Below are 44,690 nucleotides of genomic sequence, written 5' to 3' on the forward strand. Positions count from 1 at the left end.
ACAGGGGAGGAGATTTCAGCCCGTCATTGCGAGCGAAGCGACGCAATCCAGGGCCGCACGTCCAGACGCTCTAGATGGCCGCGTCGCTTCGCTCCTCGCCACGACGGGACTTACCCCGCCAGCGCCTTCTTCAGCAGGTCGTTCACCACCGCCGGGTTCGCCTTGCCGCCCATCGCCTTCATCGTCTGGCCGACGAAGAAGCCGAACAGCGCTTCCTTGCCCGCGCGATACTGGCCCAGCTGGTTGGGGTTCTTCTCCAGAACCTCGGCGATCACCGCCTCGATCGCTCCGGTGTCGCTGGTCTGCTTGAGGCCGCGCTCCTCGACGATCTTCGACGGACCATCGCCCGTCTCCAGCATGATCTCGAACACCTGCTTGGAAAGGCTCCCCGACAGCGTGCCGTCGGCGACCAGCGCCAGCAGTTCGGCCGCCTGGGCCGGGCTGACCGGGCTCTCGGTGATATCCTTGCCCAGCCGGTTGAGCGCGCCAAACAGCTCGGCCGCGACCCAGTTCGCCGCCTGCGCGGGCTTGGCGCTGGTGCCCTCCAGAGCCTCCAGCAGCGCGTCGAACCAGCGCGCCGTCTCGACCTCGGCGGTCAGCACGCCCGCATTATAAGCGGTCAGGCCCAGCGCCTCATAGCGACGACGCTTGGCGTCGGGCAGTTCGGGCAGGCTGGCGCGGCATTCCTCGACGAACGCGTCGGTCAGCTCCAGCGGCAGCAGGTCGGGATCGGGGAAGTAGCGGTAATCATGCGCATCCTCCTTCGACCGCATCGAGCGCGTGGTGCCGCTCTCGACGTTGAACAGGCGGGTTTCCTGGACGATCTTGCCGCCATCCTCCAGCACCGCGACCTGGCGCTTGGCCTCATATTCGATCGCGGCCATCACGAAGCGGACCGAGTTGACGTTCTTCGTCTCGGTACGCGTGCCGAACTCGTCGCCGACTTTACGGACCGATACGTTCACGTCGGCGCGCATCGAGCCTTCTTCCATATTGCCGTCGCAAGACCCGACATAGCGCAGGATGGCGCGTAGCTTGCGTAAGTAAGCCCCTGCTTCGGCGGGCGAGCGCATGTCGGGGCGGCTGACGATCTCCATCAGCGCCACGCCCGAGCGGTTGAGATCGACATAGGAGCGCGTCGGATGCTGATCGTGCATCAGCTTGCCCGCATCCTGCTCGACATGGATACGCTCGACACCGATCGACTTGGTCGGGCCGTCGGGGTTCTTCTCGTCCAGGCTGATCTCGATCGCGCCCTCGCCCACCAGGGGGTGGTAGAGCTGGCTGATCTGATAGCCCTGGGGCAGATCGGCGTAGAAGTAATTCTTCCGGTCGAAGCGCGACCATTTGTTGATCTGCGCGTCGATCGCCATGCCGGTGCGCACCGCCTGGCGGATGCACTCCATATTGGGCACAGGGAGCATCCCCGGCATCGCGGCGTCGACCAGCGAGACCTGGGTGTTGGGCTCCGCGCCGAACGCGGTCGCCGCGCCGGAGAACAGCTTGGCGTTGGAGGTGACCTGGGCATGGACTTCCAGGCCGATCACGACCTCCCATTCTCCGCTCGCGCCCTGGATGCGATATTCGCTCATGTTCGATCTCGATGATGAAGATAGTTGATCGCCGTCAGGACGGCGTTGCTGCCCAGCAGGGCGACGATCCAGCAGGTCGACAGGATGCGCAGGACCGACGTCTCGAAACCGAGATGCCGCGCCTCCCGCAACCCAATATAGGCCGCGCCCGCGCCCAGCACGAGGAACAGGATGCCCAGCCGCACCTCGCCGCGCAGGATCACGCTATTGCCCACGCACAGGCACAGGATGAACCCCGCCACGCCCAGGAAGAACCGCGCCAGCGTGTGATGGTCGAAGGGCTGGCTTTCCATATGGCTGAGCGACACGCCGACATAGGCGCTGAGGATCGCCCCGAACGCGACGTTCAGGGCGCCCTGTGCTTCCCGCAACACCGCGATGTTGCGGGCCGTGAAGGCGCGGTCGCTTACCACCAGGCCTGCGGACGGGCGGTGAAGCCCGCGCGCTGTTCGATGGCGAGCCCGGCGTTCAGCACCCCCTGCTCGTCCAGTGGCTTGCCGATGATCTGGAGGCCGAGCGGCAGCCCGTCCTTGTCCAGCCCGCCCGGCACCGACATGGCGGGCAGCCCCGCCAGCGAGGCGGGCACCGTGAACACGTCGTTGAGATACATGGCCAGCGGATCGGCCTGCTTCTCGCCCAGCGCGAACGCCGCCGACGGCGCGGTCGGGGTGAGGAGCACGTCACATTCACCGAACGCCCGCTCGAAATCGCGCGCGATCAGCGTGCGGACCTTCTGTGCCTGGGTGTAATAGGCGTCATAGAAGCCCGCCGACAGCACATAGGTCCCGATCAGGATACGGCGCTTGACCTCGTCACCGAAGCCAGCGGCGCGGGTCGCGGCATACATGTCCTGAAGACCGGCGCCTTCGGGCAACTCGCGCAGGCCGTAGCGCACGCCGTCATAGCGGGCGAGGTTGGACGACGCCTCGGCCGGCGCGATGATGTAATAGGCCGGAAGCGCATACTTCGTGTGCGGCAGCGAGACCTCGACGATCTCTGCGCCTGCATCACGCATCCACGCGATGCCCTGCTGCCACAGCGCCTCGATCTCGGCGGGCATGCCGTCGACGCGGTATTCCTTCGGCACACCGACGCGTCTGCCCTTCAGGTCCGCCGACAGCGCGGCTTCCCAGTTCGGTACGTCGAGCTTCAGCGAAGTGGCATCCTTGGCATCGAAGCCCGCCATCGCTTCCAGCATGATCGCGCAGTCGCGCACGTCGCGCGCCATCGGCCCCGCCTGGTCGAGCGAGGAAGCGAAGGCGATCGTGCCCCAGCGCGAACAGCGGCCATAGGTCGGCTTGATGCCCGAAATACCGGTAAAGGCGGCGGGCTGGCGGATCGAGCCGCCAGTGTCGGTGCCCGTCGCGCCCGGAGCAAGGCCAGCCGACACCGCCGTCGACGACCCGCCCGACGAACCGCCGGGGGCGAGCGGGGCGGTGTCGTTCGGGCGACGCCAGGGCGAGACGACATTGCCGAACGCGCTGGTCTCGTTGGACGAGCCCATGGCGAACTGGTCGAGGTTCAGCTTGCCGAGCATGCCCGCGCCCGCGTTCCACAGATTCTGCGAAACCGTCGATTCGTAGGGCGGCACGAAGCCTTCGAGGATCTTGCTGGCGGCGGTGGTCGCGACGCCCTTGGTCGCGAACAGGTCCTTCATGCCGATCGGCACGCCCGCCAGCGGCTTGAGGGTTTCACCCGCCGCGCGCGCCGCGTCGGCCGCATCGGCGGCGGCGAGCGCGTGCTCCGGGGTTTCGACCAGAAAGGCGTTGAGCGCCCGCGCGCCCGCGACCTTGGCGTTGAAAGCTTCGGCGACTTCGCGCGCCTTGAACTGGCCGTCGCGCACGCCGTCGCGGATGGCGGCGATGCCGAGTGTGGTCAGGTCGGTCATTATTCGATCACCTTGGGCACCGTGAAGAAGCCATGTTCGGCCTGCGGCGCATTCTGCATGAGGAGGTCGCGGATGCCGCCGTCATTGACGACGTCGTCGCGCAGGCGAAGCTGGTTGGGGATCACCGCCGTCATCGGCTCGACGCCTTGGGTATCGACCTCACCTAGCTGCTCGATCCAGCCCAGGATATTGCCGAGTTCGGGGGCGAGGCGCGTCGCGTCCTCCTCGGTGATCGCGATGCGGGCGAGGCTCGCGATCTTCTTCACGGTTGCGGTATCTACGGACATGGATTTGCGGCTAGCATCGCCGCGCGGCTTCGCGCAACGCTTTTGCCATGTCGGCGATTGCAATGGGGGCAAGCGGGGCGTCGGGATATGCAGTTGCGGCGGGGCGTCTCCTGCTGCAGTGCACAACGGAGTGATGATGTGGCGCGCAAATTCCTGTATGTCGTGGCGGCGCTCATCGTGCTGACCATCGCGGCGGCCTTTGCCTATCGGTTGTTCGGCAACCAGCTTCTCCGCTGGTCGACGGTCCCGTCCGAGTCGTTTCAGGCGCAGGCGGCAACGGCGGCGGACGCGTATAAGGATCGCAAGATGTGGCTGGCGCGGCCCGACATGCCGGGCAATCCAGCTCTGTGGGTCCCGACCGGCTATGAGCCGGGCAAGCCGGGCAAGCCGGGCGGCGGCGCGGCGGTCTTCTTCATCCACCCGACCTCCTATATCAGCAAGGCGCATTGGAACGCCCCGCTCGACGATCCCGAGACCAATGGTCGCGCCGAGCTGTTCCTGCGCGGACAGGCGAGCGCCTTCAACGGATCGGGCGATATCTGGGCGCCGCGCTATCGCCAGGCCACCTTCGGCGCGTTCCTGACCAGCATGGCGGACGCCGAACGCGCGCTGGACTTGGCCTACCGGGATGTCGATGCCGCCTTCACGGCGTTCCTGGCGCAGGTCGATCCCAACCGCCCCTTGATCCTCGCGGGGCATAGCCAGGGCGCACTGCACCTGTCGCGCCTGTTGACCGACCGGGTGGCCAAGACGCCCGCGCTCCAGCGGCGGATCGTTGCGGCCTATATCGTCGGCTGGCCGATCTCGATGACCGCCGACCTGCCCGCCATGGGATTGCCCGCCTGTGAGCGCGCCGACCAGACGGGTTGCGTGCTTAGCTGGCAGAGTTTCGGTGAGCCCGCCGACCCGTCGCTGATCCTCGACGTCTTCGACCAGACCAACGGCTATACCGGCGCGCCCCGCAAGGATACGGCGATGCTGTGCACCAATCCGCTGACCGGCACGCCGGGCGTCGCTGCGCCCGCCACCGCCAATCTCGGCACGCTCTACCCCTCCGCCGATCTCCAGACCGCCGCCATCGTCGCGACGCGAGTGCCCGCCAAATGCGACGGACGCGGTATCTTGACCATCGGCGAGGGGCCAAGCGTCGGCCCCTATGTCCTGCCCGGCAACAATTACCACGTATACGACTATAGCCTGTTCTGGGCGAATGTCCGCGCCGATGCGGATCGCCGTTTGAAAGCCTTTCGATGAGCCTGATCACCACCGACCGTAGCGCGTTTCGCGATGCCCTGCCCTCTGGCGGACGACTGATCGGGCTGGATGTCGGCACCAAGACGATCGGCACCGCACTGTGTGACGCCGGGTGGAGCTTCGCCAGCCCGGCCACGCTCGTTCGCCGCACCAAGTTCACCAAGGACAAGGAAGCCCTGATCGCGATGATCGCGCAGCAGGGCGTCAAGGGTCTCGTCATCGGCCTGCCGCTCAATCTCGACGGCAGCGAAAGCCCGCGCTCGCAATCGACCCGCGCCTTTGCCCGCAACTGCGCCGACCTTGGCCCCATATTGCTCTGGGACGAGCGCTGGTCGACCGTCGCCGTCGAGCGCACGATGATCGAGCAGGATATGAGCCGCGCCAAACGCGCCGAGCGGATCGACAACCTTGCCGCCGCGCATATCCTGCAAGCCGCGATCGATGCCCTGGTGATGGCCTGATCGCCGCCGCTGCTCGACCGACGGCAAATCGACCATCATTGTATAATATGTAATATATTGGTCTTCTTCCGGTCGCCCCTTTGTCACGCTGCGTCCCTACCGGCTCCCCTCCATTCCAACACCCGTGGGGGGCCATTAAATGCAATCGTTTTCATTAGTGTTTCGTGCGGCTTTGCTGCTGGGGTCCGCGACGCTCGCCATGCCTGCCCTGGCGCAGCAATCGGCCACCGATCCACGCCCCAGCGAGGAGAGCACCAATCGCGACCAGATCGTCGTGACGGCGACGCGTACCACCCGCTCCTCGGTCGAGCTGGGTGCGGCGGAAATCCAGAAGGTGCTGCCCGGCGCCAACCCGGTGAAGGCGATCCAGACCCTGCCGGGCGTGCAGTTCGAAACCGCCGATCCCTGGGGCAATAACGAGCAGAACATCTCGCTGTTCGTCCATGGTTTCAACCAGAACCAGCTCGGCTTCACCATGGACGGCGTGCCGCTGGGCGACCAGTCCTATGGCAATTACAACGGCCTGACGCCGCAGCGCGCAGTGATCAGCGAGAATGTCGCGCGCGTCCGCCTGACCGCCGGCGCCGCCGATCTCGGCACCGCCTCGGCCAGCAATCTGGGCGGCGGAATCGAGACCTATTCGAGCGATCCGGCCGCAACCATGGGCGTCCGCTTCGCCCAGACGCTGGGCAGCTATGACGCGAGCCGCACCTATCTGCGCATCGACAGCGGCGAAGTCGAGGGCCTGGGCGGCACCAATAGCGGCTATCTCTCGGTCGTCCGGCAAAAGGCTCGCGCCTGGGAATTCAACGCCCGCCAGGGCGGGTGGCAGGGCAATGCCAAGTTCGTCCACAAGGGCGAGAACGGCACGTTGACCGGCTATTTCAACATTTCCGACAAGGCCGAACCCAATCAGGATTCGGTCGCGCACAATGCCGGCGGCCTGGAGCCCTATTATCGCTCGCTGCTCTATCCGAACTGGCAGGCCGCCCTCGCCTATGTCGACGCCAATGGCGCGCCGCCGGCGAACAACCCCAACAACTATATGAACTATTTCGGCGACGCGCAGCGCACCGACTATCTGGGCTATATCAAGTACGAGCATCGCTTCGGCGATGCGCTGACCTGGTCGAACCAGGTCTATTATCATCATGACGAGGGTCAGGGGCAGATCACGGGCCCGATCGCGGCCGCCGGCCTGCCGGGCCTGTTCCGCATCTATTATCCGGGCCAGAATCTGAAGCAGGTGTTCGGCGGATCGGGCTATGCGCTGCGCACCACCGAATATGGCATCGACCGTAAAGGTCTGATCTCGACGCTCGCCATCCATGCGGGCGATCACGAAATCGAGTTGGGCGGTTGGTACGAGCATAATCGCAACACCATCTTCCGCCGCTGGTATGCCGCGCCGATCGACAACCCGCCCTCGCCCTATGAATGGGCCGATCCCGCCAAGCGCCGCCTGACTCAATATGCCGCGATCACGAAATACGACCTGATCCAGACGCATGTGCAGGATCGCTGGCACGTCACGCCGACGGTCACGGTCGAGGCCGGGTTCAAATCCAGCCTGCAATTCGCCGATGGCCGCGTGCCGACCCAGCCGCTGCCCGGCGCTTTGCCCGGCACCTCGACCGGCTATCCCGAAGGGCGGCTGAACACCAAGAAATGGTTCCTGCCGGCGGTGGGCGCGATCTGGGACATCACCGCCGACGACCAGCTGTTCGGCCATATCCAGAAGAATGTCCGCCAGTTCCAGGCCTCGGTCGCGGCCGGCCTGTCCCCCTTCGCGGTCGGCAGCCAGCAGGCCTTCGACCAGATCAAGGCCAATACCTCACCCGAAACCTCCTGGACCTATGAGGCGGGCCTGCGTTCGCGCCATGCGCTCGACCTCGGCCCGCTGACCGCGATCGAAGGACAGATCAGCGCCTATCATGTCGATTTCGACAACCGCCTGCTTCAGATCAGCGCGACGCCGGTCATCGCCTCGGTCATCGGCGGCGTGTCGATCCTTCAGAATGTCGGCCGCGTGCGGACCAACGGCGTCGATGCCGCCGCGACGCTGCGCTTCGGCCCGCATCTGTCGATCTACAACGCGCTGTCCTACAACAGCTCGAAATATCGCGACAATTATGTCAGCGGGACCAACACCATCCTGACGGCGGGCAAATATGTGCCCAACACCGCCAAATGGCTGAACAAGACGGTCGTCACGATCAATGACGGTCCGTTCGAGATTCAGGCGATCGGCGACTATGTCGGCCCGCGCTTCGCCACCTACACCAACGATCAGTCGATCGGCGGGCGCTATCTGCTCAATCTCCAGGCCGGCTACAACCTGCCCGCGATTGCCGGCCTGCCCGTCAAGGACCTGAAGCTGTCGGTCAACGTCACCAACGTGACCAACCGCAAGGGGATTTACGAACTGGTCGTCGGCGCCGCCGCCAAGACCTGGAACAGCTATGCGCAGCCGCCGCGGATGGGCTTCATCACGCTGTCGGGCGCGTTCTGACGAACGCCGCGTGCCGGATCGGGAAGCCCAGCGCTCCCGGTCCGGCGCATCGGCTTGCCGCATGGCAAGAGGTGCGGCAGACCGACAGGCGATGACCCCGGATCGCCGCTCCAGCCCGTCGCCACGCCGCCTCTTGCCCGGCATGCCGTCCATCATCACGGGCGTGATGCTGGCGATCGTCATCGTCTCGCTAGTGGCGGCCATGTCCTGGGCGATGCGATTGCGCGGGCCGTGGTATGACGAATTCTATACGCTCTATGTCACGCGGCCCGACATTCCCCTCTCTCATGCGTTCGATCGCTGGCTGGCCGACAACCATCCGCCGCTCTTCTATGCGCTGGTCCGCGCGACCGCCAAGCTGGGATCGACGGTCGAGGAGCGGCGGGTCGTCAACCTGATCCTGTTCGCGGGGACCGCCATCCAGCTCGCTTGGTGGCTGATCCCGCAGGGGCTGCGTCGGACCGGCTGGGTCTTCGCGATCGCACTGGCCAGCGCGTGGCCGGCGATCGATCGGGCGACGGAGTTGCGTTCCAATTATCTCGCCTTTGCGGCCGCAGCGGTGGCCGCGGCCGCGCTGATCGGTTTCGATCGGGGGCACCGCGCGCATCGCCGGGCGGAATGGGTGATGCTGACGCTGGCGCTGCTCGTCGCGCTCAACGTGCACCTCGCGACGAGCATGATCGTCGGCGGGCTGGTCGCCGCGATGGTATTGCGGCGCTTGGTCGCGCGCGACTGGCAGGCGGCATCCCGCTTGTTGGGCGCCGCGACGCTGGCGGCGATCCCGATGCTGCTCCACCTCGGCCTGTCCTTCGGACGGATCGAGGCCAATACGCGCAGTTTCTGGATTCAGGGCAGTTTCAACAGCGCGCGCTGGGCTATCCAGACCGAGATCGTGCGCAACCTGTCCGCCAACCCGCCGATCACGATCCTGGCGGGAATCGGTTTCGGGATGCTGGCCTATCGCAGTTGGCGTGACCGCCGACTGGTGGCGCATGCCGATCTGGCGGGGACATTGGCGCTCGGATTGGTGCTGGGCTGTGCGGCGATGATCGCCATCCATTTGTGGCGCCCCTTCATCATCGACCGTTATCTGGTAGCACTGCATCCGGCCTTGGCGATGATCCTCGCGCTGGGTGCGGCGGCGCTGCTCGATCGCGTGCGGCCGTGGTTCGCCGTGGCCCTGGCCGCGCTGATGACCTTTTCGGCCGTGACCGCGATCCATCTCAATCTGGGCCGCACCTTGGCGCGGCCGAGTTGGTACGGCACCGGCCAAGCGATCGCCACCATCCGGCGAAACTGCCCCACCACGAGTGCCCATGTCGACCTGAACGGCAACCGCCCCGTCCTGATCTCCCCGCCGAGCGAGAACCAGGCGGTCCTTCCCTTCGCCTATCGCATGGTCGCGGCGCATTTCGGCTTTCCGCTCGCGGCCGCCGGGGATCGCACCATGCCCCGCGACTGCCCGACGCTCTTCTGGACCGAGCATGTCGCGGGCGAGTCGGTGACTACGGAAGGTCTCGTGTCCCCGCTGCGGGCCGCTGGCTTTCCGATCGGCCGTGCCCAATTGATGCGGATCGGCGATGGGCATGTGCTGGTAACCTGGCCGACCGGCTAACCGCCCCGCCTGCCGAACCGCCCTTGCCGAACGCCGTCCCGGCCGCTACCCGGCGGCTTTAATGCAGACCTCGGATCATCGCCCCGGCACGCTCATTCAGGGTGGCGCCGTTTTTCCGCACCGGCATCTGACCGGTATCGACGGCCTTCAACCGCATGAGATCATGTTCCTGCTCGACGAGGCGGAACATTGGCTCGATCGTGGCGCGACCGACACGCCGGACACGCGGCTGGCGGGCCTCACCCAGATCAACGCGTTCTTCGAGAACTCGACCCGGACTTTGCTGTCCTTCGAGATCGCGGGGAAACGCCTGGGCGCCGATGTGGTCAACATGCATGCTGCCCAGTCGAGCGTGAAGAAGGGCGAGACGCTGATCGACACGGCGATGACGCTGAACGCGATGCGCGCTGATGTGATCGTGATCCGCCACATGGCGAGCGGCGCGGTACGCCTGATCGCCGACAAGGTCGACTGCCCGGTGCTGAACGCGGGCGACGGGCGGCATGAGCATCCGACGCAAGCGCTGCTCGACATGCTGACCATCCGCCGCCGCCGGGGCAGCGTGGCGGGGCAGAAGGTCGTGATCTGCGGCGACATCCTGCACAGCCGCGTCGCGCGCTCGGACATTCTCGCCCTCACCGCGCTCGCCGCCGAGGTGCGGGTGTGTGCCCCTTCGACGCTGATGCCCAAGGGGATCGAGCGCATGTTCGTCACCCCCTTCACCGATTTTGACGAAGCGATCGAGGATGCCGATGTCGTCATGATGCTGCGCGTCCAGAACGAGCGGATGGCGGGCGGCTATATCCCCTCCACCCGCGAATATCGGATGCGCTACGGCCTGACCGCCGAGCGGCTCAAGCGCGCCAAGCCCGGTGCGCTGGTCATGCATCCCGGCCCGATGAACCGAGGCGTCGAGATCGACTCGGAGGTGGCGGACGGCCCGCAATCGGCGATCACTGAACAGGTGGCAATGGGCGTCGCTGTGCGCATGGCATGCCTGGACGTGCTGACCCGTCGGGCCCGCAAGCTGGAGGGCTGGGCATGAGCGTCACCGCCTTCACCAATGCCACGCTGATCTGCCCGGTCGGCGGTGAGATCAAGGGCCAGACCCTGCTGGTCGAGAACGGCGTCATCACCGGCACCGGCGACGCTCCCGAGGGTGCGACCGTCATCGACTGTGGCGGCAAGACGCTGGCGCCGGGCATCGTCGATCTCGGTGTGTTCAAGGTCGACCACGCCGCCTTCCGCGCCGGGGGTATCGTTCGGATCGGGTTGATGCCCGACCAGTCGCCGGTGCTCGACGATCCGGGCGTCGTCCAGCGTGCCGCGCTGATCGGTCGGCCGGACCTGTGGATCCACCCGATCGCGGCGGCCACCCGCTCGCTGGCGGGGACCGATCTGGCCGAGATGGCGGTCTGCGTCTCGGCAGGCGCGAAGGCGGTCGGCACCGGGCGCGGCTGGATCGCCGATTCGGGGGTGATGCACCGCGTGCTCGCTTATGCCGGCGATCTGGGCCTCACCGTCATAGCCCATGCCGAGGACGGTGGCCTCGCCGCCGATGGGGTCGCGACTGAGGGCGAGACGGCAAGCCGTCTGGGCCTGCCCTCCGCTCCCGCCATTGCCGAGTCGCTCGCCATCGCGCGCGACCTGATGCTGGCGGAGGAGACGGGCGCGAAGCTCCATATCCGACAGGTGACGACGGCGGCGGGCTTCGACCTGATCCGCGCGGCCAAGCGTCGGGGGGTGAAGGTGACCTGCGGGATCACGCCCGCGCATCTCCATCTTTCCGATATCGCGGTCACCGATTTCCGGACCTTCGCCCGCTTCTCTCCCCCTCTCCGGGACGAGAGCGACCGGCAAGCGGCTTTGGCCGCGGTCGCGGACGGGACGGTCGATGTCATCGGCTCCGGCCACGACCCGCACGGGCCCGAGGCCAAGCGCCTGCCCTTCGTCGATGCCGAAGCGGGCATGGCTGGCGCGGAAACGCTGCTGCCGCTCGCGCTGATGCTGGTGCGCGACGAGCGGATCACCCTGTCCCAACTGTTCGCGCTGCTGGCGAGCAATCCGGCCAAGGTGCTGGGTCTCGACACGGGCACGCTGGAGCCAGGCAAGCCCGCCGACCTGATGCTGTTCGATGCCGACACGCCATGGATGGTGTCGGGCGACGCCTTCGCCTCGGCTGGGAATACGCCGTTCGATGGCTTCCCGGTTCAGGGCCGCGCAAAGCGCTTATGGAAGGGCGGTCGGGAGATTTTATACCCCTTTACTTCCCAGCAAACGCCGCCCCCACGCTTCAATTAAAAAGGCCTCCCCAAGACATCTTGGGGAGGCCCTTTTACTTAGCCGCGACGCGGACCGCGCGGGCCGCCCTGCGTCGGGCGCGGCGAATAGCGGCGCGGGCCGCCGGGACCGCCGGCCGGACGACCGCCCATCGGACGACCACCGCCCGGCCCACCGCGACGCGGGCCGCCATTCGATGCGCCACCGGCGGGGGGGCCATCGGCCTGCTCGATCGCGATATCGTCCTCGGCATGATCCGCCTCGGTCCGCTTCAGCGCGGCGACGAAGCGCGACGCCAGCGCGGTCGGCACCTCGAACAGCGTCTCGTTCGGCTGGATGCGGATCGCGCCGATCTCGTTGCGGGTGATGTGCCCGCGACGGCAGATCAGCGGCAGCAGCCAGCGCGGATCGGCATTCTGGCGGCGGCCGACGCTCATCCGGAACCAGACGGTGTCGTCGAAGCCCTCGCGACGCTCCCGCGGCGGCGGTGCATCGCCCTCGACCAGTTCCTCGGCCTGGGGCAGCGCGGCGCGGTGCGCGCGGACCAAAGCGGCGGCGATGTCCTCGGCCGACTTCTCGGCGAGCAGGCGCGTCGCCAGTTCGCGATCGGCCTCGTCCACCTCGACGGGGGCGAGCAATGCGGTCAGCAACCGCTCGCGATCCTGTTCGCGAATTTCCTCCAGCGTCGGCGCACGACGCCATTCGGCATCGATTCGCGCACCGCGCAGCATCCCCTCGACGCGGCGACGGCGCGGATAGGGGACGATCAGGATCGCGGTACCCTTGCGGCCCGCGCGACCGGTGCGGCCCGAGCGGTGCTGGAGCGCTTCGGCATCGCGCGGGATTTCGACATGGATGACGAGCGTCAGTCCCGGCAAGTCGATCCCGCGCGCCGCGACGTCGGTCGCGACGCAGACACGGGCGCGGCCGTCACGCAGCGCTTGCAGCGCATGGTTACGCTCATTCTGCGAATGCTCACCCGACAGCGCCACGGCCGAGAAGCCGCGCTCGACCAGACTGGCGTGCAGGTGGCGGACATTGTCGCGGGTCGCGCAGAACAGGATCGCAACCTCGGCCTCGTGCAGGCGCAGCAGGTTGACCACCGCCGCCTCGATATCGGCGGGGGCGACCGTCACCACCTGATAGGCGATGTCGGCATGGCCCTTATCCTCGCTGATCGTCTCGATCCGCTTGGCATTGGTCTGGTAGCGCTTGGCGAGCTGCACGATCGGGCGCGGCATGGTCGCCGAGAACAGGAGCGTGCGGCGCTCGGTCGGCGTCGCATCGAGAATCTGTTCCAGATCCTCGCGGAAACCCATGTCGAGCATCTCGTCCGCCTCGTCGAGCACGACGAACTTCAGCGACGACAGGTCGAGCGCACCGCGCTCGAGGTGATCGCGCAGACGACCCGGCGTGCCGACGACGATATGCGCGCCGTGGTTGAGCGCGCGACGCTCACGCGAGGCGTCCATGCCGCCGACACAGGTGGCGATGCGCGCGCGGGCGCCGGCATAGAGCCATTCGAGCTCACGGCTGACCTGCAGCGCCAGTTCGCGGGTCGGGGCGATGACCAGCGCCATCGGCGCGCCGGCCGGGGGCAGATGATCCGCGCCCTGAAGCAGCTCGCTCGCCATAGCGAGGCCGAAGGCGACGGTCTTACCCGAACCGGTCTGGGCGGAGACGATCAGGTCGCGGCCCTGCGCATCATCCTCGATGACGGCGGCCTGGACGGGGGTCGGCGCGGCATAGCCACGCGCGGAAAGGGCTGCCGACAGGACCGGCGGCAAAGCAGAAAAAGGCATGGGGACTCCAACAGAAAAAGGAGCGCGTACCGCCGAACCAAGGGACCCATCCCACTCGGTTGGCGGATACACCCATGCGGCACGGGTGAATGTGTAGCGTTCCGTGAAAGCGTGGGCCTATACACGATGTCGGGAAAAACTCAAGCCATCGCCGCCGGCGCTTGCGGCGAAGCGATGGGCCCGTCATGGAGCCGCGCCATGTCCCCATGCGTTGATCCCCGATGAGTGTCGCCTTTCGCCGCGAATCCGATGAGGAGCATCTCGAACCCAAATTCGAGCTGCCGATCCCGCCCGGCCCCAATCTGGTCACGCCGCGCGGGGCCGAGCTGACCCGCGCCAAGGTCGCCGAGGTCGAGGCGGCTCTGGCGGCTGCAACCGAGGAAGAAGATCGAACGCGGCTCCAGCGCGAATTGCGCTATTGGAACACCCGCGCCGCCACCGCCGAACTGGCGCCCGCCCCGGCGGAGGATGAGGTGGGGATCGGCAGCGTGGTGACGATCCGTCTCAACGGCCAGACGAAGGCGCTGACCATCGTCGGCCATGACGAGGCCGATCCGTCGCAGGACCGCATCGCCTATGCCGCGCCATTGGCGCGCGCGCTGATGGGCGCGATGGCCGGGGAAATGGTCGCGTTCGGCGGGAAGGCCGATGCCGTGGAGATTCTGGACGTCTCACAGCCCACCTGATCGTCCTCGATATTCTTGCCAATCCCCCCTAAAGCCCGCCCATGCAATCCTATGACGCGATCATCCTCGGCGCGGGCGCGGCGGGGCTCATGGCGGCGGCGACCGCCGGACAGCGGGGACGGCGCGTCCTGGTCGTCGATCATGCCGACGCGCCGGGGAAGAAGATCCTGATTTCCGGCGGCGGGCGGTGCAATTTCACTAATATCGGCACCGCACCCGATCACTTCCTGTCGGCCAATCCGCATTTCGCCAAGTCGGCGCTGGGCCGTTACACGGCTGCCGACTTTCTGGCGCTGGTCGAGGCGTATGGTATCGCCTGGCATGAGAAGACGCTGGGGCAGCTCTTCTGCGACGGCTCGGCCAAGCAGATCGTCGGCATGCTGCTCGACGAGTGCGACCGCGCGGCGCGTTCGGGTGGGCAGGTCGATATCGCGCTCGGCGCTCCCTTGGACGAGGTCGCGCATGACGGCACCGCGTTCCGCATCACCCGGCGCGGCGAGGCGGCTACCGCCCCCTGCCTGATCGTCGCGACCGGCGGCCCGAGCATCCCCAAAATGGGGGCGACCGGCTATGCCTATGACCTCGCACGCCAGTTCGGCCTGAAGGTGGTCGAGCCGCGCCCGGCCTTGGTTCCGCTGACGCTGGGCGGTGAGGAAACGCTGTTCCGTTCGCTCTCCGGCGTGGCCTCCGAGGTGGTCGCGCGCGCGGGCAAGACCCGGTTTCGCGAGGCGGCGCTGTTCACCCATCGCGGGCTGTCGGGCCCGGCGATCCTGCAAGTATCGTCCTATTGGCGGCATGGCGAGGCGATCGGGATCGATTTCACCCCCGACGCCGCGTCCGACTGGCTGATCGCCGCCAAGCACGCACAACCACGCCTTTCCCCGCGCCGCGCGCTGGGTCAGCATCTGCCCGACCGACTGGCCGAGACGCTGGCGGAGCGACTGGCCCTGCCCGCCGAACTCGGGGCCGCGACCGACAAGCTGCTGGCGGCGGCGCAGGCGCGCCTCGCCGACTGGTCCTTCCACCCCAATGGCAGCGAGGGCTATGCCAAGGCCGAAGTGACGGTCGGCGGCGTATCGACCGCCGGCCTGTCCTCCCGCACGATGGAGGCCAAGACGGTGCCGGGCCTATATTTCGTCGGCGAGGCGGTGGATGTCACCGGCTGGCTCGGCGGCTATAATTTCCAATGGGCCTGGGCGAGCGGCCGCGCGGCGGGCGAAGCCGTCTAGAAGGTCACAGCGCGGCGAGGCCGATTCCCGGCCGTGCCCAATGCACCACCTGGTCCCCGGCCCGCTGACGCACGAAGCAGGCGCCGCCGGCTTTGCGATAACGCTCGCACAACGTATCCGCCTGCGACCGGGTCAACCCGCCGACCGACAGGCGGTACAGATCGCCCTCGGGTCGGCGCAACGTCGCGCTCGACGGAGCATAGCCCGACAGGCCGGCAAATTGGCGGGTCAGCAGCGCCCAAGCCTTTTGCGCACCCGCTTCATTGGCGAAGGCACCGATCTGGACATTCCAGTCGCCCTGTGGCGCCACCGCCCGGCGTTCCTCGACCCGGCGCAGCAGGGCGGGCGTCGTGACCAGGGCAGGCGCCATCCGCGCCACCCGCGACGTCTCGCTCGCCATCATCGGCAGCGGCTGCACCACCGCCTGTCGCGCGGCAAAGACGATCGCGGGGGCCTGCGCCACCGAAGCCGGGTTCTGCGGGAAGGCCGGCTCGGTCGATGGGGCGACGGGTTCCTCGGCCGGCTGCGAACCGACCACCGCCACCGGCGGCGCGGCGTTCAGGGCCAGCGTCAGCGGCTGCCCCGTATCCACCGCCCGCCGCACGCCCAACAGCCCCGCTACCTGATCGGCCGGGCTGGTGGCGCTGGTGAAGGCCGCCCATTCCTGCATCCGCTGCTCGACATCGGCCGGCGCCATGTCTGCCGACGCCGCCATGCGCGCCATGTCCCATTGCCCCGCCAGTGCCAGCGCCAGCGCCAGATTCTGCCGCGTCTTGGGGCTGGCCTCCGGCTCGCGCGCCGCGGCGGAGAGGATCTTCACGCCCTCGCCCGTTCCGCCGGCCAGTGCCATGGCCAGGCCGAGGTCCGTCGCCGGGATATGATCCGCATGACGGCCGAGCACCGCCCGTGCGGCCTCTCCATCACCACCGGCGATCAGCGCCAGCGACAGATTGAGCGCGGCACGTCCGTCCGTGGGGTCGAGTTCCAATGTCTCGGCAAAGGCCTGTCGCGCAGAGGCGAAACGCCCGGCCTGAAGGTAGCTCTGCCCCAGAAGCGCGCGATAATCCGCCCGATGCGGTTCGGCCGCCACCAGTCGCTCGGCGAACGCGACCGCGCCGGCACCGTCGCGCTGCGTCAGGATACGCCGGGTCTGCTGGGCGAGCGCGGCGGTGCCCCGATCCCTCCCCGCCGCACCGATACCGTCCAGAGACCCGGCCGCGCGGCGATCGACGGCGGCGCAGCCGGTCAGCGCGCCACCCAGCATCAGGGCGCTGACGCTACAGGTGATAAGAGTGCGGATCGTCGTCATGGTCTCACCGGGTTCGAGCGTGGTGGGAAGGAATGCCATGCACGCGCAGCGACACGGCAAAGCGGCGCTTTCCCGGTCGCGATGCCCGCGGCAGATATGGCGGATGGTGCATGGCCCTTTCCCCGATCGCCAACCACGCTAGCCGAGGCCTTCTAAGGAAAAGTTAAGTCGTCTGGGGCATAGCCGTCCGGCTTTACCATGACCCGTCGCCGGGGCATGGATGGGCCGGTAACCTGTTGAGGGATGAAGGATGATGCGCAGCTTCCCACGGATGGGCACAGGGCTGATCGCGCTGGCGGCATGTCTGGTCGCGGTGCCGGCGCTGGCCGATGTGAAGGCCGGCGTCGATGCCTGGGCACAGGGCGATTATCGCAAGGCGGTGGAGGAATGGCGTCCCGCCGCGATCGCCGGCGATGCCGATGCGCAGTTCAACCTGGGCCAGGCCTATAAGCTGGGGCGCGGCGTGCCGCTCGATCCGACGCTCGCCGAAAGCTGGTTCCGCAAGGCCGCTAATCAGGGGCATCTTCAGGCGGCCGACAATTATGGCCTGGCGCTGTTTCAGTCGGGCAAGCGCGCCGAGGCCTTGCCCTGGTTGGAAAAGTCGGTGACGCGCGGCGAGCCGCGCGCGCAGCTCGTGCTGGGCACCATGTTGTTCAACGGCGACGGCGTCACCCGCGACTATCCGCGTGCCTATGCGCTGATGACCCTGGCCTCGCAGAACGGGCTGAAGGCGGCGTCGGAGACGCTGGCGCAGATGGACCAATATATCACCCCGGCCGATCGGCAGAAGGGCACCCAGCTCGCGCAGCAATATGCCGCGCGCGCCGCGACGATGCCTGCGCCGGCCGCCCTGCCCCCCGGTCAGCCCCGGCGGATCGTCGACAATCGCGGCTCGATGGCAGCCCCATCGGGGCCGGTCCAGTCGGTGCCGGTGCCCGCTTCACGCCCCGCCACGGCGGGCGCCAGCTATACCGCACCGAGCGAAGAGCGCCCGGCCGCCGCGCCGCCACGCCCGGCCACCCCGGCGCGCGTCGCCGCCAAGCCGCAGCCCAAGGCCAAGCCACAGGCTCCGACCAGCGGCCCCTGGCGGATTCAGCTCGGCGCATTCCGGGATCGTAGCAATGCCAGCACCCTGTGGCAGAAGGTGCGCGGACGCCTGGGTGGTGCGCAGCCCTTCTATGTCGCGGCGGGCGGCGTCACCCGACTCCAGGCCGGCGGCTATGCCAATCGCGCCGAGGCCCAGTCGGCCTGTTCGCGCTCAGGCCAACCCTGCGTGGTGGTCGCGCCCTGAGCTCATGCCTCCCATGCTGTGCTTGCGGAACCAGGCGCAGCATGGTGGAGGAGCATCGCCATCGGCGATGGCGGGTGACTTCATACGGCCAGTTACACCTCCGTCAGGCCTTCGACCTGCCTCTTTCCGGGAGATCGGTGCAAAACCCGCCCCACCATCCCGGCGAAGGCCGGGATCCAGTTGGGTGGACGCCGGTAAGCCGCTCCTATCGTTACGCAACTGGCCCCCGGCCTTCGCCGGGGTGAAGCGCATTCAAGCCGTTACCCAGTCGGTCCGGGCAATGCCCTGGGCATAAAGAAGCGCCGTCAGGTCGTTATAATCCACCCGCGCCGCCGCGGCGCCCGCGACGATCGGCTTGGCCCGGTACGCCACGCCCAGCCCAGCGCGGCGGATCATCGCCAAGTCGTTGGCGCCATCACCCACCGCCAGACTGGCCGAGGCATCGAGCCCCAGATCGGCCAGCGCTTCGACCAGTGTCTTCTCCTTGGTATCCGATCCGACAATGGGCTTGCGCACCGTGCCGGTCAGCTTGCCGTGCGCGATCTCCAGATAATTGGCGATGGCGCGGTCGAAGCCGATCTCGGCAGCGACCGGCTCGGCGAAGCGGGTGAAGCCACCCGACACCAAGATCGCGCAACCGCCACGCGCCTTCATCGTGCGGATAAGCGTCCGCGCACCCGCCATCAGCGTCACCCGCTCGGCCAGACACTGCTCGATGACGCTTTCGTCGAGCCCCTCGAGCAGCGCAACCCGCGCATCGAGCGCGGCGGCGAAGTCCAGTTCGCCGCGCATCGCGCGTTCGGTCACTTCGGCGACCTGCTCCTTGATCCCGGCATAGTCGGCCAGTTCGTCGATGCACTCGACGGTGATCATGGTCGAATCCATATCGGCGACTAGCAACCGCTTCTCGCGCCCTTCGCTGGGCTGGACGACGACATCGGTGGCATCGAACTGCCCCTCCAGCGCCGCGCGCGCCGCCAGCGGATCGCCGTCAAAGTCGAGATCGACGGCCCAGCCACGATCGATCCAGCGCGTTGCGCCCACCGTGAGGCCGGCGCTTGCCAGTTTCGTCGCGGCGGCCGTCAAATCCGCATCGGCCAGCCGGCCCGTGGCTGCTATCAGCGTTGCCGTGAACATCAAGGCTCCCTCTTTCCCGTCCGCTTTGCCGAAGGTCGCGCTCATCGCAGGGCCGACCGCCAGCGGCAAGTCCGCATTGGCGCTCGATCTGGCCAAGGCCACTGGCGGCACGATCATCAATGCCGATTCGGCGCAGGTGTATCGCGACCTGTCGATCCTCACCGCCCGCCCCTCGCCCGAAGAAGTAACACAGGCGCCGCACCGGCTGTTCGGCCATGTCGATGCGGCGGACACCGGTTACTCGGCGGCGCGCTGGGCGGCGGAAGCACGCGCCGCGATCGAGGACAGCGTGGCGGCGGGGTCGCTGCCGATCCTGGTTGGCGGCACCGGCCTTTATATGCGCACCCTGCTCGACGGCATCGCGCCGGTGCCCGACATCGACCCGGCGATCCGCGCCGAGGTCCGCGCGCTGCCGGTTGCCGAGGCGCATGCCGCCCTCTCCCGCAAAGATCCGCAGGCGGCCGCCCGGCTCAACGCCGCCGACACCACCCGTGTCGCCCGCGCTTTGGAGGTGGTTCGCTCGACCGGCCGCCCCCTGCACCAATGGCAGGCGCATAAAGAAGGCGGGATCGGCGAGCGCATCGCGCTGTCCGCTGTCATCCTCTTGCCCGACCGCGACTGGCTGAACGCGCGGATCGACACGCGCTTCGGCGAGATGCTGGACGAAGGACTGGACGAAGCCGCCACACTTCTGGCCCGCCCCGACCTGCCCGCCGACGCCCCGATCCGCCGTGCGATCGGCGTTCCCGAAGCGGCGGCGCTGCTGGAAGGTCGGATGACCCGCGCCGAGGCCGAGGCCGCCGGGGCGCTCGCCACAAGACGTTACGCCAAAAGGCAATATACCTGGTTCCGCCATCAGCCGGGCCCCGGCTGGACCGCGATTTCCGACATCGACGCCGATGTGCGCCGCAGCACAATCGAAACATTATTGCGCAATTGACGGTTGACGCGCACTTTTTAAACCGGTAGCCGCGCCTTTCCCGACAAGCCCCGACACAGGGGCACGGACGCAGAAGGACGAAGACGATGACCGAGAAAAGCGGAGCCGATATCCTGGTCGAGGCGCTGTGCGATCTCGGCGTGGAGGTCGTCTTCGGCTATCCGGGTGGTGCGGTGCTGCCGATCTATGACGCCATGTTCCGGTCGAAGCGCATCCGCCACATTCTCGTCCGCCACGAACAGGCGGCGACTCATGCGGCGGAAGGCTATGCCCGCTCGACCGGCAAGCCCGGCGTGGTGCTCGTCACCTCCGGCCCCGGCGCGACCAACGCGGTCACCGGCATCACCGACGCGCTGCTCGATTCGATTCCGATGGTGGTCATCACCGGCCAGGTGCCGACCGCGCTGATCGGCACCGACGCGTTCCAGGAAGCCGATACGGTCGGCATCACGCGCCATTGCTCCAAGCATAATTATCTGGTGAAGGACCCCGCGCGTCTGGGCGAGGTGGTGCATGAGGCGTTCCACATCGCGACCTCGGGCCGCCCCGGCCCGGTCGTGATCGACATCCCGAAGGACGTGCAGGTCGCCACCGCCCGCTATCAGAAGCCCGGTCCGATCCGTCACAAGACCTATCGCCCGCAGGTGAAGGCCGACCAAGCCCAAATCGAGCAGCTGGTCGACATGCTGGCGGCCGCCGAACGCCCGATCCTCTATACCGGCGGCGGCATCATCAATTCGGGTCCGGCCGCGTCGCAGCTGCTGCGTGAACTGGCCCGCATCACCGGCGCGCCCGTCACCTCGACCCTGATGGGCTTGGGCGCCTTCCCGGCCAGCGACCCGCAATGGCTGGGCATGCTGGGCATGCACGGCACCTATGAAGCCAATATGGCGATGAACCAGGCCGACCTCGTGGTCGCGCTGGGCAGCCGCTTCGACGACCGCGTGACCGGACGGCTGGACGCGTTCAGTCCCAACAGCCGCAAGGTCCATGTCGATATCGACCGGTCGAGCGTGAACAAGAATGTCCGCGTCGACCTGGCCATCATCGCCGATGTCGGCCACGCGCTGGAGGATGCGGTGCGCATCTGGAAGTCGCGCCAGCATCCCAAGCCCGACACCACCGAGTGGCAGCGCCGCATTGCGGGCTGGCGCGCGGTCGGCTGCCTCTCCTTCCCCGAGGCGGGCGACGCGATCATGCCGCAGCGCGCGATCCGTGCGCTGTACGACGCGACCAAGGCGCGCCAGCCGATCATCACCACCGAGGTGGGCCAGCACCAGATGTGGGCCGCGCAGCATTTCGGCTTCGAAAAGCCCAACAAGTGGCTAACGAGTGGTGGCCTCGGCACCATGGGTTACGGCCTGCCCGCCGCGATCGGTGCGCAACTCGGCAATCCGGGGGCGCTGGTGATCGATATCGCGGGCGAAGCCTCGATCCAGATGAACATCCAGGAACTGGCGACGGCGACCCAGTACCGCCTGCCGGTCAAGATTTTCATCCTGAACAACGAATATATGGGCATGGTCCGCCAGTGGCAGGAACTGACCTATGAGAGCCGCTATGCCGAAAGCTATTCGGACTCGCTGCCCGATTTCGTGAAGCTGGGCGAGGCCTATGGCTGGAAGGGCATATTGATCGAGCATCGCGATCAGCTGGAGGACGGCATCGCCGCGATGCTGGACCATGACGGGCCGGTGATCGTCGACTGCCGCGTCGCCAAGCTCGCCAATTGCTTCCCGATGATCCCGAGCGGTGCGGCCCATACCGACATGATCCTGCAGGCCAATGAGGTATCGGGCACCATGGACGACGAGGCCAAGGCGCTCGTCTGATCCGGCATCAGCCGATAGCCTGAACAGCATGATAGGAAGACTCCGGCTTCGGCCGGGGTGACGGGGTGGAAATGCACATCAAGACCGAACAGGTGGAACGCCACACGCTGGCGGTGATCGTCGACAACGAGCCGGGCATCCTCGCCCGGATCGCGGGGCTGTTCACCGCGCGCGGCTATAATATCGAGAGCCTGACCGTGTCGGAGATCACCGCCGACAAGGCCGTCAGCCGCATCACCATCGTTACCAGCGCCTCGCCGCCGGTGATGGAGCAAATCATCGCCCAGCTCGACCGGCTGGTCCCCGTCCACAAGGTCACCGACCTGACCGTGCTGGGCGACCATGTCGAGCGCGAGCTGGCGCTGGTGAAGGTGGCCGGGACCGGCGACCGCCGGATCGAGGCGCTGCGCCTGGCGGAGGTCTACCGCGCCCGCGTGGTCGACGCGACGATCGGCAGCTTCGTGTTCGAAGTCACCGGCACCATCGCCAAGATCGACAAGTTCGTCGAGTTGATGGGCGAAGTCGGCCTGGTCGAGGTCGCCCGTACCGGCATCGCCGCCATTTCGCGGGGTAAGGACGCGGCCTGAACCCCGCCCCATTTTCAGACTATCATGAGGCCCGACGCGGCCCGCCTATTTCGAAAGGGAAGTTGAAATGCGTGTCTATTATGATCGCGACGCCGATCTGAACCTGATCTCCGAGAAGAACATCGCCATCCTGGGTTACGGCTCGCAGGGCCATGCCCATGCGCAGAACCTGCGCGATTCGGGCGTCAAGAATGTCGCGATCGCGCTGCGCCCCGGTTCGGCCTCGGCCGCCAAGGCGGAGGCTGCGGGCTTCAAGGTCCTGTCGAACAAGGAAGCGGCCGGCTGGGCCGACATCCTGATGATCCTGGCCCCCGACGAGCATCAGGCCGCGATCTATGACGCCGACCTGAAGGGCAATTTGAAGCCGGGCGCCGCGCTCGCCTTCGCGCACGGCCTGAACGTGCATTTCGGCCTGATCGAGCCGCCTGCGGACATCGACGTTATCATGATCGCGCCGAAGGGCCCCGGCCACACCGTGCGCAGCGAATATGTGCGCGGCGGCGGCGTGCCCTGCCTGATCGCGATCCATCAGGACGCCAGCGGCAACGCGCATGACGTGGCGCTGGCCTATGCGTCGGGCGTCGGCGGCGGTCGCTCGGGCATCATCGAGACGAACTTCCGCGAAGAGTGCGAAACCGATCTGTTCGGCGAGCAGGCCGTGCTGTGTGGCGGCGCGACCGCGCTGGTCCAGGCGGGCTTCGAGACGCTGGTCGAGGCGGGCTATGCCCCCGAAATGGCGTATTTCGAGTGCCTCCACGAGCTGAAGCTGATCGTCGACCTGATGTATGAGGGCGGCATCGCCAACATGCGCTACTCGATCTCGAACACCGCCGAGTACGGCGACATCAAGACCGGCCCACGCATCATCACTGAAGAGACCAAGAAGGAAATGAAGCGCGTGCTCGCCGACATCCAGTCGGGCCGCTTCGTGAAGGACTTCGTGCTCGACAACCGCGCCGGCCAGCCCGAACTGAAGGCCAGCCGCATCGCCGCCAAGCGCCATCAGATCGAACAGGTCGGCAGCGAACTGCGCGCGATGATGCCGTGGATCGGCGCGAACAAGCTGGTGGACAAGGCGAAGAACTGATTTTTCGTCTGGGGGTGGGCTCGGTGAGACTCCGCGGCCCTCCCCTATCCCCTCCCGTTTACGGGAGGGGCATGCCAAGCGGGTGCCGCAAGCGCTTCAGCGAGCCCATGGTTTGCGGCAAAAGCCCCCCCCTCCGCCCCGAACCTCTCCCCTCCCGCAAGCGGGAGGGGCTGGGGGAGGGCAAGGAGCCTCGCAGAGACCATCTCTCCCCACTCCAACGGAAACGCATCGTTGCGACCTTGGCCTTTGACGTGCGTTATGCGCACCGACCACAAAGGCCGTGATCCAACAGGGAGTACCACCCATGCGTTTCGTCGTCCCCGCCGCCCTGGCGCTCGTCTTCGCCGCCCCCGCCATCGCCCAGACCCAGCCCGGCGCCCCCGTCGCCTCGCGCGTCGTCGCGGGCACCTATGCGGTCGATCCCGCCCATACCCAGGTCACCTGGTCGCTGAACCATATGGGCTTTTCGGTGCTGGAGGGGCAGTTCGGCGCGTCGGACGGCACGCTGACCATCGATCCCGCCCGCCCTCAGGCCGCCAAGGTAGACGTGACCTTCAAGATTGACAATCTGTCGGTCACCGCCGCGCCGTTCGCCAATCACTTGAAGTCGAAGGACTTCTTCGACGCCGCGACCTATCCGACCGCGCGCTTCGTCTCGACGGGCGTGAAGGTGATGGGGAACAAGGCGGTCATCACCGGCAACCTGACCATCAAGGACCAGACCAAGCCGGTGACGCTGAACGCCACCTTCTTCGGTGCTGGCACGAACCCGATGTCGAAGAAGCTGAACATCGGCTTCCGCGCGACTGCCAAGATCAAGCGTTCGGACTTCGGCGTCGGCGCCTATGTCCCGGTCGTGGGTGACGAGGTCGACCTGACGATCAACGCCGCCTTCACCGCACAGTAATTGCGGGCCGCATCCAGAAGACAGGATCGTTGCCAAATCCACCGCACCACCCCGGCGAAGGCCGGGGTCCAGTGGCGGAGCAATGCGGATTACCCACGGGCGTCTCCCCAACTGGATCCCGGCCTTCGCCGGGATGATGTTGGACAGAGGTTGCGGGAAACCAATTTCGCCAAGATCGCGACACGACGAGGCCGCTCCTCATGGGGGCGGCCTCGTTCGTTTGTGCCACCGCCGTCAGGCGCCCGTCATCAATCTCGATATGGACAACGCGGCCCCGACGCGGCATGACCCCGTGCATCATGATCGCCGCGCTGCTGCTCCGTTCGCTTCGACTTATCCGCCCTTAGGGGAGGATCGGCGTGGCCATGCGCGACTTCCCTAAGGGCGGAATGAACCGATAAGCCTGTCCCCGCCGCGCCTATGGCCAGATGCGGCCGAGAATGCTGGAAGACCCGATCATGTTGCGCGATCCCTCGACCAAATACCGCCCTTTTCCCACCATCACCCTGCCCGACCGGCAATGGCCGAACCGCACGATCACCAAGGCGCCACGCTGGCTGTCGACCGACCTGCGCGACGGCAACCAGGCGCTGATCGATCCGATGGACGCGGAAAAGAAGACGCGGATGTTCGACCTGCTGATCAAGGTAGGCCTGAAGGAGATCGAGGTCGGCTTCCCGAGCGCCGGTGCGACCGAGTTCGACTTCATCTCCGGCCTGATCCGCGACGACCGCATCCCCGAGGACGTGACGATCCAGGTCCTCACCCAATCGCGCCGCGACCTGATCGAACGCAGCTTCGAGAGCCTGGACGGCGCGCGCAGTGCGATCGTCCATCTCTACAACGCGGTCAGCCCGGCCTGGCGCAAGATCGTCTTTGGCATGACCCGCGACGAGGTCCGCCAGATCGCCGTCGAAGGTGTCAAGATCCTGCGCGACGAGGCGGCCAAGCGTCCCAACACCGACTGGTTCTTCGAATATAGCCCCGAGACCTTCTCGACCGCCGAGCTGGACTTCTCGGTCGAGGTCTGCGCCGCCGTGATGGACGTGCTGAAGCCGACCCCCGACCATCCGCTGATCCTGAACCTGCCCGCCACCGTCGAATGTGCGACGCCCAATGTCTATGCCGACCAGATCGAATGGTTCGGCCGCAACATCCCGAACCGCGACTCGGTGGTCATCTCGCTCCACACGCATAACGACCGGGGCACCGGCGTCGCCGCTGCCGAGCTGGGCGTGATGGCGGGCGCGGACCGGGTCGAGGGTTGTCTGCTCGGCAATGGCGAGCGGACCGGCAATTGCGATCTCGTGACCGTCGCGCTCAACATGTACACGCAAGGCGTCGACCCCAAGCTCGACCTGTCGGACATCGACGAGGTGGTGAACACGGTCAATTACTGCACCAATCTGCCCGTCCATCCCCGCACGCCCTATGCGGGCGATCTGGTCTTCACCGCCTTTTCGGGCAGCCATCAGGACGCGATCAAGAAGGGCTTCGCCGCGCAGGCGGCGCGCAACGACGATCTGTGGGAAGTCCCCTATCTGCCCATCGACCCCGCCGATCTCGGCCGCAGCTACGAGGCGGTCATCCGCGTCAATTCGCAGTCGGGCAAGGGCGGCGTCGCCTGGGTGATCGAGCAGGACAAGGGATTGAAGCTCCCCAAGCGGCTCCAGGCCGATTTCAGCCGCCATGTCCAGGCGCTGGCCGACGCCACCAGCCGCGAACTCAACGCCGCCGATATCTGGGGCGGGTTCGAGGCGACCTATCTGCCGCGCGAAGGCGACCGATTCGTGCTGCGCGATTATGAGGAAAGCGGCTCGGCGGGGCAGCGGACCTTTATCGGCCGCGTGCAAGTGGATGGCGAGGAGCGTTCGATCTCCGGACGCGGCAACGGTCTGATCTCCAGCGTGATCGCCGCGCTGGCCGACACGACCGGACCGGCGCTGGAAGTCGTTGACTATAACGAACACGCCATCGGCCACGGTGCCGACGCACAGGCCGCCGCCTATGTCGAGGCGCGGACCCATGACGGGCGGACCGTTTTCGGCGTCGGGCTGGACACCGACATCGCCACCGCCAGCGTTCGGGCGGTGCTCTCCGCCGCCAACCGGGCCTGATGTACCCGACCGCCGCCTTCCCCGGCTAAGACGGCGATGATGGCGGCGGTCGACCTGTCTTCCACTCATCCCCTGCATGGGGAGGTGGCAGGCCGCAGGCGTGACGGCGGGGTGTCCCGGCTCATGGTATCCCCATCATGAGCACCGACGCCCCGCCCTCCCCTTGGCTGGCCTTTCTGCCCGAACGCTATCGCGAGACGCTGCGGGAGCGCGGCGCCTCGCTCACGCTCACCATCCTGGCGCATCTCCTGCTCGCCTGGCTGTTGCTGCACCTCGCGCCCAAGCTGATCGAGCAGGACAAATCCTCGTCGCTCAGCACCTTTTCCCTCTCGCCCTCGGACGAGAATGCCGGCGCGCCGGTGCCCAAGACCCGCACCGTGACGCGCAAGCCCGCCGCCGCCGGCGGATCGAAGGCGCCGGTGGTCGACAAGCAGCCCGACACGCCCACGCCCCCGACCGAGAAGCCCGCCGAAACCACGCCGACCCCCGCCTGGCAATGGGGCGACAAGTCGCTGTTCGACGCCGGCGACATCGCCGCCATGCCCAAGGGATCGGGCAAGGGCGTGGGATCGAGCGACGGCGACGATCGCGGGCAGGATAGCGCATCGGCCTATGGCCCGGGCGAAGGGCCCGGCGGCAAGCGACTCTACAATGCCGAATGGTTCCCACGCCGCCCGACCGATGCCGAGCTCAACGGCTATCTGCACAGTCCGCCGCCGCCGGGAGGCTGGGCGCTGATCGCGTGCCGGACCATCCCCGGCTACCGGGTCGAGAATTGCCAGATCCTGGGCGAGTCGCCGGTCGGCTCCGGCCTGGCGCGGGCGATGCGCGAGGCCGCCTGGCAATTCCGCGTCCGGGCGCCGCGCGTCAACGGCAAGGAAATGGTCGGCGAGTGGGTGCGGATCCGCATCGACTTCACCACCAAGGGTGGCGGTGACTGAGCCTCAATAGGTGAATTGCAGCTGGGTGCGGATCAGGTCGCCGGTCGCACGGCCCGTCCGCCGCGAATCCGCCTCGCGCCGCTCCATGCGGGCATAAGCCAAAGTCAGCTCCAGCGCCTCGACCAGTTGCAGCTCGACGCCGGCTTCCCATTCGTCGGTTTCCAATCGCGGTGCATCGGCATTGGCCTTCCACCCGCCGCGATAGCGTTGCCAGCGGACATAGGGGATGGCGCGCCCAACCGGGGTGGGGCCCAGATTGCCCATCAACTGGACATAGCCACCGCCCAAGGGCGACGAACGCACCGCGCGCAGATCGCCATCATATTGCGGGCCGTAACCGGTCGTCCATTCGGTCTGGATACCGAAAGGCTGCGGATAGAGGATGGCGTGGAAGCCCACCCGGTCGTCGCGATAATTTTGCGGACTGAGCCCCCCGCTGCGCAATTCGGGGCGGAAGCGGTTGAACAGGGCCGAACCGCCGACCTCCAGCACCTGCCCCTTGAACAACGGGCCCAGTCCATCGAGTTCGATCGGCCAGGTCGCCATCGCCACCTTCATCATCGTGGCGTTGCGCTCGGTCCGGTTGGTCCCCTGCCCGTTATATAGCGCCAGTCCGAAGGCACCGTAATTTCCGAACAGCTTCTGCTTGGCCTTGGTCAGCCGGTCCCAGATCGCCTGCACATGATCGGGCGTGTAATATAGGTTGATGCCGACATCGCGCTCGCCCGGCACGCCGCTATTGATCGCGTCCGATCGGTCGAGTGGCAGGCGGTTGGACGAGCTTTGCAGATTCTCCCAGCCGAACGGCACCTTGGACTGACCGAAGCGCAGGCGCAGACGGCGTTCGGGGTCGAGGAACCAGTCGACATAGACGTCGCGCAACTGACCAAAATTCTCGCGCCGCTCGGTGCTCGACTGGTTGTTCACCGCCGCGCCGAAGTCGTGCTGAAAATAGAGTTGCAGCCGGTCGGTAATGTCCCCCTGCAACACCAGCCGGACACGACGCAGCAGGAAGCCGCCATCGTCGTTGATCGAGCTGTCATGCACCGAGCGCAGCCGCGATCCGGTATCGGACAGAGGCTCCTGATCGTCCAATATGGCGTTGTAGCGAAGCTGCGTATAGCCGCGCAGCCGCAGCCGCTCATACCATGGCGCGCGGGCGGAGGGCGGCTTGGCGGCGGCGATACGCGGCGCCGGTTCGCTGGGGACCGGCGCGGATGCCGCCATTTGCGGTGCAGGCGGGGCAACCGGCGCAGCTTGTGCGGGTGGAGGCGCCGCAGCGGTCGCCGTCCCGTTTTGCGCCTCGGTCAGTGCCTTGATCTGGGCCTTCAGCTCATCGATCTGGCGCTGCAACTCCTGCACGGTCTGCGCAGCGGCCGGTACCGGGCAGGATGCCAGCAGCATGGCGACGGCGACCCGATAATGGGCCCGATGGGGTCTCGACATCATTACCGTGCTGGTTCCGCCCTGTTTGCGGCGACTTAGGCCAGCACCCGCCCGCTTCGCAACAGATTGATGACAATCCGGTGATAAATTGATGACAGCGCCGACGCGCTCAGCGCGTCCGCTCGATCTCGCACCCCACCCGCGCATCGGGGTAGATGCCGGTCTTCATCGATCGCACCTTGACCGCGACCACACGCGCATCGGCCAGGCATAACGCCGCCACCGCCTCGCACAGGCTTTCCTGCAAGGCGAAGCCGGGACCCTGCGCCATCGCGACGATGGCGTCCCGCAGGAAGTCGTAATCGAGCACGTCTTCGATCCGGTCGGCGCTGGGCGCGGCGGGATAGGTGATGGTCATCGCCACCGACAGGGTCACCGGCTGCGGCTCGGCCTCATGCGGATGGATACCCAGCCGCATCGCAACCCGCAGTTCGTCGAGCAGGATGGTATAGGTCGCGCTCATCCCCGCCCCTCGAACATCACATCGCCATCGCGGCGGCAGAAACGCTGGCCGCAATCGACGTAGAGCGTCTGGCCGCAAATCCCGCGCGCGGTGAGTAGGAAGGATACGGCCTCCGCCACCGCTTCCGCACCGATCGGGCGGCCGAGCAGGTTCTTGACCGAGGCGGCGGCAAACTCCTCATCGCTCTGGTCACCGCTTTGCAGCGTCAGGCCGGGCGCGACCGCATTGACCGCGATGCGCGGCGCGAAGGCCTGCGCCAGCATCGTATTCGCCCCCGCCAGCGCGAATTTGGCGCAGCTATAGGCGAAGAAATCGGGATTGGGATTGGCGAGTTTCTGATCGAGGATATCGACCACTGCACCGTCCGTTACATCGTCCTGCCGCGCGAGTGCGGAGGCGAGCAAGGCGGGCGCGGCGGCGTTGATCGCGTAAAGCCTGGCCATCAGCGCCGCATCGACCTGCGGCGGCCGGTCGAAGAGAAACGCCGAGGCGCTGTTGACCAGGCCGTCGATCGGGCCGCCCGCCGCTTCGCGCGCACGGACGAACAGCGCGTCGATGCCGTCCAAGTCCGCCAGATCGCCCTGTACCGTCACCGCGTCTAGCTCCGCCGCCAGCGCCTGCGCGTCCCGTGCCGAACCGTTATAATGCACCACCAGCCGGTGCCCGTCCGCCGCCAGCCGACGTGCGATCGCCGCCCCCAGCCTCTTGGCCGCGCCGGTCACCAGCACGGTGCGGATCGTCATCCGCCCAGGCCCATCAGCGACAGGACTTCCTTGCGGCTACGATCATCGTCACGGAACACGCCCATCATCCGGCTGGTCACCATTGCGACACCGGGCGTCCGCACCCCGCGCGCGGTCATGCAGGCATGGGTCGCCTCGATCACCACCGCGACACCCAGGGGCTTCAGATTTTCCCAGATACAGTCGGCGACTTCCGCCGTCAGCCGCTCCTGCACCTGCAAGCGCCGCGCGAAACCGTGCAGTACCCGCGCCAGCTTCGAGATGCCGACGACATGGTTGCGCGGCAGATAGGCGATATGTGCCCGCCCGATGATCGGCGCCATGTGATGCTCGCAATGCGACTGGAAGGGGATGTCCTTCAGCAGCACGATCTCATCATAGCCGCCGACCTCCTCGAACACGCGCGACAAGTGGACAGCGGGATCGTCGCCATAGCCCGCGCAATATTCGCGCCACGCCCGCGCCACCCGCTTGGGGGTATCGATCAGCCCCTCGCGCGTCGGATCGTCGCCCGCCCAGGCGATAAGCGTGCGGATGGCCTGGGCCACATGATCGGGCACGGCGATCTTGCCGTCCTCGCCGATCAGGTCGCCATCCTCCGGGTCGCCAGGGGCGCAGCTCATATTCTGTCCTTCATATCAAAGTCGATGCGATAGCGGATCGATTGGCGGGGCGCAAAATTCCCTGCTCATCCCCGCGATCCCCACGCCCGTTCAGCCTGAACGAAGTCGAAGGCCAAGGGAATCCGACCAGGTTCAGCCGATACAGTGTGGCCTTCAACGCTCAGGCTGAACGGAGGGACGGATGCGTGGCGCAGCGGGCAGGAATTACCCGCGCAATCGCTCCGCCGCCCAGGCGACATGGTCGGCCATGAAGGTCGAGATGAAGTTGTAGCTGTGATCGTATCCCGGCTGCATCCGCAGGGTTAGCGCGATCCCCGCCTTCTCGCACGCCTCCGCCAACAGTTCCGGCCGCAATTGCTCGGCCAGGAACTGGTCAGCATCGCCCTGATCGACCAGCAGGTCCGGCACTCGCGCGCCGTCCTCGATCAGCGCGACCGCATCCGCTTGCCGCCACGTTGCACGATCTGACCCCAGATAACCGCCCAGCGCCTTCTCGCCCCACGGCACCTGGGACGGCGCGACGATCGGGGCGAAGGCCGACACGCTGCGGAAGCGGTCCGGGTTACGCAAACCAATGGTCAGCGCGCCGTGGCCACCCATCGAGTGGCCGATGATGGCTTGCGCATCCATGTCCGCAACAGGGAAATGCTCGGCGATCAGCGCGGGCAGTTCCTGCTCGATATAGGTCCGCATCCGGAAATGCTTCGCCCAGGGCTCCTGCGTGGCGTCGACATAGAAGCCGGCGCCCTGCCCCATGTCATAGGCCTCGTCATTCGCCACGCCTTCTCCGCGCGGCGAGGTGTCGGGCGCGATGAAGATCACCCGGTGCTCGGCACATGGTCCCCTAAACTCGCCCTTGTCGGTGACATTGGCATGGGTGCAGGTCAGCCCCGACAGATACCAGAGGACGGGCAGCGTCTCGCCCGCCTCATGCTTGGGCACGAAGACCGAGAAGGTCATCCGCGTTCCCGTCACCGCGCTGTCATGCGCATAGACGCCCTGCACGCCGCCATGCGCCTTGGAGGTCGAAATCGTCTCGATCGTCATCGGAACACCACCGTCCGGTTGTCATTGAGGAAAACCCGCCGCTCGCCCACCCAAGCGACCGCGCGGGCCAGCACCTGCGCCTCGATATCGCGGCCGATGCGGATCAGATCGTCGATGCTGGCGCGGTGATCGACCCGCTCGACCGCCTGTTCGATGATCGGCCCTTCGTCGAGGTCGGCGGTCACGAAATGCGCGGTTGCACCGATCAGCTTCACCCCCCGCGCATGGGCGCGGTGATAGGGCTGCGCGCCCTTGAAGCCGGGCAGGAAGCTGTGATGGATATTGATGCACCGCCCCGGCAAGGCCGCGACCAGCCGTTCGCCCAGCACCTGCATATAGCGGGCAAGGACCAGATAATCGGCGCGGGTCTCGTCCATCAGGGCGAGCATCGCCGTTTCCTGCTCCGCGCGATTGGCGTCGCCGACCGGCAGGTGATGCCAGGGCAGGCCATGCCATTCGACTAGCGGGCGCAAGCCGTCATGGTTGGACACGACCCCGACGATCTCGACCGGCAGCGTGTTGGTCCGCCAGCGATGGAGCAGGTCGTTGAGGCAATGCGAGCCCTTCGACACCGCGATCAGCATCCGGGGGCGCTCGGCCGCTGGCGCGACATGCCAGTCGAAGCCGAACCGCGCCGCCGGTTCGGTCAACGCCGCCCTCACCCCCTCGACCGAGGTGGGGAAGCGCGGCCCCTGACCGGTGAAGACGATGCGCAGGAAGAAGCGCCCCGTCTCCAGATCGGCATATTGCTGGCTGTCAAGGATGAACCCGTCGATCCCCGCCAGCGCGCCCGACACGGCCGCGACGATGCCGACCCGGTCCTGGCACGCCAGCGTCAGGATATAGTCGTGGCCGCTCACGCCTTCGCAGCGGGGCAGGCGATGCACAGCTTGTTGCCGTCCGGATCGCGCAGATAGCCGAGATAGGCGTTGCCCAGCCCGGTCTGCCGCTCGCCCACCGGCCCCTCGATCGCCGTGCCGCCATTCGCGACGCCGGCTGCGTGGACCGCTTGGACCTGTGCGGGGTCCGCCGCACCCAGCCCGATCGTGCCGCCATTGGCATGGGTGGCGGGCTGACCATCGATCGGCCGGGTCACGATGAAGACCGCACCATTATGCAGGTACATGACACGCTCGACCTTCGGGTCCTGCATCCCCGGTTTGCCGCCCAGCGCGGTGAACAGCGCATCATAGAATGTCTTGGATCGCGCGATGTCGTTCGATCCGACCATGATATGCGTGTACATCAGGCTGCCTCCACCAAGTGCCGCGCGCACAGCTTGTTGCCGGTCGGGTCGCGCAGATAGGCCAGATAGACCTTGCCCACCGGCACGGTGCGGATGCCCGGCGGATCCTCGATCGCGGTTCCGCCATGCGCCAGTCCGGCGGCATACCAGGCGTCCGCCTGCTCGGGCGAGTCGACCGCAAAGCCCAGCGTCCCGCCATTGGCGAAGGTTGCCGGCTCACCATTGATCGGCTTGGACAGCAGGAACCGCGCGCCCTTGTGGCTGTAGATCAGCCGTCCCCAGGGATCGACCACCCCCTCGGGCGCGCCGAGCACGCCCAGAAGGGCGTCGTAGAAGCGCTTGGCCTCGGCGATGTCGTTCGCGCCGAGCATCACATGGCTGAACATCAGAACACCACCACGCTGCGGATGCTCTCGCCCGCATGCATCAAGTCGAAGCCCTTATTGATCTCCTCCAGCGTCAGCCGATGGGTGATCATCGGATCGATCTCGATCTTGCCGTTCATGTACCAGTCGACGATCTTGGGCGTGTCGGTCCGCCCGCGCGCGCCGCCGAATGCCGTGCCGCGCCAGTTGCGCCCGGTCACGAGCTGGAACGGGCGGGTGCTGATCTCCCTGCCCGCCTCGGCTACGCCGATGATGATCGAGGTGCCCCAGCCGCGATGACATGCCTCCAGCGCGGTGCGCATCACCTCGGTATTGCCGGTCGCGTCGAAGCTATAGTCCGCACCGCCATCGGTCAGTTCCAGGATTTTCGCGATCGTCTCCTCGCGCGACAGGCCCTTGGAATTGAGGAAATGGGTCATGCCGAAGCGACGGCCCCATTCCTCGCGTGCGGGGTTGATGTCGACACCGATGATCCGGCCCGCGCCCGCGAGCTTGGCACCCTGGATAACGTTCAGGCCGATGCCGCCCAGACCGAAGACGACGATATTCTCGCCCGGCTGGACCTTGGCGGTGTTGACCACCGCGCCGACGCCCGTGGTCACGCCGCAGCCGATATAGCAGCTCGTGTCGAACGGCGCGTCCTCGCGGATCTTGGCGACCGCGATCTCGGGGAGAACGGTGAAGTTCGAGAAGGTCGAGCAGCCCATATAATGGAAGATCGGCTGGCCCTTATAGCTGAACCGGGTCGTGCCGTCGGGCATCAGGCCCTTGCCCTGGGTGGCGCGAATCGCGGTGCACAGGTTGGTCTTGCCCGACAGGCACGACTTACACTGGCGGCATTCGGGGGTGTAGAGCGGAATGACATGGTCGCCGGGCTTCACGCTGGTCACGCCTGCGCCGACCTCGCGTACGATGCCCGCGCCTTCATGGCCGAGCACGCTGGGGAAGATACCCTCGCTGTCCAAGCCGTCCAGCGTATAGGCGTCGGTGTGGCAGATGCCGGTCGCCATGATCTCGACCAGGACCTCGCCGGCCTTCGGGCCTTCCAGATCAAGTTCGACGATTTCGAGCGGCTTCTTCGCTTCAAAAGCGACGGCGGCGCGGGTCTTCATGGGTTCCTGTCTCCTTGGATGGCGCTCTGATGCCTCGAGGCGCGCGATGGTGCAACCAACGAAAGCCCCGAGGGATTGATGCGGATCACAAGCCGGGAGAGCATGGATGACCGAGTTTAAAAAGAACGATCGCGTCACCTGGAACAGCCATGGCGGCACCGCCGAGGGCAAGGTCGTCAAGAAGCAGACCAGCGATACGACCATCAAGGGTCATACCGTCCGCGCATCCAAGGATGAGCCGCAATACATTGTAGAGAGTGACAACGGCGGAAAGGCGGCGCACAAGGCGGACGCGCTGAAGAAAGCGTGATTCACGCGCGTCCCGCCAAAGGGCCGGGATGCTGAAGGATTATAGGAAGGAACATCATGGCCACCGCAACCACGGGCACCGGCATCCACGCCCCGGTCCAGCCGTCCGAGGAACTGGGCGCGATCGTCGGCAACGAGAAGCTGCCGCGCAGCCAGGTCATCAGCAAGGTGTGGGACTATATCAAGGCCAACAACCTGCAGAACCCCGAGAACAAGCGGGAGATCCTGGCCGACGACAAGCTGAAGAAGGTGTTCGGCAAGGACAAGTGCACGATGTTCGAGATGAACAAGTTCATCTCGGCGCACCTGAAGAAGTAAGCCTTCACGCGTCCCGGTGTCCGCACCGGGACGCGCTTCCCCGCCCGCGCGCTATCGCAGGTCGAGGACCAGCGGTTTGCGCGCGGCGGGTGTCGGCGACGGACGCGGCCTAGGAGATGCCGGCGCCTTGCCCACACCTCCGGACGGACCCGGTAATGGCGTGGCCGATGCGGACGGTGTCGGATCCGCCCCCAATCTTGCCGCCTCGATCTGGTTGAGCCGCTGCTCCACCAGTTGCGCATCCAGCAATTTGCGATCACCCTGCATCGCCGCGACCTGCGCCTCCAGGGTGGCCACGCGCTGCTCCAGCATTTTCACCCGAACCTGATCTTCGGTCTGCGCGACCATCTCGCGCGCCGCTTTTTCCTGCCGCGCCCGTTCCTGCTGATCGGCCGCCGTAACGCGATCCTCAGGCGACGATCGCTGACACGCCGCCAGCGCACACAGGATCAGCAACGGGGCACAGGCATGACGCATCGACGATCGTCCGATTGGAAATCAGGTCGGCGGCTTATCCTTGCCTTTGCCGGGGGGAAAGCCCCATGCGCGCAGGATCACACCTGCAATAAATCTATTTTAAGATTCACTCCCTAGGCCGTCGGTCGAATAGGCCAGGGACATGCAAGAATGAAGTGGTTCAAGCAGCACACGGCGGATCTCAACACGCGTCTGGCATCGGCGCTGTTCGATCGGTCCCCCGATGCCATTCTCCTGATGTCCGGCGGTCAATATGTCGCCTGCAACGCCGCCGCCGAAACCATCTACGAACGGCCCCGGCCGCAGATCATCGGCCATAATCCCATGACCTTTTCGGCCCCGATCCAGGGAGACGGCCGCCCTGCCGAAGAGCATGTGCCCGAACGCGCGCAACAGGCGCTGCGCGAGGGCTTTGCGCGGTTCGAATGGCTGAACCTCCGCCCGAATGGTGAAACGCAGCGCTGCATCGTCATGCTGATCCCCCATCCGGTTGAAAAGCCCGACGACCTGCTGGTCATCGTGCAGCAGCTCGACGAGACGAGTCAGGTCGTGGATTCCCTGCGCCACGGACTGACCCGGGTCGCGGGTGGCGACCTGACCTATCGCATCGATACGCCCTTCCGCAGCGATTATGAGCCGCTGCGCGCCAGCTTCAACGACACGGCCGCGATGCTGCAAAGCTCGATCGCCGAGATCGACATCGCCTCGCAGCGGGTGCGCGGCGGGGCCGGCGAAATCCGTCGCGCCGCCGATGACTTGTCGATGCGCACCGAGCAGCAGGCCGCCTCGATCGAGGAAACGGCCGCGGCCGTGCAGCAGATCAACGTGACGGCCCAGCAAGCGGCGGTCAGCGGCGCCAAGGCGGCGACCGTCGCCACCTCGGCTCAGAGCAATGCCGCCGAAAGCAGCGCCGTGGTGCAACGTGCGATCGACGCCATGGGCGGGATCGAACGGACCTCCAGCGAAATTTCCGAGATCATCGCGGTCATCGACGGTATCGCCTTCCAAACCAATCTCCTCGCGCTCAACGCAGGGGTCGAGGCGGCACGGGCCGGCGATGCGGGCAAGGGTTTCGCGGTCGTCGCCAGTGAAGTCCGTGCGCTGGCGCAACGCTCCGCCGATGCCGCCAAGGATGTGAAGAGCCGTATCGGCGCCTCGGCCGATCAGGTGCGCGCGGGCGTCGAGCATGTCCATGCCGCCGGCACCGCGCTCGACCGCATCGCCGCGCAGGTGCGCGAGATGAGCGACCTGATCGCCGACATCGCCCATTCCGCCCAGCAACAGGCGACCGGCTTTTCGCAGATCAACCTGGCGATCGGCGACATGGATTCGATGACCCAGCAAAATGCCGCGATGGTCGAGCAAACCACCGCCGCGGCGCGCCGATTGGCCATGGAGGCCAACGGCATGGCCGATACGATCAGCCGCTTCGACCATGGCGCAGGCCATGCGACCGCTGACGACATGGCATGGACACCCACCCGGCGCCTCGCCGCCTGACCAAGTCTGGAACCGATCAACGCTATGGCGTTCCCGCAGGGGAAGAGGGCAGACTGAAGGCCTGACGGAGAGTAGTGCCCCCGGTCGGCGCGGCAAGAGTTCCCCGTGGCCGGCGCACGGGCCATGCTTTGCAAATCCCCCTATGAGGAACGTGAAATAGCGATCCGCGCTGGAATCAATTACAGAATAAACACAGAGTCCTCACTCCGGGGAAACATTTGATCCCGCCACACCAATGCGCTTTGCGCAATACTGACCACGCTACGACTTAGAATATGTTTGCGACACATTCATGCCATCAGCGTGACAGTTCGGTTTCTTAATTGCGAAAAATTCGCATGACTCGGGAAGTTTGTCGTCAAATTGTCACCGCCTGCTGCAAACAGGGGCCGCATCGTCGTTTAACGGGATGCCCCTTTCGATGGCAACACAGATGAGTACCGCCAGCGTCACCAAGGCCTATGATCGCTGGTCGCCGGTTTATGATCTGGTCTTCGGCCCCGTCTTCAAAAAGGGTCGCTCCGCCGCCATCGTCGCCGCCGAACGGATCGGCGGGCGGATCATCGAGGTGGGTGTCGGCACCGGCATTTCGCTGCCGCAATATTCGGCGGCCAACCGCATCGTCGGCGTCGACCTGTCCGAGCCGATGCTGGACAAGGCGCGCGAGCGGGTGAAGCGCGGCAACCTCGCCCATGTCGAGCAGATCGCATATGGCGATGCCGAAGCGCTGCAATTCGCCGACAACAGCTTCGATGTGGTCGTCGCGCAATATGTCATCACCGCCGTCCCCAATCCGGAGCGCGCGCTGGATGAGTTCGCGCGCATCTGCCGCCCCGGCGGTGAGATCGTCATCACCACGCGCGTCGGCGCGGGCGATGGTCTGCGCGGCACGATCGAGAAGACGCTGATGCCGATCACCAGCCGCCTGGGCTTCCGCACCGATTTCCCGTTCGAACGCTATACCGATTGGGCGGCGACGCGCGGCGACGTGACGCTCGTCGAAAGCCGCCCCCTGCCCCCGCTCGGCCATTTCTCGTTGGTCCGCTTCGCCAAGCACCAGCCCCAGCCTGAATTTCAGCCCCAAGGACACGGCCAATGACGGGTTTTCGCGCGCAGCTCGCCGAACAGCGGTGGGACGATCATCGTTACTATCATCATAGCCTGGTCAATCAGAGCCTGCACTTCGTCAGTGCCTGTACCTTCCTGACCGCCTATGTGCTGCTGTTCATCGACCCGGCGGTCGCCAGTCTGCTCGCCTGGGGCGTGGCGATGACCAGCCGCCAGGCCGGCCACTTTTTCTTCGAGCCCAAGGGCTATGACCATGTGAACAAGGCGACGCATGAGCATAAGGAAGAGATCAAGGTCGGCTATAACCTCGCGCGTAAGTACGTGCTGATGGGCATTTGGGGCGCGATCCCGCTGGTGCTGCTGGTCCAGCCGACGCTGTTCGGGACGCTGGAATATCCGGATGGCTTCATGGCCTATCTGCGCCATGTCGGCATCGGCTGGCTGGGTCTGGGCGTCAGCGCGATCGTCGTCCGCGTCATGCAGCTCTGGGTCCAGCGCGATCTGGAAACCGGCCTGGTCTGGGCGACCAAGATCGTCACCGACCCGTTCAACGACTTCAAGATGTACAAGAGCGCGCCCCGCCGCCTGATGAAGGGCGAGCGGATGGATCATCACGATGTCGATGACATGGATATCGAGGATTTGAAGGCGGCATAACGTCCGCTTTGGACGAATGAGGGGGCGGTTGTCGAAAGGCTGCCGTTCCCTTTTTCGTCATTGCGAGCGGAGCGAAGCCATCCAGGGTTGGAACGCGACGCCCTGGATGGCTTCGCTCCGCTCGCAATGACGGATGGGGGTTAGGGCCTCGCCCGCCCCAACCGCACCGCCAGCGACTCCTTCAGAATACGCCGCCGGATCGCCTTGTTCGCCGCCTTCAGATCCTGCGGCGCGTCCGGCGAGGTCCACCACCAGCCATCGTCACGCATCTGTTGTCCCGCTGCAACGAAGCGGTCGCAAATCTCGGCGAACAGGGTGTCGTCGATGTCGAGGCTGAAGATCAGCCGTCCGGTCCCGACCCAGCTCAACGCCAGCCCTTGCGCCCGGAGATAATATTGCAGCATCCAGTTATAGGGCGAGGCGACCGAATAGAGGATGGTCCAGATCGTCTGGACATGCCCGACCGACAAGGGCAGCCCGGCTTCCGCCATCGCTGCGTTGAACATCGCGGCCCGCGAATTCCAACGCTCGTCCAGCCCGTCATACAGCGCGGCGACCTCAGGCGTCTCCAGCCGCTGAAGGAAGGCATTCATCGCCCCCATCACCATGGGGTGCGAGTTGAACGTGCCACGTGCGAAACAGATGTCGACGGGCCGGTCTTCGCGCCAGCGCTTCATCAGATGCGCCGGGCCGCACAGCACGCCGACCGGCAACCCGCCGCCCAGCGTCTTGCCATAGGTGATCAGGTCCGGCTTCACCCCGAAATATTCGGGCATCCCGCCTTTCGCCAGGCGGAAGCCCATGAACACCTCGTCGAAGATCAGGATGATACCGTTCGCGCGGCACGTCTCCGCCAGCCGGTGCAGCCAGTCGCGATAGGCGGCCATATCCGCCCCCGCCTTGCGCCCGCCATCGACCAATTGCCCGTCCGACGGGGCCGAACCATTGGGGTGCATCGCCTGAAGCGGGTTAACCAGCACGCAGGCGATGTCCTTGCGGGTGGCGAGCACCTTGAGCGTCCGCTCCGACATATCGGCCAGGGTCAGCGTACGGTCGGCGGGGACGGGATTGCCGATGCCCGGCTGCACATCGCCCCACCAGCCATGATAGGCGCCCGCGAACCGTACAAGACGCGGCCGCTTGGTATGATAGCGCGCGAGTCGCACCGCCTGCATCACCGCCTCGGTGCCGGACATGTGGAACGACACTTCGTCCATCCCCGAAAGCGCGGTCAGGCGGCGGACATTGTCGGCGACGACCGGATGGAACGAGCCCAGCACCCCGCCCAGATCACTGACCATCGCTGCCCCCTCGGCCATGGTCTGCTTGTAGAAGTCGTTGCCGAACAGGTTGACGCCGTAAGAGCCGGTCAGGTCAATCAGCCGATTGCCATCGAGATCGATCAGGATCGGCCCCTCCGACCGCTGGTAAAAGGCTCCAGTCGCCAGCGTGGTCCGCACCTTCTCGCGAAACTGGAAGGGCACGCGATAGGCACCCGTGAATTGCAGGTCGGACAGACCCGAGCGCGTTTCCCTGGTCAACGCCAGCGTCTGGGCGAATCGCTCCGCGAACGATGCCCCCAGCCGCTCGAACCCGGCGCGGCGCTGATCCGCCACGGCATCGGGCGCGTCATCGACGCGGAAGAAGCGATCCTCGCCATAGGTGTAGAACGGAATCTGTCCGGCAATGCGTTTGGCCATGCGGACGTGGCCGCCCAGCCCCGGATGCTTGGCGCGCGACAGGGTCAGGCGGCGATGCCCTTTCGTCAGGGCGACCGCACCGGCGGAGACGGCCAGCAGGCCAGTGAGAATCGGGTTCATGCGGCCTTTGACCGCGTACCCATGACGGAGGCATGACAATGCGTGGACCCATCATGCGGTTCTTCCTGAACGAGGACATCAATTTCCTCGTCACCAACCGCCTGCCCCGCCGGTTCGCGACACAATTGATCGGCCGGATCGCGCGGATCGAACATCCGCTGGTGGCACGCCCTAGCATCGGCCTGTGGAAATTCTTTGCCGGCGTCGACCTCTCCGACGCGCGGACGACGCGGTTCAAATCCCTGCGCGACGGCTTTGTCCGCCCGTTGCGCGAGGGGGCCCGCGCGTTCGACAGCGATCCCGACACATTGGCTTCGCCCTGCGACGCACTGGTCGGCGCGCATGGCCTGATCGAGGATGATCGCCTCTATCAGATCAAGGGCTTTCCCTATCGCCTGCACGACCTGATCCCCGATCCGGCGCTGGTCGAGCGGTTCCGCGACGGATCCTTCGTCACGCTGCGGCTGACGGCAGGCATGTATCACCGCTTCCACGCACCGGCCGATATCGCGATCGAGGGCGTGACCTATATCTCGGGCGACTGCTGGAACGTGAACCCGATCGCGCTGAAGCGGGTCGAACGCCTCTTCTGCCGCAACGAACGCGCGGTGATCGAGGCGCGGACGCTGATTGCGGGCCAGCCGCTGTTGATCGTGCCGGTGGCAGCGATCCTGGTGGCGAGCATCCGGCTCCACTGCCTCGACACCGAGCGGACGCTGCGCGAACGCGGCCCGGGCCGCACCCCCTGCACCGCACGCGTCGCCAAGGGCGAGGAGATGGGCTGGTTCGAACATGGCTCGACCATCATCCTCTTCCTGCCCAAGGGGATGCGCCTGGCCGATCACCTGACCGAGGGACAGGCGATCCGGGCCGGCGATGTGATCGGACGGCCGCAGTAAACGCCACCCTGGCGTTCGAAAACCTTGGACGCGCGGCGACGGAGTGGATTTAACCCTGAAACCCTGGCGGCGGCCCAAGACGTGATGAAGGGGTGCCGCCGATCGACAAGGGCTTTGCCCTCGCCACCCGTGACACCCCTCCACCGCCGCTTTTCAGCGGCCCCCTCCAAGAGTGGACGTCAGAACTCCGACCAATCCCCATTGTCGATCGCGACGGCCGCATTGGAAGCCCGCGCGACACGCGGCGCCGCCGCGATCCGGGGGCTCGCCTGGGCCACGCGGGCCTGCAACTGATGGACCGGAGAGGCCGCGCGCGGGCTCGATGCCGGACGATCGGACAGACGGAAGCGAGCGACCTGGCGGGTCATATTGTCGGTTTCCTCGGACAGGCTGCGCGCCGCCGCCGTCGCTTCTTCGACCATGGCCGCATTCTGCTGGGTCACGCCGTCCATTTCGGACACGGCGGTGTTGACCTGCTGAAGACCCGTTGCCTGCTGCGCCGCGGCCGAGGCGATGTCGGAGACCAGCATGTTGATCTCCCCGATCCGGCCAGTGATGCGGGTCAGCGCGGCGCCGGCCTGCGCCACCAGTTCCACCCCGGCATCGACCTGCTCGGTCGAGGCGTTGATCTTGGCCTTCACATCCTTGGCGGCATCGGCCGAGCGCTGCGCCAGGGCGCGCACTTCGGAGGCGACGACGGCAAAGCCCTTGCCCGCATCGCCCGCGCGGGCCGCCTCGACCCCGGCATTCAGCGCCAGAAGGTTGGTCTGGAACGCGATGCCGTCGATCACCGCGATGATCTCGCTGATTTCGCTCGACGACCGCTCGATCCCGTTCATGGCCTCGACCGCGCGACGGACCACGTCGGAGGATTGTTCGGCGTCGCTGCGCGTGGTGGTGACGACCTCATTGGCACGCTTGGCGTTGTTGGCGGTCTCGTTCACCGTTTCGGTGATCTCATGCATCGCCGCTGCCGTTTCCTCCAAGCTGGCCGCCTGCTGCTCGGTACGGCGCGATAGATCGTCGGAGGCCTGGCGGATATCGCTCGCGCCGTTGCCGATCCCCTGCGCGCTGGTCGAGACGGTCGATAGCGTGGCCGAAACCGAGTCCATCGCCTTGTTGAAGTCATACTTCAACTTTTCGAACGGCCCGGTCAGTTCGGCCTCGATCCGCATGGTCAGGTCACCCTGCGCCAGCGCGTCCAGCCCGTTGCCGATGCTGTCAACGATCAGCCGCGTCTGCTCCGCCTTGGCCCGCTCGGCACCGGCTAGCTGATCGCGGAACGCCACCATCGCCTCGGCCAGTTGCCCGACTTCGTCGCGACGCGGCTCCACCGCGACCTGAGCATCCAAATCCCCCCCGGCAAGTCGCCGCATCGCCGCCGTCATCGACGCCAGCGGATTGGCGATGCCCCGGATCAGCGACATCAACAGAAAGCCGGTCAGTGCGAGGACGGCAAGCGACAGCACGAGGGAGGCATTGCGCGACCAGATATAGGTCCTCGCCGCTTCCGCCATCTCCTGATCCATCAACTGCACTTGGGTGCCCTGCATCGAGGAAATGGCACTATTGGCACGATCGAACGCCGCCTTGTTGGCGCGATAATGAAGCGTTGCGTCGCGGGTCAGTCCTTGCCCCGCCAGTTCGAGAGTCTGTCGGGACGCCGTGGCAAACGGGCTCCAATAGGCCTTGAACGTGCGGAATTGCTCGATGGCAGTGGGCGAGGTCAAGTTTCGGTCGAGATAATCCGTATTCTTGGCAATGACGGCTGCGCGTGCCTGAACATCTTGATAAGCGGCCAGGCGCTGGTCGGAATCCTCGGCCAGAATCGCCATGACTTCGGACGCACGATAATGGGCGGACGCGGTATTGATATTGGCGATGGCGACGATCTTTTCGCGACGGCTTCGCCCCAGCGTTTCTGCCGTTGCGTTAAGACGCGATTGACTTATGATTGACAAGACCATCATAATAATCAGCGCGGCCGACAGGACGCCAAACGCCAGGAATAACTTTCTACTGATCCGCAGATTCTTCATGCCCCATCCCCTCCAGACCGGTCACTTTACACGACAGATATTGAGGAGTGGTTAGCCGCCTTCCGATTCTTGGGTGTTCGGAGCGCTCACGGGTCCTGCTTGGCGCGCTATAACCGCCACCACAAGAAGTCGCAGATGCCTGTCAAGGATTTGAACAGCGGCCGCCGTCAAAGCGAAGCCACGCGCCGCCTCGCGCATATCATCGAGCAGGAGGTGCCCCAGCGCATATCGGACTGGCGCAACCGCCGCCGGCCCGATGACGACGAACCGCTACCCGCAACGCCGCCACGTGGCCCCAAGCCCAGCCCTTTGGGCAACCGTGCTGGTGTTGGGGGCTGCGTGCTCTGCGGCAGTCACCGATGGGAAGCGATCTATCTGCCAATAGCCTCTTCGAGCCGACAGCAGCATGAGACTTTCGGATGCCAGCACGCACGCAGGACCAGGGCTCTCGGAAGCAGTGCATGGGCGTGTTGTGCTTGAGCAAGTGGCTTTGAGGGCAATATCGCCGCTGTGGCAACCGCAAGCTGCGGACAAATACCTCACAGGCTCGCCTCATCGCATCGGGCGGCAGCCAGGATGTCCATGTTCGAGCGGGCCGACAAGTCCCCGTTGCCCGCACGGGTCAGGGCCGAAGGGCGGTGGCCTTCGCCGCCGCGCGCTCGCTTGCTGGCGCTCAGGCCCGCATCATTCGGATCGCCAGCCCGCTCGACGAACATAGTGGAATATGTAGGAGTAATATCTTACACACTGACGATTAGAAAATCGTGCGGTCGTAGGAGAGGT

Annotated in this window: 41 protein-coding genes; 22 read left to right on the forward strand and 19 right to left on the reverse strand. The window is 66.2% G+C overall.

The genetic code is table 11. The annotated features are described in order from the left end of the window. Positions 1–110: 110 nt before the first annotated feature. From gatB to gatC, 4 genes are read right to left on the reverse strand one after another with little or no spacing between them, the layout of a single operon-like run. On the reverse strand, positions 111–1,592 hold the full coding sequence (gene gatB / locus SP6_RS16575; protein ID WP_007405032.1) for an Asp-tRNA(Asn)/Glu-tRNA(Gln) amidotransferase subunit GatB: 1,482 nt from the start codon (positions 1,590–1,592) through the stop codon (positions 111–113). Further along, positions 1,589–2,005, reverse strand: coding sequence for a hypothetical protein (locus SP6_RS16580; protein WP_007405060.1), 417 nt, complete (start codon positions 2,003–2,005; stop codon positions 1,589–1,591). The genes gatB and SP6_RS16580 overlap by 4 nt, the downstream gene beginning before the upstream one ends. Beyond that, positions 1,999–3,480: an Asp-tRNA(Asn)/Glu-tRNA(Gln) amidotransferase subunit GatA gene (gene gatA / locus SP6_RS16585; RefSeq protein ID WP_007405155.1), complete on the reverse strand. Its 1,482-nt coding sequence runs from the start codon at positions 3,478–3,480 to the stop codon at positions 1,999–2,001. Before gatA ends, SP6_RS16580 begins: the two co-directional genes overlap by 7 nt. Next, positions 3,480–3,767, reverse strand: coding sequence for an Asp-tRNA(Asn)/Glu-tRNA(Gln) amidotransferase subunit GatC (gene gatC / locus SP6_RS16590; protein WP_037568622.1), 288 nt, complete (start codon positions 3,765–3,767; stop codon positions 3,480–3,482). Before gatC ends, gatA begins: the two co-directional genes overlap by 1 nt. A gap of 138 nt (positions 3,768–3,905) precedes the next feature. Here gatC and SP6_RS16595 point away from each other — a divergent pair, with 138 nt between their 5' ends. The 6 genes from SP6_RS16595 (at position 3,906) to SP6_RS16620 (ending at position 11,910) form a co-directional block, all read left to right on the forward strand. After that, complete coding sequence (locus tag SP6_RS16595; protein WP_007405092.1) at positions 3,906–5,021, forward strand: DUF3089 domain-containing protein; 1,116 nt, start codon at positions 3,906–3,908, stop codon at positions 5,019–5,021. Beyond that, positions 5,018–5,482, forward strand: coding sequence for a Holliday junction resolvase RuvX (gene ruvX, locus SP6_RS16600; RefSeq protein ID WP_007405093.1), 465 nt, complete (start codon positions 5,018–5,020; stop codon positions 5,480–5,482). Before SP6_RS16595 ends, ruvX begins: the two co-directional genes overlap by 4 nt. 157 nt (positions 5,483–5,639) lie before the next feature. Continuing rightward, a complete protein-coding gene (locus SP6_RS16605) occupies positions 5,640–7,994 on the forward strand; it encodes a TonB-dependent receptor (protein ID WP_007405066.1) in 2,355 nt (784 codons plus the stop codon). 61 nt (positions 7,995–8,055) lie between these two features. Beyond that, on the forward strand, positions 8,056–9,609 hold the full coding sequence (locus SP6_RS16610; protein ID WP_007405162.1) for a hypothetical protein: 1,554 nt from the start codon (positions 8,056–8,058) through the stop codon (positions 9,607–9,609). A gap of 61 nt (positions 9,610–9,670) precedes the next feature. Further along, complete coding sequence (locus tag SP6_RS16615) at positions 9,671–10,654, forward strand: aspartate carbamoyltransferase catalytic subunit (protein ID WP_007405051.1); 984 nt, start codon at positions 9,671–9,673, stop codon at positions 10,652–10,654. Continuing rightward, positions 10,651–11,910, forward strand: a complete 1,260-nt coding sequence (locus tag SP6_RS16620; protein ID WP_007405107.1) for a dihydroorotase — start codon at positions 10,651–10,653, stop codon at positions 11,908–11,910. Before SP6_RS16615 ends, SP6_RS16620 begins: the two co-directional genes overlap by 4 nt. Before the next feature lie 38 nt (positions 11,911–11,948). Here SP6_RS16620 and SP6_RS16625 read toward each other — a convergent pair whose 3' ends face one another. Next, positions 11,949–13,691, reverse strand: coding sequence for a DEAD/DEAH box helicase (locus tag SP6_RS16625; RefSeq protein ID WP_007405103.1), 1,743 nt, complete (start codon positions 13,689–13,691; stop codon positions 11,949–11,951). A gap of 221 nt (positions 13,692–13,912) precedes the next feature. Here SP6_RS16625 and SP6_RS16630 point away from each other — a divergent pair, with 221 nt between their 5' ends. Together SP6_RS16630 and SP6_RS16635 are read left to right on the forward strand one after the other, a co-directional pair. Beyond that, positions 13,913–14,377, forward strand: coding sequence for a GreA/GreB family elongation factor (locus SP6_RS16630; protein ID WP_007405169.1), 465 nt, complete (start codon positions 13,913–13,915; stop codon positions 14,375–14,377). A 41-nt stretch (positions 14,378–14,418) separates the two neighbouring features. Beyond that, positions 14,419–15,606, forward strand: coding sequence for a BaiN/RdsA family NAD(P)/FAD-dependent oxidoreductase (locus SP6_RS16635; RefSeq protein WP_007405075.1), 1,188 nt, complete (start codon positions 14,419–14,421; stop codon positions 15,604–15,606). 4 nt (positions 15,607–15,610) lie between these two features. Here SP6_RS16635 and SP6_RS16640 read toward each other — a convergent pair whose 3' ends face one another. Continuing rightward, positions 15,611–16,954: an SPOR domain-containing protein gene (locus SP6_RS16640; protein WP_007405046.1), complete on the reverse strand. Its 1,344-nt coding sequence runs from the start codon at positions 16,952–16,954 to the stop codon at positions 15,611–15,613. Positions 16,955–17,168: 214 nt separating this feature from the next. On the opposite strand from SP6_RS16640, the gene SP6_RS16645 reads away from it, so the two are divergent. Then, a complete protein-coding gene (locus tag SP6_RS16645; protein ID WP_007405034.1) occupies positions 17,169–18,206 on the forward strand; it encodes an SPOR domain-containing protein in 1,038 nt (345 codons plus the stop codon). Positions 18,207–18,458: 252 nt separating this feature from the next. On the opposite strand, the gene serB is transcribed toward SP6_RS16645, so the two are convergent. Next, the gene (serB, locus tag SP6_RS16650) at positions 18,459–19,343 is read right to left on the reverse strand and encodes a phosphoserine phosphatase SerB (protein WP_007405172.1); all 885 of its coding nucleotides are present in this window, start codon (positions 19,341–19,343) and stop codon (positions 18,459–18,461) included. Here serB and miaA point away from each other — a divergent pair. The 7 genes from miaA to SP6_RS16685 all read left to right on the forward strand — a co-directional run bounded on the left by miaA (position 19,336) and on the right by SP6_RS16685 (position 27,754). Then, entirely contained in the window at positions 19,336–20,283 is a 948-nt protein-coding gene (gene miaA, locus SP6_RS16655) for a tRNA (adenosine(37)-N6)-dimethylallyltransferase MiaA (protein ID WP_007405187.1), read from the forward strand. The two genes, serB and miaA, sit on opposite strands and share 8 nt — an antisense overlap. 86 nt (positions 20,284–20,369) lie before the next feature. After that, positions 20,370–22,115, forward strand: coding sequence for an acetolactate synthase 3 large subunit (locus SP6_RS16660; protein ID WP_007405118.1), 1,746 nt, complete (start codon positions 20,370–20,372; stop codon positions 22,113–22,115). Positions 22,116–22,186: 71 nt separating this feature from the next. Next, positions 22,187–22,702 carry an acetolactate synthase small subunit gene (gene ilvN, locus SP6_RS16665; protein WP_007405183.1) on the forward strand — a complete coding sequence of 172 codons (516 nt, stop codon included), beginning with the start codon at positions 22,187–22,189 and terminating at the stop codon, positions 22,700–22,702. 67 nt (positions 22,703–22,769) lie between these two features. Next, positions 22,770–23,789, forward strand: coding sequence for a ketol-acid reductoisomerase (gene ilvC / locus SP6_RS16670; protein WP_007405087.1), 1,020 nt, complete (start codon positions 22,770–22,772; stop codon positions 23,787–23,789). A gap of 304 nt (positions 23,790–24,093) precedes the next feature. Further along, entirely contained in the window at positions 24,094–24,696 is a 603-nt protein-coding gene (locus SP6_RS16675) for a YceI family protein (protein WP_007405173.1), read from the forward strand. A 458-nt stretch (positions 24,697–25,154) separates the two neighbouring features. Next, a complete protein-coding gene (gene leuA / locus SP6_RS16680) occupies positions 25,155–26,813 on the forward strand; it encodes a 2-isopropylmalate synthase (protein WP_007405061.1) in 1,659 nt (552 codons plus the stop codon). Between the two features lie 137 nt (positions 26,814–26,950). Further along, on the forward strand, positions 26,951–27,754 hold the full coding sequence (locus SP6_RS16685; RefSeq protein WP_007405117.1) for a hypothetical protein: 804 nt from the start codon (positions 26,951–26,953) through the stop codon (positions 27,752–27,754). A gap of 3 nt (positions 27,755–27,757) precedes the next feature. On the opposite strand, the gene SP6_RS16690 is transcribed toward SP6_RS16685, so the two are convergent. The 9 genes from SP6_RS16690 to SP6_RS16730 form a co-directional block, all read right to left on the reverse strand. Then, positions 27,758–29,203, reverse strand: coding sequence for a porin (locus SP6_RS16690; RefSeq protein WP_007405158.1), 1,446 nt, complete (start codon positions 29,201–29,203; stop codon positions 27,758–27,760). A gap of 106 nt (positions 29,204–29,309) precedes the next feature. Continuing rightward, positions 29,310–29,663, reverse strand: coding sequence for a dihydroneopterin aldolase (locus tag SP6_RS16695; protein ID WP_007405167.1), 354 nt, complete (start codon positions 29,661–29,663; stop codon positions 29,310–29,312). Then, entirely contained in the window at positions 29,660–30,406 is a 747-nt protein-coding gene (locus SP6_RS16700; RefSeq protein WP_007405121.1) for an SDR family oxidoreductase, read from the reverse strand. Before SP6_RS16700 ends, SP6_RS16695 begins: the two co-directional genes overlap by 4 nt. Beyond that, complete coding sequence (gene folE, locus SP6_RS16705; protein WP_007405140.1) at positions 30,403–31,029, reverse strand: GTP cyclohydrolase I FolE; 627 nt, start codon at positions 31,027–31,029, stop codon at positions 30,403–30,405. The genes SP6_RS16700 and folE overlap by 4 nt, the downstream gene beginning before the upstream one ends. Positions 31,030–31,233: 204 nt before the next feature. Continuing rightward, positions 31,234–32,076, reverse strand: coding sequence for an S-formylglutathione hydrolase (gene fghA / locus SP6_RS16710; protein ID WP_007405106.1), 843 nt, complete (start codon positions 32,074–32,076; stop codon positions 31,234–31,236). Next, positions 32,073–32,918 (reverse strand): formyltetrahydrofolate deformylase, encoded by an 846-nt coding sequence (gene purU / locus SP6_RS16715; protein WP_037568689.1) that lies wholly within the window; start codon positions 32,916–32,918, stop codon positions 32,073–32,075. Before purU ends, fghA begins: the two co-directional genes overlap by 4 nt. 14 nt (positions 32,919–32,932) lie before the next feature. Continuing rightward, the gene (locus tag SP6_RS16720; RefSeq protein WP_007405079.1) at positions 32,933–33,322 is read right to left on the reverse strand and encodes a VOC family protein; all 390 of its coding nucleotides are present in this window, start codon (positions 33,320–33,322) and stop codon (positions 32,933–32,935) included. Then, positions 33,322–33,708, reverse strand: a complete 387-nt coding sequence (locus tag SP6_RS16725) for a VOC family protein (protein ID WP_007405089.1) — start codon at positions 33,706–33,708, stop codon at positions 33,322–33,324. The genes SP6_RS16720 and SP6_RS16725 overlap by 1 nt, the downstream gene beginning before the upstream one ends. Continuing rightward, entirely contained in the window at positions 33,708–34,820 is a 1,113-nt protein-coding gene (locus SP6_RS16730; RefSeq protein WP_007405104.1) for an S-(hydroxymethyl)glutathione dehydrogenase/class III alcohol dehydrogenase, read from the reverse strand. Before SP6_RS16730 ends, SP6_RS16725 begins: the two co-directional genes overlap by 1 nt. A gap of 106 nt (positions 34,821–34,926) precedes the next feature. Between SP6_RS16730 and SP6_RS16735 the strand changes: the two genes are divergently transcribed. Both SP6_RS16735 and SP6_RS16740 read left to right on the forward strand, forming a co-directional pair. Then, positions 34,927–35,130, forward strand: a complete 204-nt coding sequence (locus tag SP6_RS16735; protein WP_007405070.1) for a hypervirulence associated TUDOR domain-containing protein — start codon at positions 34,927–34,929, stop codon at positions 35,128–35,130. Positions 35,131–35,186: 56 nt separating this feature from the next. After that, positions 35,187–35,447 (forward strand): SWIB/MDM2 domain-containing protein, encoded by a 261-nt coding sequence (locus tag SP6_RS16740; protein WP_007405135.1) that lies wholly within the window; start codon positions 35,187–35,189, stop codon positions 35,445–35,447. 51 nt (positions 35,448–35,498) lie between these two features. Here the strand turns inward: SP6_RS16740 and SP6_RS16745 are convergent, their stop codons facing one another. Beyond that, positions 35,499–35,924, reverse strand: a complete 426-nt coding sequence (locus tag SP6_RS16745) for a hypothetical protein (protein ID WP_037568628.1) — start codon at positions 35,922–35,924, stop codon at positions 35,499–35,501. A 150-nt stretch (positions 35,925–36,074) separates the two neighbouring features. On the opposite strand from SP6_RS16745, the gene SP6_RS16750 reads away from it, so the two are divergent. From SP6_RS16750 to SP6_RS16760, 3 genes are all read left to right on the forward strand, one after another. Beyond that, the gene (locus tag SP6_RS16750; RefSeq protein ID WP_007405174.1) at positions 36,075–37,424 is read left to right on the forward strand and encodes a methyl-accepting chemotaxis protein; all 1,350 of its coding nucleotides are present in this window, start codon (positions 36,075–36,077) and stop codon (positions 37,422–37,424) included. A gap of 433 nt (positions 37,425–37,857) precedes the next feature. Beyond that, positions 37,858–38,523, forward strand: coding sequence for a class I SAM-dependent methyltransferase (locus tag SP6_RS16755; protein WP_227876585.1), 666 nt, complete (start codon positions 37,858–37,860; stop codon positions 38,521–38,523). Further along, positions 38,520–39,149, forward strand: coding sequence for a hypothetical protein (locus SP6_RS16760; RefSeq protein WP_007405068.1), 630 nt, complete (start codon positions 38,520–38,522; stop codon positions 39,147–39,149). The genes SP6_RS16755 and SP6_RS16760 overlap by 4 nt, the downstream gene beginning before the upstream one ends. 140 nt (positions 39,150–39,289) lie before the next feature. Here the strand turns inward: SP6_RS16760 and SP6_RS16765 are convergent, their stop codons facing one another. Then, the gene (locus SP6_RS16765) at positions 39,290–40,969 is read right to left on the reverse strand and encodes an aminotransferase class III-fold pyridoxal phosphate-dependent enzyme (protein WP_007405044.1); all 1,680 of its coding nucleotides are present in this window, start codon (positions 40,967–40,969) and stop codon (positions 39,290–39,292) included. Positions 40,970–41,007: 38 nt separating this feature from the next. On the opposite strand from SP6_RS16765, the gene asd reads away from it, so the two are divergent. After that, a complete protein-coding gene (gene asd / locus SP6_RS16770) occupies positions 41,008–41,868 on the forward strand; it encodes an archaetidylserine decarboxylase (protein ID WP_197913046.1) in 861 nt (286 codons plus the stop codon). 179 nt (positions 41,869–42,047) lie between these two features. Here asd and SP6_RS16775 read toward each other — a convergent pair whose 3' ends face one another. Further along, a complete protein-coding gene (locus tag SP6_RS16775; RefSeq protein ID WP_007405085.1) occupies positions 42,048–43,907 on the reverse strand; it encodes a methyl-accepting chemotaxis protein in 1,860 nt (619 codons plus the stop codon). Positions 43,908–44,690 lie beyond the last annotated feature (783 nt).

It is taken from the genome of Sphingomonas paucimobilis NBRC 13935, from assembly GCF_000739895.2.
Classification (GTDB): Bacteria; Pseudomonadota; Alphaproteobacteria; order Sphingomonadales; family Sphingomonadaceae; genus Sphingomonas; species Sphingomonas paucimobilis.

Excerpts from the sequence above, each read along its gene's own strand:
- asd (WP_197913046.1), top strand. The coding sequence starts at position 41,008 with ATGCGTGGACCCATCATGCGGTTCTTCCTGAACGAGGACATCAATTTC.
- SP6_RS16740 (WP_007405135.1), top strand. The coding sequence starts at position 35,187 with ATGGCCACCGCAACCACGGGCACCGGCATCCACGCCCCGGTCCAGCCG.
- leuA (WP_007405061.1), top strand. The coding sequence starts at position 25,155 with ATGTTGCGCGATCCCTCGACCAAATACCGCCCTTTTCCCACCATCACC.
- SP6_RS16695 (WP_007405167.1), bottom strand. The coding sequence starts at position 29,663 with ATGAGCGCGACCTATACCATCCTGCTCGACGAACTGCGGGTTGCGATG.
- SP6_RS16745 (WP_037568628.1), bottom strand. The coding sequence starts at position 35,924 with ATGCGTCATGCCTGTGCCCCGTTGCTGATCCTGTGTGCGCTGGCGGCG.
- SP6_RS16620 (WP_007405107.1), top strand. The coding sequence starts at position 10,651 with ATGAGCGTCACCGCCTTCACCAATGCCACGCTGATCTGCCCGGTCGGC.
- SP6_RS16660 (WP_007405118.1), top strand. The coding sequence starts at position 20,370 with ATGACCGAGAAAAGCGGAGCCGATATCCTGGTCGAGGCGCTGTGCGAT.
- SP6_RS16735 (WP_007405070.1), top strand. The coding sequence starts at position 34,927 with ATGACCGAGTTTAAAAAGAACGATCGCGTCACCTGGAACAGCCATGGC.
- SP6_RS16730 (WP_007405104.1), bottom strand. The coding sequence starts at position 34,820 with ATGAAGACCCGCGCCGCCGTCGCTTTTGAAGCGAAGAAGCCGCTCGAA.
- SP6_RS16630 (WP_007405169.1), top strand. The coding sequence starts at position 13,913 with ATGAGTGTCGCCTTTCGCCGCGAATCCGATGAGGAGCATCTCGAACCC.
- SP6_RS16775 (WP_007405085.1), bottom strand. The coding sequence starts at position 43,907 with ATGAAGAATCTGCGGATCAGTAGAAAGTTATTCCTGGCGTTTGGCGTC.
- SP6_RS16675 (WP_007405173.1), top strand. The coding sequence starts at position 24,094 with ATGCGTTTCGTCGTCCCCGCCGCCCTGGCGCTCGTCTTCGCCGCCCCC.
- SP6_RS16765 (WP_007405044.1), bottom strand. The coding sequence starts at position 40,969 with ATGAACCCGATTCTCACTGGCCTGCTGGCCGTCTCCGCCGGTGCGGTC.
- SP6_RS16640 (WP_007405046.1), bottom strand. The coding sequence starts at position 16,954 with ATGGCATTCCTTCCCACCACGCTCGAACCCGGTGAGACCATGACGACG.
- serB (WP_007405172.1), bottom strand. The coding sequence starts at position 19,343 with ATGTTCACGGCAACGCTGATAGCAGCCACGGGCCGGCTGGCCGATGCG.
- gatC (WP_037568622.1), bottom strand. The coding sequence starts at position 3,767 with ATGTCCGTAGATACCGCAACCGTGAAGAAGATCGCGAGCCTCGCCCGC.
- SP6_RS16690 (WP_007405158.1), bottom strand. The coding sequence starts at position 29,203 with ATGATGTCGAGACCCCATCGGGCCCATTATCGGGTCGCCGTCGCCATG.
- SP6_RS16635 (WP_007405075.1), top strand. The coding sequence starts at position 14,419 with ATGCAATCCTATGACGCGATCATCCTCGGCGCGGGCGCGGCGGGGCTC.
- SP6_RS16645 (WP_007405034.1), top strand. The coding sequence starts at position 17,169 with ATGCGCAGCTTCCCACGGATGGGCACAGGGCTGATCGCGCTGGCGGCA.
- fghA (WP_007405106.1), bottom strand. The coding sequence starts at position 32,076 with ATGACGATCGAGACGATTTCGACCTCCAAGGCGCATGGCGGCGTGCAG.
- ruvX (WP_007405093.1), top strand. The coding sequence starts at position 5,018 with ATGAGCCTGATCACCACCGACCGTAGCGCGTTTCGCGATGCCCTGCCC.
- gatB (WP_007405032.1), bottom strand. The coding sequence starts at position 1,592 with ATGAGCGAATATCGCATCCAGGGCGCGAGCGGAGAATGGGAGGTCGTG.
- SP6_RS16760 (WP_007405068.1), top strand. The coding sequence starts at position 38,520 with ATGACGGGTTTTCGCGCGCAGCTCGCCGAACAGCGGTGGGACGATCAT.
- SP6_RS16625 (WP_007405103.1), bottom strand. The coding sequence starts at position 13,691 with ATGCCTTTTTCTGCTTTGCCGCCGGTCCTGTCGGCAGCCCTTTCCGCG.
- SP6_RS16700 (WP_007405121.1), bottom strand. The coding sequence starts at position 30,406 with ATGACGATCCGCACCGTGCTGGTGACCGGCGCGGCCAAGAGGCTGGGG.
- ilvC (WP_007405087.1), top strand. The coding sequence starts at position 22,770 with ATGCGTGTCTATTATGATCGCGACGCCGATCTGAACCTGATCTCCGAG.
- SP6_RS16755 (WP_227876585.1), top strand. The coding sequence starts at position 37,858 with ATGAGTACCGCCAGCGTCACCAAGGCCTATGATCGCTGGTCGCCGGTT.
- ilvN (WP_007405183.1), top strand. The coding sequence starts at position 22,187 with ATGCACATCAAGACCGAACAGGTGGAACGCCACACGCTGGCGGTGATC.
- SP6_RS16725 (WP_007405089.1), bottom strand. The coding sequence starts at position 33,708 with ATGTTCAGCCATGTGATGCTCGGCGCGAACGACATCGCCGAGGCCAAG.
- SP6_RS16685 (WP_007405117.1), top strand. The coding sequence starts at position 26,951 with ATGAGCACCGACGCCCCGCCCTCCCCTTGGCTGGCCTTTCTGCCCGAA.
- SP6_RS16615 (WP_007405051.1), top strand. The coding sequence starts at position 9,671 with ATGCAGACCTCGGATCATCGCCCCGGCACGCTCATTCAGGGTGGCGCC.
- SP6_RS16720 (WP_007405079.1), bottom strand. The coding sequence starts at position 33,322 with ATGTACACGCATATCATGGTCGGATCGAACGACATCGCGCGATCCAAG.
- SP6_RS16750 (WP_007405174.1), top strand. The coding sequence starts at position 36,075 with ATGAAGTGGTTCAAGCAGCACACGGCGGATCTCAACACGCGTCTGGCA.
- gatA (WP_007405155.1), bottom strand. The coding sequence starts at position 3,480 with ATGACCGACCTGACCACACTCGGCATCGCCGCCATCCGCGACGGCGTG.
- folE (WP_007405140.1), bottom strand. The coding sequence starts at position 31,029 with ATGAGCTGCGCCCCTGGCGACCCGGAGGATGGCGACCTGATCGGCGAG.
- SP6_RS16610 (WP_007405162.1), top strand. The coding sequence starts at position 8,056 with ATGGCAAGAGGTGCGGCAGACCGACAGGCGATGACCCCGGATCGCCGC.